Origin of the sequence: Paraburkholderia sp. Ac-20340 (genome assembly GCF_017104965.1) — a bacterium.
Taxonomy (GTDB): domain Bacteria; phylum Pseudomonadota; class Gammaproteobacteria; order Burkholderiales; family Burkholderiaceae; genus Paraburkholderia.
In genome coordinates this window covers 57,672-115,342 of the sequence record NZ_JAAGPR010000004.1, presented here as the reverse complement: position 1 = coordinate 115,342, position 57,671 = coordinate 57,672, and the positions used below count along the sequence as shown (strand labels likewise).

The following is a 57,671-nucleotide window of genomic DNA, read 5'->3' as shown; positions in this document are numbered from 1 at the left end:
GGCATCCAGATTGCGCAACTCGCCGCGCCCACGGTCAAGCGCGTGCATCAGGAACTGGGCGGCAAGTCGGCGAATCTGCTGCTCGACGATGTCGATTTCGAGGATGCCGTGACGAAGGGCGTGTACGCCTGTTTCGGCAACAGCGGGCAATCGTGCAATGCGCCCACGCGCATGCTGGTGCCCGCCGCGCGCCACGCGCAAGCGGTCGAGATCGCGCGGCGCGCGGCGCTGGCGCATCGCGTCGGTCCGGCCGATGCGCCCGGCACGACGCTGGGGCCGGTGGTCAGCGAGGTGCAGTTCGGCCGCGTGCAGGAGCTGATCGGCGCGGGCATTGCCGAAGGCGCGACGCTCGTGGCGGGCGGCGTGGGACGGCCGGCCGGGCTCGAACAGGGCTATTACGTGCAGCCGACCGTGTTCGCCGATGTCACGCCGGACATGCGGATCGCCCGCGAGGAGATCTTCGGGCCGGTCCTGACGATCATTCCGTATCGCGACGACGAAGACGCGATTGCGATCGCCAACGACAGCCCGTACGGGCTGGCCGCGTATGTGCAGTCCGCGGATGTGGAGCGCGGGCGCCGCGTGGCGTACCGCCTGCGCGCGGGCAGCGTGTATCTGAACTATCCGGCGTGGGATGCGGGCGCGCCGTTCGGCGGTTACAAGCAGTCGGGCAACGGCCGCGAGTACGGCGAATGGGGTATCGAATCGTTTCTGGAAGTGAAGGGCGTGGTGGGCTACGGCGAGTGAAACGCGCGCGCCTGGCCGGGGCGGCGTGCTCCGGTCAGGCGCGCGCGTTTCGACCTGCGTTCAGGTCTTTGCTTGCTTCAGCATGTCCGCGATCCGCTCGGCGATCATGATCGTGGGCACGTTGGTGTTTGCGCAGGGAATCGACGGCATCACGGACGCGTCGCACACGCTCAGGCCATCGACATCGTGAACCGCGCCGTTGGGCCCGGTCACCGCGAGCGGGTCGCCATGCGCGCCCATCCTGCACGTACCCGAAGGATGCCAGGTGCCGCCCACCGATTGCGTGACGAAGCCGCTCAGCGCCGCATCGTCGGCGAGCAGCGTGTCGAGCGTCACGCCCTGGGTGATCACGCGTTCGATCAGCGCCGGCCGCAACGGCCCGGCGACATCGAGCAGCCCGCTGAGCACGCCGCGCTGCACCGCGTTCCAGTTGCCAGGGCGCGCCACGGAGGCCACGCGCGGCGAATAGCTCGACGGAAAGCACGGGCCGAGCGTGGCCGCCAGAGCCGGGTCGGCAAGCGTGTGCGCGCCAAAACGCACCGCGCCTTTCAGGCGTTCGAGGTCGCGCGGATCGGAAAGCATCGAGAACTCGACGTTCGGCTCCGCCTGGGCGTGCGCGCTGGCGAGCGTCACGCGCCCGCGCGAATACGATTTGTTGACCCAGAAGAACATCGTGCCGAGCCGGTAACCCACCGAATGCCAGCCCGAGCGCGACAGGATCGCGCCGTGCATGTCGCCGCACGGCGTGCCTGCCAGCCCCGACGAATAGCGGACGATCGCCTGCTCGTGATGCTCGTCGGGAAAGGGCGTGCGCGCCTCGGGCGGCAGGAACGCTGAGACGGCAATCGACGGATGCTCCATCAGATTGCGGCCCACGCCGTCACGCGCCGCGACGACGGCAATGCCGTGCGCCGCCAGTTCGGCCGCCGGGCCGATGCCGCTGCGCATCAGCAAGGCCGGACTGTGGATCGCGCCCGCGCTGACGATCACGCGCGCTGCGCTGATCGTGTCGCGGGTGCCGTCGTGGTAGACGAGTTCCGCGCCGCTCGCGCGCCGGCCGTCGAACAGCACGCGCTCGACCTGGGCTTCGGTCACGATGCTCAGGTTTCGGCGCGCGCGCACGGTATCGTCGAGATAGCAGACCGAAGTGGGAATCCGCTCGCCATTGGCGCTCACGCCGAGCGTGCCGACGAAGGTGCCGTCTTCCCACGCGCCGTTCTGGTCGGCGCGCAGCGGGTAGCCACGGCGGCCCAGCGCGTCGATCACTCCGCGCACGAACGGCGAAAGCCGCTCGCGCGGCGCGCGCGTGACGCGCAGCGGGCCGCTTTTGCCGTGCAGCGGCCCGTCGAAATCGACATCGTGTTCGAGCTTCAGAAAATACGGCAGGCAACTCGCCCAGTTCCAGCCGCTCGCGCCGAGCGTTTCCCATTCGTCGTAATCGGCGGGCGCGCCGCGATTGGCCATCAGCGCATTGATCGCCGAGCCGCCGCCGAGCAGCCGCGCCTGTTCATAGCGGCGCGGTGCGGCAGGGGCGCTCATGCGAGCCTGCAGCGTTTGCCATAGATTGCGCGTGTCGAGATAGGCGCGGCCCGGATAGCGGCTGCGGATGTCGGGCGGCAGCGTTGCGTGGGTGAGATTGCGGCCGGCCTCGACGAGACAGACCGTGTTGCGGGCGTCCTCGGACAGCCGCGCGGCAAGCACGCAGCCGGCCGAACCGCCGCCGAGAATCAGGTAGTCGAACACAGGGAGTCGAACGCAGTTAGAGAGGCCGGTTCAGAAGGGCGGATGAGACCGCCGTGCAGCAGCGTGACGCCTGCTGGCGGGCGCGCTGTTGCACGGTGTCTTGGCGGGCGTTTATTGCTGCATGAACTTCAGCCAGCGCGCCTTGGCCTGAATGCCGGCGTCGGAGGCCCACCATTCTTCGGACATCAGCGTCTGTTTTGCCGCGTTTTCCGGTGCGCTCGGCAATTCGGCGGCGCGTGCCGCGGAGATCTTGCCGGTCTTGTACGCGGCCGGGTTGCCCGGGCCGTAATCGATATAGGTCGGCAGATTTGCCTGCAGATCCGGCGACACCGCGACATCGACGAAACGCACGGCGTTCTGCAGATTCGGCGCGTTCTTCAGGATGCACAACTGCGTGTTTTGCAGGATGCCGTCGTTATAGGTGAAGGCGATATCCGGGTTGTCCTTGCGCACGGCGCTCGCGCGGCCGTTCCAGATCATTTCCATATCGACTTCGCCGTCGTGCAGCAACTGCGCGGACTGGCCGCCCGACGTCCACCAGACCGCGATATCCGGCTTGATCTGCGCGAGCTTCTTGAAGGCCCGATCGACGTCGAGCGGATAGAGTTTGTCGCGCGGCACGCCATCGGCGAGCAGGGCGGCTTCGAGCACGGTCTGCGGATCGTTGCGCAGCGCGCGCGTGCCGGGGAAACCCTTGACGTTCCAGAAATCGGCCCAGTTTTGCGGGACTTTCTTCAGCGTCTTCTTGTTGTAGCCGATGACCGTGGAATAGAACTCGTAGGCGACCGAATACGGTGTGCGGTATTTCTCCGGGATCGATGCGGCGTTCGGCATCTTCGAAAAATCGAGCTTCTCGATCAGGCCTTCGCGGCCGCCGCGCAGACAGTTCGAAGTGGGCGTGTCGATCACGTCCCAGATCGGCTTGCCGGTCGCGCCTTGCGCTTTCACCTGCGGCCAGGCGTCCGGGATGCTGTCCTGCGCGATGGTGATGCCAAGCTGCTTCGCTGCCGGGTCGAGGATCGCTTTCGTCTGCGCTTCCTGATACGCACCGCCTTGCGACACGAAAGTTATCTTGCCGGCGGCCTGGGCGGGGGCGCTCGCCGCGGCCACGAGGGCGGCCATCGACGTCATTGTTATGGCGACCGGGCGCCAGCTCTGCAGTTTGATCACGACTCTTCCTCGACATTGTTGAACGGGAAAGCTTGCCCGGCAAGGCGCGCCGCTTCGGCAGCACGGTCTTCCGGCGGATTCGGACATGAGGCTGATTCGACTATAGTGAGCCAATTTTGACGCTACAACGCCGAAATTGTTGGAGTCGCTATGACTTGATGTAATGACGCGGAGGGCGGCGAGGCGTGATGGCGCGCGGGCAATGAAGGCGGGGTAGCGCAAACGTGTTCTGCGATCGACCGGCGCGCGTGTGCGCTACACGCTTACACCATCGAGTGATCCATCATGGCGAAAACGGTCGATATTCGTGCATTGCTTTGCCCCACAAGCAGGCATAACCCTGGCGTAAAAGAGGCATAAAGCGCATCGGTAAATCTGGCCTGGTTTCCTTCCGCCAACAATACATATTTTTCCGACAATACTCACACCGGATGCGCTATTTCCCACTATGCTGCGGCGCAGCAGTGCATAAAATGGGATGAAGCTTTCAAATCTGCATGGGTATTTTTTGGTGCATTGTCGCGACCTCTGCCAACGCTGGCAGGGCGTTCGCGCAAACGCCGGATTCGATGTGGCTTTCATGCATTTGGCTTTGCTTTAGCTGCGCAATTCCGCGTTTGTTGCATATGCAAATCGAATAAGAAAACGACGCAATACTGGCCAACGAACCAATAAAAATAAACATTCGGACAACGTAACACTATCACAAACATCAGACAAAAAAGCTGATCAAAAAAGCTTGCGCCTAAAGGGAGGCGGGGGAAATCGGAAGCGGTTTTTCAAGTTCCTCGTGCAGTGCTGGTCGAGTGCCTGTGTAGGGCATCGCTGGGCGTCCCGCCGACGCGCTCGCGAAGCAGGCCGCTCGTCGATCCTTGAAGCGGAGTGTGAGGTATGAGGGGACTACCATGATCAGAGAACGCCAGGCGCAGCCCGACCCCGCAGCGAGAATAGAGGCCTGCTGCGTCACCCTGTTCGAGCGGTGGTGCGAGAGCAGGCTCGTGATACCGCTCGCCTATCTGATGTCGGTGTGGCCGCTCGCCACGCCTTCACCCATCTATATGAAGCGGCTTTCAAGGTCGCTCGACGATCTGGTTCGCGCGCACGGCGAAATGCTGGGCGCCGACGATTGCCGCCTGATCGAAGATGCGATTGCGCACGCCGAACGACCGCCGCGTAACTGAGCATGGGCGGCATGCCGTGCTTCGCCGGCTTGCCTGCGCGGCAGGACAACGCGAGTGGTATTTCGGCCTGGCTGCGCATGGCGCGCCAGTGGCCGGCACAACAGGGGAAATCAGATGGAGCGCCTTTCCAATGGAATGGGCGTGGTGCCCAATCGGGCCAGCGGACCACGCAACGCCCGCACGGTCAGACAGATCGGCATCACATTGTTCAACGGCTTTGCGCAACAGGAGGCCATTACCGTCGCGCGCGCGTTTCAACTGGCCAATGCCTTGTCGCGGTCATCGCGCAGCGACAGCGCGATCTATCATTTGAGGCTGCTTTCGGCGGCTGGCGGGATGATCGCGAGTTCATCGACGATGCTGGTCTGGACCGAGAGTATCGATGCCTGCCATCAGGGCGAAGGCTTCGATGCGCTCTTTATCATGGGCGGCGCCGGTGCGCATCATGCGCTCTGCGATGGGCGCCTGGTCGGCTGGTTGCGCCAGGCTGTGCCGCGTTGCCGGGTGACCTTGCCGATTGCCGAGGGACGCCTGCTGCTCGATGCGTCCGGCGGATCGCCTGCCCGTCAAGCGCGCGCGCCAGCCGAAGCGCCGCATCATGGCGTGTCCCGTTCCGCCGATGCGGGCGCTTACGCGAATTTCGTCGGACCGCTGCGGATGGCGCTCGATGTCATTCAGGCGGATCTGGGCGCGGATATCGTCAACCAGATCGCCGTGGCCGTAGCGCCGCCCGCCGAGACGCAATTCACGGCCATCGTGCGCAAGAACGCCGAGCACTTCGTCAGCGAGCGCATTCAGGCTTCGGCGCGCTGGCTGCTGGCGAATGCGAATACGCAGGTGGTCATGCGCGAGGCGGCACGCGTGGCGGCCATGAGCGAGCGTAATTTCCTCAGGCGCTTCAAGATTGAAATCGGGGTGACGCCTTCCGACTATCTGATGTATGCGCGGCTCGATATGTGTTGCCGGCTGCTGGTCGAAACCAATCTCTCCGTGGACAAGATCGCGGAGCGCTGTGGCATTGGTTGCGGCGGGCGGCTGTCGAAATTGCTGCGCAAGCATCTTTCCACCACGGCCACCGCCTATCGCGCCGATGCCCGGCGGATGGCGGGCGCACCGATCGCGTTGCCTGACGCGCAGGCGATGCAAGCGCCACCAGCGGCGGCCGCCCGCGTTGCCGAGCCGCTTACGTCGCCCGGCCTCGAACCGCTGGTCTGATATCGATGCGGTCAGATGCGCCGACGGGTGTCTCACGCCCGTCGGCGAAACCTAGAAGGTGAACGATACCCCTGCAAAAATCGAATAGCGCACGAGACTGCCGAATTCGCTGCGGCTCGGCCCGAACGTGACCGAAGGCACGAAATACAGCAGCCAGTTTTGTCCCACTTCATATTCGACATCGGAAAGCAATTGGGTCGAATGATCGTTGAGATCCTGAATCAGCCGCACGGTCAGGCTGACGTTGCGCACGAGTTTCGTATCGACGTACTGGAGCAGCAGATAGTCGCGGCGCGGATACGGATTGGTCGGATCGAGCGCAAGCGGCGACACGCATTGGGCGACGTCGTTTTGCGTGCAGCCCGCGTTATGGTGGAAGTATTCGCCTGTAATCATGGCGCCGTTGAGCAGCGTGTAGGTGGCGCCTGCCAGCAGATCGTAATCGGGATGCGGGAGCGCGGCATTGGTGGAGAGCGCGGCGCTGCCTTCGCTGTAGAGCAGCAGTGCATCGGAGATATTCCAGCCGCCGAAATAGCCGATTCTCCAGGGCGTGGTATCGCGTTTGGAAACGATCAGCGAGGCGTAGGCTTTCTCGCCCGTGTAATCGAATTTACCGGCATACGCCTTGTGGAATGGCCCGCTTGCCTCGCCGCTTTCGTTGAGACGGCCCGAGCCGGTATTCGCGATGAACGAACCGGTGAATGACGAATTCGGGATGGCGACCACGCGCCCGTAATCCATGCCCGGTTGCTCGATGGCCGGATTGTTCTTGCCGTTATTCTGGTTGAACGGATTGGACGGCGAAAGCAGTTGCGACGGGCCCCATTGCAGATTTTCGCGGCCATAGCTCACGAGCAATTGATCGGTGACGTGGTAACGGGCAATCCATTCGTTGATATAGGAGGTGGCGGTCGTGATGTCCGTCCCGCCCTGGACGCCGTTTTGCACGCGGCTCCAGTCCGCTTCGAAACGCGGTTTGATGCCCAGCTCCAGCTGGCGGAAAGTCAGGTTGAAGTCCGGGCGTAAAAGTAATTGCGTTTCGTAGCGATGCACCGCGAGCGCGTTATTCGGATTCAGCGTCGAATTGACCGGGTCTTGCACAATGCCGTAACCCAGCACGTTGATGCGGGAATAGAAGCCCGAAATCAGTTCCTGCGCGAGCGGCGAGCTGAGCGCGGGTTCGTCGAGTGAGTTTGGCGGGGCGCTGGCGGCTGTATTGGCTGCGCTGGTTATCGTGGGCGCGGGTAGGTCCGTGCCGCTCGCCAGCGCGACGGGTTTTGGTAGCGCGGTGCTGGATGCATCCGCCGCGACCACGTCTTCGGGGAGCGGCGCAAGCGTGAGCGCGATCGGTTCGCCGTCGATGGGCGTGACCTCGCTGTGGGTATCCGCGAGATCGGGCGGCAAGGTCGATGTGCTCGCAACTTTATCGTCGTCGGGATTGTCGCTGTCGTAGCGCGATTCGCGTGCTTGCGCGCGCGGCGCGGGCATGTCCGGCGGCGCGGTGGCTGCCGATGCGGCGGGCGGATTGGCGGTATCGGCGGCATCGGCCAGCGCCACGCCGGGCGCGGCGAGACTCACGCCAAGCGCGAGCCCCGAAGCAATGAGGAACGGTACAGTCATTACGGTCTCCCAGGCATCTTCAAGCGATCTCCAGAATCGGCACGAACAGCGTTTCAGAACCGGTAGTCCACCTTGATGCTGCCGGCCTTGATCGACGCGTTCGAGGTGTGAAGCAGAGTGTCGAAAGCCGCCGACACCCATAGCGAGCGCGTCACCCGCATATTCAGCGAGACGCCCGCCGTGACGAGGTTGCGCGGCAACGGCACGCCGCTCGCGGTAAACAGCGTGCCGTCCTGCGCGCTGACCGATACCGCGCGATTCGTCGTGCCCACTTCGCGCGCGTAGCCCACATACGCTTCCAGATGCGAGGGCATCTCTGCGCTGCCGAAGGCATAGCGCAGCGCCAGTTGCGCGTAGGGCTGCACGCTCTGGATGTTGTCGGTGCCGACGATCAGGTTTTGCGCGCCCGAGCCCGATTCGCTGAAGGCATCGCCGTGGAAATACGCGAAGCGCAGTCCAGCGCGCGGAATCAGCACGAAGCCGCCGAGCGAGGGCAGCGGCATGCTCGCCTGCGCGGCGGCGGTCGCTTCGAGGCCGTTGTGGCTGCCGCTTGCCGTGCCCGTTGCGGTGTCGAACGGCCGTTTCTGGTCGATGAAGTCGTAGCCCAGGCCCACGGTCGCGGCCAGGTTGACCGGGCCGGTCCACATGCCGCCATACGCGGACCAGCGCAGGCTGTCCGCCGTGCCGGTGTCGGGCGTTTGCGCTTCGCTCACATCGACGTGGCTGTAGGCCAGCGTGCCGCCTACGTCGTAGCGGCCGATGCGATGATCGTAGCCCGCGATAAAGCCATACTGGCGCGCGGAATAGCCGGAAATGCCGCCGTTATTGTCGGTGCGCGCGTAATCGCCGATGGCCTTGATCCACACGTGATCGGTGCCCGCGATGCAGTCGCTGGCGTTGCTGGTGCGGCACAGGCGGCTGGCACGATCGAGAATGGCGGCATTGGTGGCCTGCGCGACCTGCGAGATCGCGGAGCCCATCGCCGTGTAGATACTCGTGTCGACAGGCGTGAGGATGAGATCGACTTCGTTCGCCTTGTAGGCGACGCTCGGCACCACATAGCTGAGATTCGCGCCGCTTTCGACGATGGCGGCCGGCGCGCCCGCAAACGTGCCGCTAATCGACGCCGCCTTGAGCAGCGTCACCGTGCCAGGCGCATAGGCGCTCGACGCGGCGCTGCTGCCCGCGTCGTAGACGATTGCGAGCGTGCCGGCGAGGGTGGCGTTGCCCATGACATCGAGTTGCGATGCCGAAGTCGGGCTGATTTCCACCTGCAACGTGGCGCCGGACGATTGCTGATAGTTGCCGGCGATCGTCGTCGTGCCGATCGAACCGCCGGGGCTCACGACGCCGTCGTTGACCACATTGCCGCCGATCGTGCCGTGCCCGCGCAAGGTGCCCGCTTCGCCGACCACGACATCGCCGCCGAGCGTCGCCGAACTATGGGTGCTGTCGCCCACTTCGAGCGTGCCCGCGAGCACCTGCGTGGTGCCGCTATAAGCCGAACTCGCGCCGTTCAGCACGACGGTGCCGCTATGGACATTCACGAGCGTGCCGCTGCCGGTGAGCGTGCCGCCGTAGGTATAGGTGCCCGCCAGATCGAACACGAGCGTGCCGTTGTTTTGCGTGTCGCCTGCGAGCGTGCCGGATGTGCCGCCCTGGCCGACCATCAGCGTGCCGCCGCGATTGACCGTTGCGCTCACAACGGTTCCCAGCACGTTTTGCGTTCCGCCGCTGTTGACCACGGAACTGCTTGTGACGCCGCCGCCCATCACGATCTGCGAGCCGCCATTGTTGATGACGGTGCCGCTCGTGAGCGCGCCGCTATTGACGGCCTGCAAGCCGCCGGTATTAACCGTTGTCGTGTTGGCGAGACCGCCTGCATTGACGCTTTGCGTGCCGCCATCGAGCGTCGTGTCGGTCGCGACGGCGCCATTCGTCAGGTATTGGACGCCGCCTGAATTGACCGTCGTGCCGATGGCGGTGCCGCCGCTGACGACGTTCTGCGCGCCGCCGCTGTTGATCAGCGTGGCGCTGGCGACGCCTGCGGATGCGACATATTGCAGCCCGCCGCTGTTGACGTTCGTGCTGGTTGCCACGCCGCCCGCGCCGACGATCTGCGTGCCGCCCGAGAGCAGCGAAGCGTTGGCGGTGCCGGACATCGCCACGTATTGCGTTGCGCCGTTGCCGACCATCGTGACATCAGCCACGCCACCGCTTGCCACATACTGCATGCCACCCGATAGCAGCGTGCTGCTGCTCGCGAGGCCGCCGAGCACATATTCCTTGCCGCCGCTGTTGACGGTCGTATAGCGGGCGGTGCCCGCGCTGGCGACGTATTGTGTGCCGCCGTCTTCGATGCTGTTGCCGGTGGCGGAACCGCCCACCACGTATTGATAGCCACCGCCGGAAACGACCGTGTCGAACGCACTGCCCGCGCTGGCGACATATTGTGTGCCGCCGTCTTCGATATGGTTGCTCGTGGCAACGCCGCCGCTCGCAATGCTCTGCGTGCCGCCATCAACGACGTTGCCGGTCGCCGTGCCGCCCACCACGTACTGATCGCCACCGCTGGAAACCACCGTGTCGACCGCGCTGCCCGCGCTCGCGACATACTGCGCGCCGCCTTCGTTGATGCTATTGCTGGTCGCGATTCCGCCGCTCGCGATCATCTGCGTGCCGCTGCTATTGACCGCGGTGTCCAGCGCATGGCCGCCGAGCACGTACTGGACGCTGGCGTAATCGACGCTGGTGCTGGTGGCCGTGCCGCCCGAGCCCACCGTCTGCACGCTGCGATCGAGCGTGGTCTCGACCGCATTGCCGCCGTAGCCGATATCCTGGGCGCTCAACTCGAGCGTGTTACTCGTGGCGGTGCTGTCGTAGCCGATAAACTGATAGCTTCCCGTGAGCGAATTGCTGGTGGCCGATCCCCCCAGTTCGAGCGCCTGCACGCTGCCCACAAGCACATTGTTCGTGGTGGAACCGCCATTGCCCACCACCTGCACACTGCCCACAAGCACGTTGCTTGTGGCCGTGCTGCCGCTGCCGTTCACGAGCTGCACGCCGCCAGGCAGCACAGTGTCGAGCGCGGTGCCGCCGCTGTTGACGAGTTGCACGCCTGCAATGATGGTGTTGCTCGCTGCCGTCCCGCCGCTATCGACGAACTGCAGCGCAGCGTCCAGCGTCGCGCTCTGCACGGTGCCGCCCGAACTCACCACGATCGTCACGCCATCGGGCGCGGAAGGCGTCGCCGATATCGTGAACGGCCCGGTCCCGGCGATGGCCGCAAGCGTGAAACCGGCGATCTGCGCCGCCACCGGCACGGCGCTCAGGCCGTTGACGACGGTATCGGTGGCAGTGCCGCCATCGGCGATGTACTGCAGGCCGGTCAGCACCGTGGTGCTGCTCGCCGTGCTGCTGTCGACCACGGTTTGCGTGCCGCCGTCGTTGACCTGCGTGCCGATGGCTGTGCCGCCCGAGATCACCTGTGTGCCCGCGCTGTTGACCACGGTGGCAATGGCCGTTCCGCCGCTGAATACCCACTGGGTTTGATCGGCGCCTGCGGGCACTATCACGCCCGAGGTGGTTTGCCCCGCGCTGACGACGTATTGCGCGCTGACGCCCGGCGACCAGCCGTTCGCCATGACGCTCGAAAGCAGCAGCGCGGTCAGCCGCGAAATACGCCGCGTGCGCCGCCCGAACAGGTGCACGCAGAATCTACGGCGATAAGTGATCGATTTCATGGTGGTCTCCCTGCGTGATCCCGCACGGATAAGTCTTTAAATAGAGTGATGTCGCCGGGTCTTTGAATCGCCCTCTGCCGCGGCCCAGCGGCGCTTTTTGAAACGCCTTCACAGCTTGTTTTTCCTGATTGCTATGCATACCGAAATAATGGGTGTATGAAGAAGACAACTGGAATGAAGCGATATACAGGGTTTCTATTCGGAGGCTGGCGACGTTTCCGCCTGCGCAGCGCATACCGGCAGACGCTGGATGGCTTGCTTCACCTGCGTAGCGGTGATGAGCCGGGTGCACTCGAACTGACGCGGCGTGCCCGCGTGCCGTGGGCACCAGAGAAAGTCGGCGTGATCGAAGCGCACGCGTGGGTCGTTCCAGCAGCTATTGCACGCGTGATAGTTGATAACCCGTGCAGGCGTGGAGAACTCGTTGCCGACGTTGGAAAAACCGCTGATCAGCACGACTGGCGTACCCGCCGCCCATGCGAGCCACGACAGGCCGCTCGACAATCCCACGAAGAATTCCGCGTGCCTGAGCCAGCGTGCGCGTTCCGTGATCGGGCGTTCGCCGGTCTCGTCTTCGGCACCGTGCGGAATGTGATTCCAGACGATGCCGTGGCCGTGCACGGCCTTCTGGTCGATACAGATCACGCGATAGCCACGCGCCTTCAGAAACGCGACGATCTCGCGCCAGCCTTCCGGGTTATTCCAGTACTTGCACTGCGTCGTGCTCTGCGTCGCGATGCAGACATAACGGTCGTCCAGCGGGCGTCGTTCATCGTCGAGCGCGAGCAGCGGGGGCGCTTCCGCCGGATCGACGCCCAGGATGAACGCCGCGGTTCGGTGCAGGCCGGTTTGCCGGAAGTCGCAGGGCTGCCAGTCGTTAGCCTGATCGTCGAAAAACAGGCCGATGCTGTAGGTCGCGTAATAGCGCTCCGGTCGAACGGCACTGGGCTCGATGAATTCGATCTCGGGATAGGCGTCCTCGAAAAGCGGAATCAGTTTCGCCGACATCGCGCAAGTCAGCCGGCAATGATGCTGGCGTTGAAATTTCACGGCATATGGAAACCAGCCGACGATATCGCCGAGTGTGCCAACGGGAAACTGGATCAGTACAGGCTGACTCGCAGCGTCGTAGTGATGACTCAGAACGGGCTGTGCGTGCGTTCGCGAGTGGTCGTGAATCTCCACGCCAAAGCGCACGTAATATTTCTTCGCGCTCGCGACCGTACCCGCGCCGATGTGAGTTTCGTAAAGCACATTGCCGGTGTCGAGATCGGTCAGCTTCACGCGCCAGTCGCCGGCCGGCAGCGTGATACGGCAACCCAGATTGAAGTCGAAGCGTATGCCGTTGGCGGTGTGCTGCGTTGGCTGCGCTGCAGGTGGTGGAAAGGGCGCTGCGGCCTTGAACGGCGGCGTGGGCTTCTTCACTTCGCGGCTCGAGCAAGCGTGCTGGTCAAGCGCTTCAAGTTGATCAGGACTGTTCATTATTATTCCCGTTTTGATTGGACTTGTTTCAAGGTCTTCCCGGCTGTGTGCATCAAATGCCGCTATTGAGCGCTTCGGTCGAAGCGCTGGCCATGGGCCGCTCGCGCGCCAGCGAGCGATATTCCAGCGGCGAAACGGAGAGATACTTCAGAAAATAGCGGCGCAGATGATCGCCGTTGAACAGACCGCAGCGCCGCGCGATCTTGTCGACCGGTAGATCGGTTTGCACCAGCAGCAACTGTGCGTTTTCCAGCCGCACGCGCGCGAGATATTCGCGTGGCGTCTGGCCGACTTCGGCCTTGAAACGCCGCAGGAAATTGCGTTCGCTCATGGAGGCGCGCCGCGCCAGTTCGGAAATCGACACCGAGCCCGCGTGATTGCTTTTGATCCATAGCAGCGAGGCTTCGATGCGCTCGCTCAGTGCGAGCGTGCCGCGCATGTTCGGCGTTCTGCTGCCGCCGCGCGGCGACGGCAGCTTCGCACGCAGCATCTCGCTGCGAATTCGCACCAGCGTGCCGAAGTCGCGTTCCGCCATCGCCAGCACGCGCTCGATCGCGGGCACCAGGCGTGGGTTTCTCACGTTGCTCCGGTTCGCTGCCGGTTCGGCGGAGGGCCGGAGTTGATTCAGCAGATGTTCGACGTCGCTCGATATGGCGATCAGTTCCACTTCTGGACCGGCCTGCAGCAGCCAGTCGATCACTTCGGGCTCGAACGTGGAGTGGCCGCCGCCCACGAAAATCGCTTTGAACAGGCGGGGATCGTGTTCGCCGATGTTCTCCGCGAGCAGCCGGATCGACGATGCGCAGGCGACGTTGTCTTTTTCGGTCGACAGCACATACACGTCGTAGCGATGCGCAGCTTCATCGGTCCACGAAAGCGCGTCGTTGACCAGTTGCCAGGTTTCCGCAACCGATGCCGCTTCGCTGAGCGGACACGCCTCCAGAATGAGGATCGCGATGCGACTCGTGGTGCAGGCGCCGGACACGGCGTTCGCATCCGTTGGGCCTTCATTCCCCGTCTTGCCGTAGTCTCTCAGGCTCATCGCGGTCTCCCGTTCAGACTGGCGAATCTAGTTATCCGCTGCGTTGCATCATACTGGCCACGTTTTTCGCAGGGCGTAATTCGTCGGAAAGGGAGGTTTTTTTGGCGGAATCGGGCAGCGTCGTTTCAGGCTCATTCGGGCGATCGACAGGCCATGAAGCATTCGCGCTAAAAATGCTGCATTCATGAAACAAAACGGTAAAACGCGCTGGCTACGGGGATGTTTGGAACGCTCGATGTGCAATGCGGAAATCGTGTCTGAAACTTTAGGGAATATGGCGGATACGAAGGAATTTATCCAATAACATCCATTAAACCGGTTCGACACAAACACGCATCGAATCGGGCGGCGGGTAGAACAGGGTGGCGAACGTAGTTGAGGATGACCGTAAATTAATAAGGATGGCTGAGCGATGAACGAGAGCCAGATTGTCATCACGAGAATGCGCGATACCTTTAACCAGATCGAATACGCGGGCAGTATCGAAGACTGTCTCAACGAACTGGCCATCAAGGCCGGTGATGTGCTCGACGCGGCCTGTGCCATCGTGATGTTGAGCGAAGCGCAGGTGCAGGAGATGGGGCTGCGGCCCGGTACGGGGTTCGGCGATGTGCTGGAAGCGAGTGTCGATGGCGAGAATCCGCGCATGTTTTCCGCGATCGAAATGCAGGGCAAGGTGATCGGCGTGATCCGCGCACATCAACGGCAGCCTGCACGCTGCTTTGGCGCCGACGATCTGCAACTGTTCGGCCTGCTGTCGCTGGTCATCACGCGTTCGATCCAGGTGATCCAGATGCAGCACATTCTGAAGTCGCGTTTCGCGCAACTGGCGCTCACGCGCAGCACCCAGAAGACCATCGGCGAAATCGTGGCGGAATCGGCGCAATCGCCCAATCAGATGGCGCGCATTCTCGCGAAGTCGTTTTACCGCGAAATGATCAGCGCGGGATTCAGTTTCAACCAGATTGTGTTTGCCGCGACTGAGGTGATCTCCGAGCTGACCGACAACATGCGCAAACACAAGAGCGCATACCGGCGACGTGTCGGCAAGATGAGTGGGCCGGAGCTTGAGGGGAGCGTTGCACCGGTGGGGCAGATCGACGCGATTTGACGGCGGGCCGCCGGCAGGCACGTAAAAAGAGGCGCGGCACCGTCACACGTAAGGGGAACGACCATGAACGAGAGACCAGACGTGGGCCAATGGCTCACGGAGCATCATGTTGTGATGGACGGCGATGCGCTGGTGTGCCGCGCGCCGCACACCGCGCTCGACTGGACGATGTTCGAAGAAATCATTCGGCATCCTGTTGAAAATGACGCAGCTATGGCCTGCGCAGCGCGTCATGCACCTGCGCTTTCGCAGGTCGTTCCCGAGCCGATCCATCGTCGTTTCGAAGTGCGAGCGCAACTCAATCCGGGCGCGCGCGCCGTGAAATTCGGCGACGACGAATTGACCTACGGCGAACTCGACAGTCAGGCCGACAGCCTCGCCGTCATTCTGCAAGAGCAGGGGCTGGCGCCGCGCGACGTCTGTGCGGTACTCATGCCCGAGTCGCTGGCGATGGTGCGCGCGATTCTGGCCGTGCTCAAGGCGGGCGGGGTGTGCCTGATGCTCGATCCCGGCCGCGAAAGTTCGCAGCTTGGTGCAACGCTGCGCGCCGCAGCGGCCAAAACGGTCATCGCTCAACGCGCCTATCTGGCGTGCCTGGCGGAAACCGGCGCGACGGTCGTGTGTTGCGACGACGATGCGCACGGTTGCCACGCGTACTGGCCAAACGATTGCATGACCGATGGCGTATCGCCGGTTTGCGCGGTTTGCCGCGGCGCCGAAGGCGATACGCCGACCGTCGTGTTCCAGCAGCACAGCGACGTGCTGGACCGGCTGGAATCGATGCAGGCGAAAGCGCCTATCGGGCAGGGCGACTCGCTGCTGCAAGGCGCCGAACACGCACCCGACGAAGCCATCTGGCAATCGTTATGGCCGCTTACGCAGGGTGCGCGGCTGGTGATCGTGCCACCACGCGAGCGGATGGATCTCGAGCGCATGCGCCAGCTCATCGAGCGCGAGCACATCACGGTGATGCACGTCAACTTTCGCGGATAGGTGACATCGATGAGAACATCCCGACAAAAATCGATCGAGGTGATGGCGCTCACGCCGTCCTGCTGGCTCACGCCGGAAATCGCCATCGCGGCCTGCCGTGCGGGCGCGACGGGCGTACTCGATCTGGGTATTGGGCAGACGCGCGCGGCCGTCGAGACAGCGATTACGCGCTTGAAGAATAGCGTCGCGCCATCGGCGTCGTGGGGCGTGCGATGGGATGCGGGCATAAACGCGGGCATAAGCGCAGGCATAAACGCGGCCACGGATGCGTCGGGCGGCTGCACGGCCTTATCTGCACTACTCGGCGATGCGCAGCCGGTGCCGCTGCTCGTGCTCGGCGGATTGGACGCGGACGCCGCCGCGCGCATCGTTCACAGCACGCGCGAACTGGCCACCGTCGTCATGCTGGAAGTGCAGGATCTGCAGGGCGCAAAAGTGGCGCAGGACGCGGGTTTCGACGGCGTGATCGTCAAAGGCCACGAGGCGGGCGGACGTGTGAGCACGCATGCTTCGTTCATGCTGCTGCAGGAATTCAGCGGCCAGCTGGAGATGCCGTGGTGGATTCAAGGCGGCATCGGCCTGCATACGGTGGCCGCCGCCGCGCTTGCGGGCGCTGCCGGCGTGTTGATGGGCGAGCCGCTCTGGCTGGCCGATGAAGGGCCGTTTCACACGCCTGCGCAGCGCATGCAATGGTCGAAGCTCGACGGCAGCGAGACGGTGCTGATCGGCAGCGGCGAAACGCTCTATCGCTTCTTCGCGCGTTCGGGGCGTGCGCAGTTACGCGAACTCGAAGTGAGCGTCGCCAAAGGCGAAAGCTGGCAGGCGTCGCTCGCTTCGCGCATGCTGGGCGACGATCAACTGATCGCGCTCGGTCAGGACATTGCTTTCGCGCCGGTTTTCGCCGAGCGTTACGGCACGGTGGGCCGCATGATTACGGCACTGCGCGAACACGCGACATCGGCGATAGAGCAGGCGGCCGCGCAGGTGCCGCTCGCGCCGGACGCGGCGCTTGCGCAACGGCACGGCACGCGTTACCCCATTGCACAGGGGCCGATGACGCGCGTGAGCGATGTTGGCGCGTTCGCGGCTGCGGTGGCGGAAGGCGGCGCGCTGCCGTTTCTAGCGCTCGCGGTACTGCGCGGCCAGCAGGTGCGAGCGGTGCTCGAACGCACGGTGGAGCACATCGGCGCGCGGCCCTGGGGTGTCGGCATTCTGGGCTTTTTGCCGCTGGAGATGCGTCAGGCGCAACTCGAAGTCGTGCGCGAGTTCAAGCCGCCGTTTGCGATCATCGCAGGCGGCCGTCCGAGCCAGGCGCGCGAGCTGGACGAAGCGGGCACGGTGACCTATCTGCACGTGCCGTCGCCGGGTTTATTGCGCGGTTTTCTCGCCGATGGCGCGCGCCGTTTCGTGTTCGAAGGCAGCGAGTGCGGCGGTCATACCGGCCCGCGAACCAGCTTTATCCTGTGGGAATCGGCGGTAGAGATTCTTTTGAACGCCGATATTAAGGATCCCGAATCCATTCAGGTACTGTTCGCGGGTGGCGTGCACGATGCGCTTTCGGCGGCGATGGTCAGCGCCGTGGCCGCGCCGCTGGTCGCGCGCGGCATGAAGATCGGCGTGTTGATGGGCACCGCGTATCTGTTCACGCACGAAATCGTCGCGCAGGGCGCCATCGTCGAAGAGTTTCAGCGTCAGGCCGTGGCGTGCGAGAAGACGGCGTTGCTGCAGTCGGGTGTCGGCGTGTATACGCGTTGCGCGCAAACGCCGTTTTGCGATGAATTCGACAAGGTGCGCCGCGATCTCATTCTCGCGTCCAGCTCCGACGAAGACACGCTGATGAAGCTCGAAATGATGAATATCGGGCGGCTGCGCATTGCGGCGAAAGGCATCGCGCATCGCAGCGAAGCGGAACTCGCGCGCGGCGAAGATGGTTATGTCGAAGTCGATGAAGCCACGCAGCGCAACGAAGGCATCTATATGCTCGGCGAAGTGGCGCGGCTGCGCACGAGCACGTACAGCGTGGCGGAGTTGCACGAGAACGTCTCGGCGGGCAGCGAGGCGCTGCTGCGCAAGCGCGCGCGGCCGGTCTCGCTACCAGGCCGCACGCGCCGCGAAGATATCGCGATTGTGGGCATGGCCTGCCTGTTTCCCGGCGCGCAGAGCATGCGCGAGTACTGGCAGAACATTCTGCGCGGCGTCGATGCGATTCGCGAAGTGAGCGACGATCGCTGGCGCGTGGCCGATCTGTTCGATCCGAAGCGCGGCACGCCGGACAAGATCTATTCGAAATGGGGCGGTTTTCTCGACGATATCGCCTTCGATCCGCAGCGCTATGGCATTGCGCCCGCGAGCGTCGCGTCGATCGAGCCGGTGCAACTGCTCGCGCTCGAAGTCTCGCGTCTTGCGCTCGAAGACGCGGGTTTCGAGCGGCGCGGTTTTCCGCGCGAGCGCACCGCGACGATCTTCGCCGTGGGCGGCATGAACGATCTCGGCACGATTTTCAATTTCCGCGCGCTGCTGCCGCATTATCTGCGCAACGTGCCCGGTCTTTCCGACGCAGCGCGCGAGCAGCTTCTCACGGAGATTTACGACGATGTGCTGCCCAAATGGACCGAGGACACCTTCCCCGGCATCCTCGGCAATGTGATTGCGGGGCGCGTGGCCAACCGGCTCGATCTGGGCGGCGCAAATTTCACCGTCGATGCCGCCTGCGCGTCGTCGCTCGCCGCGCTCGATGCGGGCATTCGCCAGTTGCGCAGTCATGACGCGGATGTCGCGCTGGTGGGCGGCGTCGACGGCACGAACGGCCCGCTGGGTTTCATGTGTTTCGCGCAGACCTATGCGCTTTCGCCGCGCGGTCGCTCGCGTCCGTTCGACGATAGCGCCGATGGTATCGCCATCAGCGAAGGCGTAGGCGCAGTGGTGCTCAAGCGTGTCGCCGATGCGGAGCGCGACGGCGACCGCATCTATGCGGTGATCAAGGGCATGGGCAGTTCGAGCGATGGGCGCAATCGCAGCCTGACCGCGCCGCATCCGCCCGCGCAGGTGCAGGCGCTCAAGCGCGCCTACGCGGAAGCGGGTGTCGATCCGGCCGCCGTGACCTTGATCGAGGCGCACGGCACGGGCACCGCGCTTGGCGACAAATCGGAGATCGCCGCGCTGAACCTGGCGTTTGGCGAAGCGGCGATGGGCACCCAGGAATGCGCGGTCGGCTCGGTCAAGTCGATGATCGGCCATACGAAAGTGGCCGCGGGGATGGCCGGGCTCATCAAGGCGGCGCTCGCGCTGCGCCATCGCGTCCTGCCGCCGACCATCGGCGTGGAAAAGCCCGCGAGCGGTATCGATTTCGCCACCTCGCCGTTCTATGTGAATACGCAGACGCGTCCCTGGCTGCGTCGCCAGCCTGCGCAAACGCGTTACTGCGGCGTGAGCGCGTTCGGCTTTGGCGGGACCAATTTTCATACGGTGCTGGCCGAATATACGGGCAGTTTCCGCGCATCGGACGCGCTCGATCTCAATCCGCGCGATGTGGAAATTTTTGCCTTCGCCGGGCCGACGCGTGCCGCGATCGAGCAAGCGGTCAGCCAGATGATGCTCGCGCTCGAGCGCAGCCAGTCGCTCGATCTGGCGCAACTGGCGTGGTCGCTTTATCGCGAGCAAGCGGCGGTCAAGCGCGTGAACGGCTCGCACGCCTGCCGGCTGGTGGTGCTGGCCGCTTCGGTGGCGGAGTTGCACCAGAAACTGCGGCGCGCGCTCGAACTGCTGCCCGATCACGCGGAGATCAGCGCGCCGCCTTCGCTCTTCTATAGCGAGCGCAAGGAAGCGCCCGGCGCCGTGTGTTTTCTGTTTCCGGGGCAAGGTTCGCAGCGCGTGAATATGCTGCGCGACCTCGTCACGGCGATGCCCGAATTGCAGCGCTGGTTCGACGAAGCGCCCGCGCTGGCGGAGGCGGACGAAACGCCATCGCGGCGCATTGCCTCGCACATCTTTCCGGTGCCCGTATTCAGCGACGCCGAGCGCGACGCGCAGCAGGAAGCGCTCAACGACACGGCAATCGCGCAGCCCGCGCTGGGCATGACGGGCATGGCGGCGTTCGATGTGCTGACGCGTTTCGGCCTGCATCCCGACTACGTCGCGGGTCACAGCTATGGCGAGTACGTTGCGCTGTGTGCTGCCGGTGCGCTGCCGTTCGAAGCGCTGATCCGCCTGTCGAAGCTGCGCGGCAAGCTGTCCGCGAATGCGCCCACGGGCGCGATGGCCGCGCTCGAAGCCGATGGCGCGCGCGTCGGGCAGATGATCGCCGAACATGCGCTCGCTGTGAGCATTGCGAATGTCAACGCGCCGGATCAGACCATTGTTTCCGGCACCGTCGACGCCATCGACGCCGCTATCGACACCTTCGCCGCCGCGGGCATGCGCGTGAAAAAGCTGCCGGTGAGCGCTGCGTTCCATTGCGACATCATGGCGGGCCCGCGCGATGCGCTCGCGGCGGCTCTCGCGGGCATCGAATTCAGCGCGCCGCGCGTGCCGGTGTACAGCAACACGACCGGCGAACCGTATCCGCCAACCGGCGAGGCGGTGCGTGCGCTGCTCGCGCGCCATATCGCCGAACCCGTGCGTTTCGCCGATGAAATCGAAGCGCTCTATCAGGCAGGCGTGCGCGTGTTTATCGAGTGCGGGCCGGGTCTCGTGCTGGGCGGGCTGGTCGATCGCATCCTGGGCGAGCGCAAGCATGCCACGCTCGGCCTCGACGCGCCTGGCCGTCCGGGCGGGCTGCAACTGGCGCAACTGCTCGCGCAGGCGCAGACGCTCGGCTTGCTGGTGCGGCTCGATGCGTGGTTTGCGCATCGCGGCCTGAAAGACCTGAGCGTCGATGAGGTGTTCGCCGATGCCGTGAAACGCGATGCGCCGGGGCCGCTGATCTGGCGCGTGAACGCGGCGCGCGCGAAGCCCTGGCATGCGCCGCAGCCGCGCGTTGCCACGCGGCGCCAGACCATATCGATCAACGTCAATGCGCCCGCGCCAGTACAAGCGCCATCGGCCGAAGCGCCTGCTGGGGCAGCGGCGAGCATGGCCGCGCCGCTTGCGCCCCCGCCACTCGCAACGCCTGCCGCTGCCGATCCGGCGCCGGCCATCGTCCCTTCAGTGCCAGCCGCGATGCCCGCGCTGCCTGTTTCGACCTCCACCCTCAGCGACAGGAGAACCACGATGAAAATGGAGAATCTACCCGGCGAAGGGACTGCCGGCATGGCGCGCGCCGCGCCACCCGTCACCGAGCGCTGCTCGGAGACCGAGTTCGCGCAGATCCAGTTCGGCGTAAGCCGGCTGCTCGAACTGCAATTCGAGCAGCAACGCAGCCTGCGGCATTTCCTCGACTTTCAGGCGCAACTCGTGGCGACGCCGCGCCAACGCGTAGCGATCGCCGATTCCTTGCCGCCGGCTTCCCCGTATGCGGTGCCGCTGGTTGCCACGCCTATGGTCGCCACACCGATGGTTGCTGCGCCTGCCGCCGCGCCGTTGACTGCATCGGTGGCGCTCGCCGTCGCGACGCCGCAACCCGCGGCAGTATCGACGACACTCGACGCCGCGCCGCCCACGCCGGTTCTGCCGCAGCAGATCACGGCGGTGGTGATGGCGGCGACCTCGCCCGCGCCAACGCCAGCATCTACACCTACACCTCAGCGCGTAGCGCCCACTGCGTCCAGCGCGCCGATCGAAGCCCCCGATGTGATCGCCGTCGTGCCCGGTCTTGCCGGCGCGGCCAATCCTGCTTCGACGGAAGCGTTCAGGGCGCACCTGTTGCAAGCCGTGTCTGAACGCACGGGCTATCCGCTCGATATGCTCGACCCCGACGCGCATATGGAAGCCGACCTCGGTATCGACTCGATCAAGCGCGTGGAGATCTTCAGCAACCTGACGACGAAGTTCAACCTGCTCGGCGATCGCGACGAGGAAGCCGTGATCGAAGCGCTTTCCGGCCTGAAATCGCTCAACGAGATCGTCGCGTGGTACGCGAGCATGACGGGCACAGCGGCGGCCACTACGCACGCGCCTGAAGAAAGCGTGAGCGCGATCGCGGGAGGGCATGCGCCAAAAAAAGCCTCGGCTCCACCGACTTCGTTCAATGAAGCGGTGGAGTCCGATGGCGAACTCGCGCACGTCGATCCGGTGCAATGCTATGCGGTGCAGGCCGTGGCGGCCGGACTCGACGGGGAGGGCGAGTCCGGCAATCCGTTCGCCCAGGCGGATGTGCTGATCGTGGGCGCCGGGCCGCTGGCCGACGCCTTCGCGACAGCGCTTGGCGGATACGGCGCGAGTGTGCACCGTCTCGCGCCAGGCGCGCATACGCGTGTAATCGATGATAAGCATTACGAAGTGGATTTGTCCTCGCTGGAAAGCGTGAAGCCATTACGCGATCTGGTGATCGACGAATGCACTGCGCCGCCGGTCGCGCTCATCAACGTCATGGGCGCGACGGCTGATCCGTCCCATGAAGATCGCCACGACGCCCGCGCGCTGTTCCTGCTGCTCAAGGCCTTCGAGCCGGACCTGAAGGCGCGCGTGAACGGCGGCGCGTGGATCGTCAACGTGACGGCGTTCGACGGCCAGTTCGGTCTGAGCCGGTCGCGTGCCTTCGAAGCCGGGCGCGCGGGCGTGCTGGGCGTGGCGAAATCGGCGGCGCGCGAATGGGCGGACGTGAAAGTCAAATGCGTGGATGTCGATCCCGCACTCGATGCCGCCACGCAGGCCTCGCAGGTGATCGACGAGATTCGCAGCGGCCGGCCCGGCGTGGAAGTGGGGTATACGCAGCAAGGCCGCTGGCTGCTCGATCTGCGCCGAAACGGCGCGGCGCGACAGGACCTTTCGCGGCTCACGCTCGAAGCCGATGCAGTCGTGCTGGTCACGGGCGGTGCATGCGGCATCACGGCGGACGTGACCCGCGCGCTGGCCGAACGCTATCGTCCGAAGCTGATTCTGGTGGGGCGCAGCCCGCTGCCCGCCGACGAAGACGCTACGACCGCGAATATCGACGATCCTCGCGCGCTCAAGCAGGCGCTGATCCGCGCGTTGCGGGCAAGTAACGACAAGGTCACGCCAGCAGAAATAGACCGTGTTTACACTCGTATTCTGCGCAACCGCGAGATACGCGCGAATCTCGCGGCAATGCGCGCGGCGGGCGCCACCATCGAATATCACAGTCTGGACGTGCGCGACGAAAAATCGTTCGAACAGCTAATCGATCAACTCTACGCGCGTTACGGGCGAATCGATGGCGTGCTGCACGGCGCGGGCGTGATCAGCGACAAGCTGATCGCCGACAAGCCGCTCGAAGCCTTCGATACGGTGTTCGATACGAAGGTCACGCCCGCACTCGTGCTCGAACGGCGGCTGCGCCCGGAACACCTGAAGTTCATCGTGTTTTTCTCTTCCGTGACGGGGCGCTTCGGCAATGTGGGCCAGTCGGATTACAGCGCGGCCAATGAAGTGCTCAACAAGCTCGCCGACCGCCTGTGCCATCTGTGGCCGCACGTGCACGCTCTCTCGATCAACTGGGGGCCGTGGGACGCGGGCATGGTGAGCGACACATTGCGCCGTCTCTACGCGTCGCGCTCGATACGGCCGATTCCCGTCGAGCAGGGACGCCGGCACTTCATGGCCGAACTGGAGCGCGGCGCGAGCGGCACGCCCGAACTCGTCATTTCTTCGAGCATCCAGCAGATCGCCTCGCTGCGGCTCGGCCAGGAACGTCACGATCATCGCCAGACTCATCAGGGGAGCACGCTCAAATGAATACTTTCGCCAAGCCCGTTCTCGCGAACTTCTGGCCCGCCCAGGTCGCCAAGCCGGTCGCGCAGCGCATTACGCTGGAAGTGAGTTCGTATGCGCTCGCCATGGGCTTTTGCCGCACGCACGATATCCAGGCGCGCGACCATATCCGCCAGACCGTGCGTGATTTCAGGGAGAAATTCTCGCGCTACGCCGTGACGCCCGACCAGATCCGTCGTCGTCAGCTCGTGTTCTTTCCGCGTCTGCGCGATATCCGTTTTGTCGATGGCGAACTCGTGCTGGCCGACCCCGCGCCCGAGCATCGTCATTTGCGCCTGCATTCGCCCGATCTGAAAGACCCGAAAGGCGCGAATATCCGCGAGCGTCATGAGAGTTATGCCAAGGTGGTGGGCGATTGCCTCGCCGAAATGTACGACGGCATTGCCGATGCGCCCGACGACATGATTCACGTGACCAGCACCGGCTATCTTTCTCCGAGCCCTGTGGAGCGCATGGTGGCGCAAAAGGAATGGTTCGACACCACCGTCACGCATAGCTATCACATGGGCTGCTATGGCGCGTTTCCGGCGATCCGCATGGCGCACGGTTTTCTTTCGTCGTCGCATTTCGGCGTGACGCCGCCCAAGCAGCGCGTCGATATCGTGCATACGGAATTGCTCTCGGCGCATCACAACCTCGAAGACGGCAGCGCGCAGAACATCGTCGCCATGACCTTGTTCGGCGACGGCTTTATCAAATACTCGGTGTGTTCGGATGAATACGTGCGCTCGCACGGTCTGCGCGGCTTGCGCGTGCTGGCTTTCGACGAACATCTGCTGCCCGATTCCGCCGATGAAATGACCGAAATACCGGCCCCGCATCAGTTCCAGATGACGCTGACGATCCGCGTGCCCATCGTGATCAAGCAGCATGTACGGCGTTTCGTGACCTCGCTGCTGCAAAGCGTCGGCATCGATTTCGAGCGCGAAAAGCACAGCATCGTGTTTGCGATTCATCCGGGCGGGCCGCGCATCGTCGAACACGTGCAGGACGAACTGGGCTTGCGCGACGACTACGTCGGCATCAGCAAGGAAGTGTTCCGCGATAACGGCAACATGACCTCGGCGACCATTCCCTACATTCTCAAGCGCATTGTCGAAGAGAAGGCGATCACGCCGGGCACGCGCGTGGTTTCGCTGGGCTTCGGACCCGGCATGACGGTGACGGGCCTCGTGATGGAGAAAGTCTGATGCATAACCACCACCACGGCATGCCGATCGTTGCGCGTCTGCACGAAGTACGCGCGGCTGCGGAATTCGCCGACGATGAAACCATCGCGAGCACGCAGAAACAGACGCAGGCACGGGCGCGCGTGCTGCCGTTTGTCGGCGATGTGGCGCGCTACGAGCCGGGCGTTGCGGTGACGGTCGAGCATCGGCTATCGCTCGATGAAGACCTGTATCTCGCCGATCATCATTTCGTGCATGCGAACGGCGTCAAACCGCTTTCGGCCTGTTTTCCCGTGGTGCCGATGACGGTGAGCCTGGAGATCATGGCCGAGGCCGCCGCGTGTCTCGCGCCTGGCTACGGCCTGATCGGTTTCGAGCAGGTGTGCGCCGCGCGCTGGATCGCGCTGGCCGATACCGATGCGCTGGCGCTGCGCGTGGAAGGGCGGATTCGCAGCGTCGATCCCGCGCGTGCGATCTGCCGCATCGACGTGGAAGTCTATGCGAGCGGCGAAACGAAGCCGTCGATCAGTTCGACAGTGCTGTTCAGTTCGCGCTATCAGCTCGATCTGGGCATGCAGTTCGATATGCCGCGCGCCAATACGAAGCTATCGGCGGGACGTATTTACGAAGAGCGCGAGTTGTTTCATGGTCCGCTATTCCAGCGTCTGACCGGTGAAATGAGCGTGGGCGAACACGGTGTTCATGCCGATCTGCTGGTGAATTCGCCGGCGAATCTGCTGCGTTCGACTACGCAGCCGCAATTGCTGACCGACCCCGCATTGCTCGATGCCGTCGGGCAGGCGATGGCGGTGTGGACTTCGCAGCAGGGCGGCGTCGTGTTTCCGATCGGCCTCGGCAAGATGGAGTTCTACCGCCCGACGCCCGCGCCCGGCACGTGTGTGCCGATGCGCATCAAGGTGACGAGCGGCACGGGCAAGATGCTGGCCGCCGACGTGGAGATCGAGGACGGCCAGGGCGGCGTCTGGTTGCGCGTCAAGGAATGGCGCTCGTGGCGTTTCCAGTGGGATCGCAAACTCGTGGCGTTCCGTCGCGAACCGGCGCGCTATCTGCTCAGCGACGACCTCGAATTGCCGCCAGGCGCGGCCGATGCGGATGCCGTCGCGCGGCACGTGACGAAAGCGTGTCTTGCGGGTTTCGATGTGGAACTGCTTGCGCGTCATTACCTGACAGCGGATGAAATGGCCATGTTCAGCCGCCTTCCGCAGCAGGCGGGCCAGCACGCGGAACCGGGGCGGCAAAAGACCTGGTTGCTCGGACGTATTGCGGCAAAGGACGCGTTGCGTGCCTGGCGCGCGCAGGTAGCGGGCAGCAGCAGCGGCGCGCTGCATCCGGCGGCGTTCGCCATTGGCAACGACGCGCGCGGAAAGCCGCTCGCCACGCACTGGCCTGAGCCGGTCGCGCCTTCGCTTTCCATCGCGCATAGCGGCGGCGAAGCCGTGGCGATCGTGCAGGGCGCACCCATTGGTGTCGATATCGAACCGGTTGCGCGCCGCGACGACGGCTTCGTGCGCGCGATGGCGACGGCTTCCGAACGTGCCTTGCTGGAGGGCTTGCCACAGCGCGATGTCTGGATCACGCGGCTTTGGTGCGCGAAAGAGGCGCTCGGCAAATGTCTGGGTACGGGCGTGGCGTCCGGGCCGCATCGCTTCGAAGCGGTGGCGCTCGAAGCGGGCGGCACGCTGCGGATGCGCGATGGCGGCAGCGGGCGCGAGGCGCAGGTCAGCAGCTGGCCAGTCAACGCGATGATCGTCGCCGTTTGCCGCCAGAGCGGCGATGACACAAGGAGCCTCACATGACCGTACTCGCCATGACTCACGCCAGCGAGCCGCTGGTGGAAATGCGTCAGGTCGTCAAGCGCTATCAGCTTGGCGAGTCGCAGATCACCGCGCTCAAGGGCGTCGATGTCTCGATTCAGCCCGGCGAATTCGTCGCCGCCTGGGGGCCATCGGGCTCGGGCAAGTCGACGCTGTGCAATCTGATCGGCCTGCTCGACACGCCTAGCTCCGGCATGGTGCTGTTCGAAGGCCAGGACGCCGCCATGCTCAGCGACGACGCCCGCAGTCAGGCGCGCAATCGCAAGATCGGCTTCGTCTTTCAGGGCTTCAATTTGCTGCCGGTGCTTTCCGCGCTGGAAAACGTGATGTTGCCGCTACAGGTGGGCCGCCGCGCTTCGCGCGCGTGCGTGGAAGCGGCCGAAAAACGGCTAGCCGATGTGGGACTGGCCGAGTTCGCCGCGCATCGGCCATCGAAACTCTCGGGCGGCCAGCAGCAGCGCGTGGCGATTGCGCGGGCGCTGATTGCGAACCCGCGCCTCGTGGTGGCCGACGAACCGACCGCGAATCTCGACTCGCATAACGCGCACCGCATCATCGATCTGATGCGCAGTATCAGCGCGCGCGAAGGCACGACATTCGTGTTCTCCACTCACGACGAGCGCCTGCTCGAACGCGTCGATCGCCGCATCATGATGCGCGACGGCGCGCTGATCGAAGACTGCAGTCATACGCCGCAGGTTCAAAGCCGCCATTACGGCACGCTCAACTATTCGATGACCGGGAGAGTGTGATGACGACCTGGCTCAAGCTCGCGCTGCGCAATCTCTGGCGCAATGGCCGCCGCTCGCTGTTTACGATACTCGCGATCGGCATGGGTTTTCTGGCGGTGAACACGCTGGGCGGTTTTACGCAATATATTTTCCAGAGCCTCAAGGACAGCTATATCTACGCCGAAGCGAACGGCCATCTCACGGTGTTCAAGCAAGGCTTTCTGTTGCATGGCAAGCTGGAGCCCACGCGTTATCTGCTTTCGGAAGCCGATGTAAGGAAGATGCGCGAGATGCTTGCGCGTCATCCCGAAGTGCTGGTCGTCACGCCCCAGTTACAGATATCCGGACTACTGAGCAATGGCAAGGTATCGACGATCTTCTTCGCGCCAGGGCGCGTGCCCGGCGATATTCAGGCCATTGCGAGTCACGCGGTAGGCATTATGGGGCGCGCGAAACTCTATGACGGTCAACCGCTGTCCGATCGACTGGATTACGGCATCGGCATTACACATGGACTGGCGCAGCAGTTGAACCTGAAGCTGGGCTCCGGCGCAGTGGCGATGTCGCCGACGGTTTCCGGCCAGATCAACGCGCTCGATGCGCAGATCGTGCAATTGATCGACGCGCCCGATGAAGCGCTGGAAAACTCCTTTGCGGCCGTGCCGCTCAAGTTCGCCCAGAGCCTCTACGACACCACCAACGTCGACCGTCTGACCATTCTGTTGCGCGACGATGCGCAGACCGTCGCCATGCAGTCGGAACTCGCGCGCGAGTTCGAGGCCGCCGGTCTTGCGGTCGACGTGAAGACGTGGAACGAGCTTTCGCCGTTCTATACGAAGGTGAAGAAAATGTTCGACGTGATTTTTCTCATCACCTTCCTGATCGTGTTCACGATTGTCGTGATGAGCATCGTCAACACCGTGACGATGGCCATCATGGAGCGCACGCGTGAAATCGGCACGCTGCGCGCGCTGGGCGTGCGGCGGCGCGGGATCGTCGGGCTGTTTGCACTGGAGAGCCTGATGCTGGGCGTGTTCGGCGCGCTGCTCGGCGCCTTGCTGAATCTGGGCGTGCTGTGGGCCGTGGCGGCATTGCAGCCCACGTGGGTGCCGCCGCAGATCAGCCGCGAAGTGCCGCTGCAGATCTATTTCGTACCGCACTACTGGATTTACAGCGTGCTGGCGCTATTGGCGCTCTCGCTGGTGGCCTCGCTGATGCCGGCGCGCAAGGCCGCGCGCATGGTGATCGTGAGCGCGCTGGGTTATGCGTGAGCCACGCGCCACGTGGAGTCGTTTTAACGAGGAGAACGATCATGAAGCGCATCTTCCGTGTCGCCGGGCTTTTGGCCGGTCTTGCGATGGCGGCCGCGGTGCACGCGTCGCTTACGCCGCACGAAATCCTCAAGGCCGCCGACGAGGCGCGCGGCAACGTTGCGGGCGTGTCGTGGCAGGTGAACGTGCAGTCGATGGAAAACAATGAAGTGCTCGACAACATGTCGTACGAAATCAAGGCGCGCGGTTTCGATGTATCGGGTTTGTCGCTCGCGCCGCCGAAGTATCGCGGCCAGAAACTGTTGATGCTGAGTTCGAGCATGTGGTTCTACAAACCCGGCTTGTCGAAACCGGTGCCGATTTCGCAACGGCAGAAACTGTTGGGCGATGCGGCGTATGGCGATATTGCGTCGACCAATTACGCGGAAGACTACGAAGCCACGCAACTGGCCGATGAAACCGTCGATGGCGAAGATTGCTATGTGTTCGACCTCAAGGCGAAAAGCGACAAGACCACGTACGACCGCATCAAGTATTGGGTGTCGAAAAAGCGCTTGCTGGGCGTCATGGCCGAGTACTACACGGTATCGGGCAAGAAGTTCAAGTCGTCGACGATGGACTACGACAACCAGGTGAGGGTAGATGGCCAGGTGCGCCCGTTTATTTCGAAGATTACCTTTCACAGCACGCTCATGAACGGCGACATCACGTATCTGAATCTGAGCAATCCGCAGATTTCGTCGCTGCCGGATTATGTTTTCGATCTGAATCTGTTCATGCGCTGATCGCCCGCTGCCAGAAGGAGCCGTTCATGGACGAGTACATGAGGCGGCATATGCGCCTGGCAGCGGAACTCGAGCAGTTATGCGGTGCGCTGTTCGAGCGCTGGTGCGAACGGCGCAGCGTCATTCCACTCACGTTTTTAATGCGCAACTGGCCGATCGTCTCGCCGTCTACGCCCAATTTTCACAGCCTGTCGTTGTCGCTCGAACAACTGGCGATCTGCGAAGACGACGCACTCGACCTCGACGATCGAAAACTCATTCTGCAGATCGTATGGATTGCCAATCATATCGTCTAGATGGCGTGGCGCAGGAGCGTGCGGCGAACGATCCGCGCGAGCCGTGGCGCGGTCACTTCGCATGCGCGCAGCGCGAACGGGTGCGGGAAGCGTTGGGGCGCGGGCGCGACGCCGTGCTCGTGATGTCAGGACTCGAGAGCCTCGCGAACGAAAACGATACGTCGCGACTTGCCGATATGGAGCGGCTTGCGCGAATTCCATCCGTGCATTTCGTGCTGCACGGCAGCTTATGGGGGCTGCGTAGCGCCGCGTTCAGACGGTTTGCGCAACGTTACGGGAGTCGCACGATTTACGCGGGATCATCGCGCAGGCTGTATGAGGACATTCGCCTCGTTGCCGCTGCGGATTTGATGCTGGACGATATCTCAAGCGCGCACAACGACGCGCGTTACCTGCGCTCAATCGCGCTGGGCGGCACATTCGACACGGATATACGGAATTTACTGCTGGATAGCGCCGATTTGCTGAGTGACATTGGCGACGGTGGCATGCACGTCGTACGCAATGAACTCGATCGTATCGCTGATGAATGCCTGAACGCAGATAAAGAAGCGCAGACAAGAAAGAAGTGGCAGGGGAAGAAGGATTCGAACCTTCGAATGCCGGAATCAAAATCCGGTGCCTTAGGCCAGCTTGGCGACTCCCCTACGTAGGGGCGAGATAATAACAGAGGATCGGAAATATGCAAATAAAAAAACGCAAGATTTCGCTATCGCCAGGCGAGCATCCGTAATGTGCCGTCGGCGGCCCTGTAACGCCGTGAAAGAGAAACGCCGTTGTATGCCCTTCAGATCTGTCCGCATCGACCGTTATAACGGTAGTCGTTACGCATCGATGCGTCCGAAGCAATAAAAAATCCACGCCGCGCTGAGAGACGCGGCGCGTGCCTGCCGTCGGCTGCGATAACACGCGCTGGCTGGCAGGTTCGGAAAAGAGACTTGATCATAATGACGCGCAAAAGCAATAAGCGCGCAAAGGGCCACGAATGAACGGTGTCTATAACCCGCTGTTGACGTGTCTGTCGGTGGTGGTCGCCTTCCTTGCTTCGTTTACGGCACTCGAAGGCGCCGCCATGCTCAGTGCAGTGACCAGCAGCCGCTGGCGCCACGTCTGGCTTGCAGGCAGCGCCAGCGCAATGGGCATCGGCATCTGGTCGATGCACTTTATCGGCATGATTGCGCTGACCTTGCCGATTGCGGTGGGTTACGACCTCGACATGACGACGGCTTCGCTGGCGCTGGCAGTACTCGCCGCGCTGGTCGCGCTCGCCACCGTGAGCCGGGGCTGTCTCTCGGCGCGCCGGCTGCTGGCGGCGGGCACCGTCATGGGGCTGGGCGTGGCGGCCATGCACTACACCGGCATGATCGCCATGCGCATGTCGCCGTCCATCGACTACGACGCCACGCGCGTAACGCTATCGGTGGCCGTGGCGATTGGCGCTTCCATTGCCGCGCTGTGGCTCGCTTTTCATCTGCGCGACTCGCACCGCGAAAACATCGTCTGGAAACGTCTGGCCGCCGCTGCGTTGATGGCGTTCGCCATCAGCGGCATGCACTACACGGGCATGAGCGCCGCCACCTTCGCCGAGGGCAGCCGCTGCCTGAGCGCGCACAAGGTCGATGCAAATGCGCTCGCATTGATTGTCGGCGTGGCTTCGACGGTCGTGCTGATCGGCACCTTATGGATTTTCGGCACGCAGGCGAATCGCCTGTCCGTCTCGCTCGATCGCGCGGCGAACACGATCCGTCATCTCGGCACCCACGACGCGCTCACCGATCTACCCAATCGCGCTTATCTGATGGCGCGCGCGAAGGAACTCGCGCAACGCAGCGCCCGCGCTGGCGAGCCGCTTGCCGTGCTGTTCATCGACCTCGACGGCTTCAAGGTGATCAACGACACGCTCGGCCACCGGATCGGCGACGATCTGCTGCGCCAGGCGGCGAAGCGCATCGAGGATTGCGCGCGTCAGGGCGATCTGGTGGCGCGGCTTGGCGGCGACGAATTCGTGGTCGTGGCGGCGGGCGCATCCGGCGCGCCCGGCGGCGATATGGGCGACACCGCCGACACCATCGCGCGGCGCATTCTCGCCAGCCTCGCCAATGAGTTCGTGCTGGCGGAGGCATTGCCGGTGCGCATCGGTGCGAGTATCGGCATTGCGCTCGCGCACGACGAGGCCGTGTCGCTCGACACCTTGCTGAGCCACGCAGATTGCGCGATGTACGCCGCCAAACGCAGCGGCCGCAACACCTTCCGCCGTTTCGAAGACAGCATGAGCCGCTCCACGCTGCGCTCGCTGCATATCCAGCGCGATCTGCACGTGGCGCTGGCCAACGCGCAGTTCGACCTCGTATTCCAGCCGAAATACACCGTCGATGGCCGCGCCATGACCGGCGCCGAAGCGCTGCTGCGCTGGACCCATCCGGTGCTGGGCAACGTGCCGCCGCTCGAATTCATTCCGATCGCCGAACGCGCGGGCCTGATGATCGCCATCGGCGACTGGGTGCTGAGCCGGATCTGCGCGCATCTGGTCGAATGGGAGCGCGAAGGGCTCGGGCCGATGTCCATCGCGATCAATCTCTCGGCGATGCAGTTCAATCTGCCGCGTATCGTCGAGCGTATCGACGGGATGGTGACGGCGGCGGGCGTGCCGCCGGAGCGGCTGATGTTCGAGATCAGCGAGGCCACCGCGATGCAGGACGTCGATCGCACACGCGAGATCGTGCAGGCGCTGCGCGACCGCGGCTATGCGGTGGCGCTCGACGATTTCGGCACGGCGCTGTCGAGCCTCGGGCATCTGCAGGATTTTCGCGTCGATCAGATCAAGATCGATCGCGCCTTCATTAGCGGCCTCGACGATACGTCGTCGCGCAGTTCAGCGCTGCTGTCGGCGGTGATGGCGCTCGCGCGCGTGCTCGGTATCGAGGTGGTGGCCGAGGGCGTCGAGACCGTCGCGCAGTCGCTCAAGCTGCTCGCGCTCGATTGCGATCAGATGCAGGGCTTTCTGTGCGGATCGCCGCTTGCGGGCGACGAATTCCGGCGCGCCATGACGGCTTCGCCAGCGCTCCGGAGCTAGTAGGGCGAGCGGTTCGTCCAGCTGGAGATTGAACGGTGGAATGCACCCGGCCGATAGAGGGCATCGTGCCTGGCAAGCGGTTCGCGCTGCAGGCGGGCTTTGTGCGTCTGCGGCGCGGCGAGCCGCAGACACTTGCATCGGCATAGCGGCGCTGTGTGGAGCGCCGCTACCAGGCCTTATTTTGCGGGGTCGTTGCCGCTCCAGCCCGTCGCCTCGCTGGTGTTGCTCGTGACGGAATAGAGCACCTTGGTGTTGCGCGTCTGCAGGAAGGCATCGAGCGATTCTCCGCGCATGGCCGCGTAGATGTGAAGGTTCGACACGCCCACGACCGCGCCCAGTTTCTCCAGCATGAAAAAGATCACGCCGTAGTGAATCAGGCCGCGCCAGTCGCGTCGGCGGATCAGATCTTTTTCCTCATCGCTCAGATTGGCCGCTTCGAACGAGCGCTCGGGATCATCGAGAAACGCGCGGCGATGCTCCGCACCGATCATCGCGTGCAGATACTTGTTGAGCCGGTACGCCTTGACGCTCGATGCCAGATCGAACGGATACGTGCCGGTGAGCCGCGCTGCGCCTTCGAGTTGCTGCGCCATATGCGCGCGGTGACGCGCCTGCGCCGCGCCCGGCAGCGGCGTGGCGGTGTTTTCGAGCACAAGCGTGCCGATGCCCGTCATCGACGGCAGATAGTAGCCGCTATGCACCTTCTTGACGTTGCCCGCGAGCGCGCCGCGCATGATCAGCCACATGATGACTTCCGCGCCTTCCAGACCGCCGAGTTCCGCCAGTTCGGCGTGTGTCATCTGCGCGAGCGCTTCGGGGTCGTTGGTGATCGCATCCATGAACTGGCGATCCCAGTCGACGTTGTTGAAGCCCGCGCGTTCGCCATGCACCTGATGTGACAGGCCGCCGGTTGCCATCACGACCACGCGCAGATCGTCAGGATAACTTTCTATTGCACGGCGCAGCGCCTGTCCAAGCCGATAGCAGCGGCGCGCACTGGGAATCGGGAATTGCAGCACGCCTACCTGAAGCGGCACGACGCGCACGGGCCAGCCTTCGGCGTCGTGATCGAGCAGGGCCGACATCGGCGAGAAAAAGCCATGATCGAGCGGCTTGTCCTGGAAGAACGCCATGTCGAATTCGTCGGCCATTAGGCTCATGCCCAGATGCTGCGCGAAACGCGGATCGCCGCCGATAGCGGGCAGATCGCGCGCGCCGCCGCCTTCATCGGCAACCGCGTACTGCTCGCCGATACCGAGCGCGAACGCCGAGTAATGGTCGAAGAAAAACGAGGTGACGTGGTCGTTGTAGACGTAGACGATGACGTCGGGTCGTTGCTCGCGCAACCAGTTCTTGACCGGCTCGAAGGTGGCGAAAATAGGCGCCCACGCGGGGTCGTCCTGTTTGTGCGCGTCGAGCGCGAATCCGATGGTGGGCGTGTGCGAAACGGCGATGCCGCCGACGAGCGTGGCCATGCGTCTCCTCCTTGTTGGGGTATCTGGGATTTCTCTGGATGGGGATTTTTGACTTAATCGACGGTTAAGTAAATTGACTTTTGAGTGGTGATTCAATAACGTGGGGTTATGAAAAAGACTCCGCTCCGCGCCGAAGAAGCGGCCGCCGATCCCGACCTAAACACGGCCGCAAGCCCGGCCGAAAGTGCAGACGAAAGCCCGCACGAAAGCAGCGCGCGCTCGCATGTGCTCGCGAGGCTACGCTTGCGCCACCTGAACTGCATCGTCGCGATCGCCCAGGCGCCGACCATGGCGCTGGCCGCGCAGCGTCTGCATCTGAGCCAGCCGGCGCTGTCGAAAACCTTGAGCGAACTGGAGCAATGGGCGGGGCGGCGGCTGGTCGAGCGCGGCCGCAACGGCGCCACGCTCACAGCCGAAGGCGAGCATTTCCTGCGTTACGCGCTGGACGTGCGGCGCGCGGTGGACGCTTCGGCGGCTGCGCTCACGCGCGAAAACGCCACGCATGCGGCGGCGGTGCGGGTGGGCGCGCTGCCGACCGTGAAGGCGGCTGTGCTACCCGCCGCGATCGTATCGATGCAGACCGTGTTGCCCGGCGTGGGCATCAAGGTGCGCGTGGAGTCGAACGCGGGTTTGCTCGGCGCGCTCAAGTCCGGCGCGCTCGATCTGATGGTGGGGCGCATGGCCGAGCCATCGAATATGCCCGGCATTTCGTTCGAATATCTTTATACCGAGTCGCTGGCGATGGTCGCGCGCACGGGGCATCCGCTCGCGGGCGCGGCGCTCGCGCTGGACGAGGCGCTGGCGTATCCGCTCGTGATCGCGGGCGAGCACACCGCGCCGCGCCATCACATCGAAGCGTTTTTCGAGTCCAGCGGGTTGCCAGTGCCTGCGGGTTGCGTGGAGACGCAATCGGCTTCGGTCGCGCGCGGCGTGGTGATGAATTCGCTGGCGGTCTGGATCGTGCCGCAGCGCGTGGTGCAAGGCGATCTGGACGCCGGACGGCTGACGGCGCTGGACGTGCCGGTGCCGCGCGACGTCGAACAGATCGGCATTCTGCGGCGCAGCGCCGGGCCGTTCTCCGGCGCAGTCGAAACCTTCGCTGAACAACTGCGGCGCGCGGTCGCCCCCATACCGGCCCGGTAGCGAATCCGCTTATGCCGCCTGCGCCGCTTACGCCGATTTCGTGCAATCGGTGTAAGGAATATGAAATAAATCCCCCGAAACAGCGGAATCTGGCTTCGCGGCGCCTTGCCGCCTGAAAGCTATACGGCAACAAATCGTAATTTCAAAAGCTGTAAATGAGAATGCTTCTCATGTATATTCAGCCCCCTTAACAAATCTGTCGCCCTTCGTGGGGTCGACGCGCGTACTGATAGGGGAAGACGTGTTTCAACGAAGAATTCTGGCAATCCTGATTCCGCTTGCGTTCGCCGAGTTGTGCGGTTCGCAGGGCGCATGGGCACAATCGTCGGTGCAGTCGGCTACGCCGGCCGCCGCTGCTTCGTCCGCGGCTTCCGGTGTCGCGGCGAGCACGGCTCCTGCGGCTAAAAGCGCGTCCAGCGCGGCGTCGCGCGTCGAGAACCAGTTGAACGTGGTGTCGGTGACGGCAAGCCGTATCGGCACGACCGATCCCACCAGATCCGCGGCGACGGTGTCCGTCATCACCTCCGACGACATGGAAGAGGACAACGCCAGGGACATCAAGGATGCGTTGAAATACGAACCCGGCGTGGCCGTGAATCGCCAGGCGTATCGCCCGAGTGGTATCGGCAGCTCGACGGGCCGCGCCGGTAACGACGGCATCAATATTCGCGGTCTCGAAGGCAATCAGGTGCTGTTGCTCGAAGACGGCATTCCGCTGCCGCAGACCTTTTCGTTCGGTTCGGGCGCGGCGGGTCGCGGCGATTATCTGAATACCGATCTGTACGAGCGCGTCGAAGTGCTGCGCGGACCGGCATCGGTGCTTTACGGCAGCGATGGCCTGACCGGCGCGGTCAATTTCGTGACCAAAGATCCTGCCGATCTGCTCGGTATCTACGGCAAAAACACCTACTTCTCGGTGCGCTCGGACTATGACTCGAGCGACCGTAGCTGGGGCGGCGTGGCCACGACGGCATTCAGCACCGCGAACGGCGCGGTGCAGGGCATGCTGATGCTGTCGGGCCGTCACGGGCACGAACTGGACAATCACGGCAGCACCGGCGGCACGGGCGCAAGCCGCGACGAAGCCGACCCGGCAACCTATAACAACCGCTCCGCGCTGGCAAAACTCGTCTTCAGATTGTCCAGCACCGACAAGCTCAAGCTGACCGCCGAAACGCTGAACAACACCAGTTCGGTCGACAGCCTGTACGAAATCGGCAATTACACGGCCAATACCACGTCGTACAACACGACCAACGACGTGACCAGCAATCGCGTGAAACTCGAATGGGATCACGACGACGAAACCAATCGCTATGTCCAGCACGTCAAGAGTTCGGTTTTCTACCGCAATGCGGCGACCGATCAATCGTTGTTGATCGGCGAAACGACGAGCGACGTGACGCGCTACAACCACTATGGCGAGAGCATTGTCGGCGGCAATACCGTGGCGGAAAGCTCGTTTAAAACCGGGCCGTTTTCGCACAAGCTGGTCTACGGTCTCGATGTGAGCGTTTCGCAGTTCAATACCGATTCCAACGGCAATACCGCCGATGCGACGTCGGGTTATCTGGAGAACTTCCCGAAGACGCAAACGCTCAATCTGGGCGCCTATATGCAGGACAGCATCAGCTGGAACAAGCTGACGTTCGTGCCGGGTCTGCGTTTCGACTATTACCATATGACGCCCGACGCGGACAGCACGTATACGTCGGCCGCGAGCGCATCGACACAGCCGCTTTCCAACTCCAGCGGCAACGCATTGTCGCCACGCCTGGCATTCCTCTATGAAATCAGCCCGGCGATGGTGCCGTATGTGCAGTACGCACGGGGCTTCCGCGCGCCTTCGGCCAATCAGGTCAATAGTTACTACGGCGGCGGCGTGGCGGCCTCGATGTATCACACGTATTACGAGCAGGTCGGCAATCCCAATTTGAAGCCGGAAACCAGCAATTCATTCGAAGCCGGTATGCGCGGCAAGCTCGCGTTCGGCACGAATCGCGTGTCGTATAGCGCGTCGGCATTCTATGGCCGCTACAAAAACTTTATCGATTCGGAAGTCGTGGGCGGCAGCCTGACTTCGGCCACCGATCCCGAGAAGTATCAGTACATCAACTTCAGCAACGCCACGATCAAGGGCGTCGAAGCGAAATTCGACTGGTTCGCGGGCGAAAGGCTGGAAATCAAGGGCGGCGTGGCCTATACCGACGGCACCGAACAGAACACCGACGGCACGACCAGCGGAATCATGTCGATTCCGCCGCTCGCTGCGGTGCTGGGCATCAAATACCGTGGCGACGATCGCTGGTTCGTGGGCGCCGACGTGACCTACAACTCGCGCCGCAATACGAGCGACGTGAATACTTCGTCGACCAAATATTTCTCGACGCCTTCGTACACGATCGTCGATCTGCATGCGGGATACAAGATCACGCAGCACGTGAGCGTGACAGCCGGCATCAACAACCTGTTCAACCGCAAATACTGGCGCTGGAGCGATGTGCGCGATCTCTCGGGTAGCTCGAGCTACGCGACGCTCAATGCCTATACCGCACCGGGACGCAATTTCAATGTCGGCATGAAAGTCGACTTCTGAAATGCGTTTCCAACACCCACAAAGGAAAACAATGAATCCAGTCGATTTTTCCGCTCCCCAGGCTGTTGCGCAATGGCGCGACGAGTATATCGCTCGCAAGAGCACGCAAAAGCTGCGGCAGCGTGAAGCCGCAGCGGCGATGCAGGTGAGCGAAGCGCAGGCCGTGGCCGCTTTTGTCGGCGTCAATGTCGTGCGTTTGAAGCCTGATTTCATGGGCCTGATCGCGCAAATGCCGCGTCTTGGCGCCGTGATGACGCTCACGCGCAACGAGGCGGCCGTGCACGAGAAGGATGGCGTATTCGAGCAGGTGAGCGCAGAAGGGCACGTGGGTCTCGTGCTTGGCGCGGACATCGATCTGCGCGTGTTTCATCGCAGCTGGGCGTTCGCATTCGCTGTGCGCGATGTGTCTGCCAACGGCGAAATGAAGAGCTTCCAGTTCTACGACGCGCAAGGCGAGGCGGTTTTCAAGGTCTTTCTGCGCGACCATAGCCACCACGCGGCGTTTGACGAACTGCAGGAGGAGTGGCGCGATCCCGGGCAATCGGCGGTGTTGGCACTGAAGCCGTCAGCGCCTGCGCAGCCGGTGCGCGACGATGCGGAAATCGACGTCACGGGCTTTCATGCCGCCTGGCACGAGATGAAGGATACGCATGACTTCTTCCCGCTGCTGCGCAAGTTCGGGCTCACGCGGACGCAATCGCTGCGTCTGGCCGAACCGCGTTATGTGACGCGCCTGGCCGACAACGTGATCGAGACGCTGCTGGTCGAAGCCGCGCGTGCTCGGGTGCCCATCATGGTGTTTGTCGGCAATGCCGGCATGATCCAGATTCACACGGGCGAAGTGACGAACATTCGCACCATGGGACCGTGGGTCAACGTGCTGGACGAGCGTTTCAACCTGCATCTGCGTGCCGATCTGGTTGCGAGCGCGTGGCTCGTGCGCAAGCCTACCGTCGACGGCATTGTCACATCGGTCGAACTGTTCGATGCGCAAGGTGAAAACATCGCGATGCTGTTTGGCGCGCGCAAACCCGGCAAGCCCGAGTTGGCCGAATGGCGCGAACTGGCGCTGGCGCTTCAGGTGCACGACGAACTCGCCACCGCCTGATATCGCGGCATGCTGAGAATGGTGTGATGCAAGCGCTTTCTGGACCATCAGTCTGAGTTTGAGAAACCGGGGAAGTTGTGACTTGCGCGATGTCTGTTCATCGTGTCGAAGAGGCGATTTTCCCGGTCATTGCCATATGAAAAAAGTTGAACCGCACAGCCCTAAGGACGCCGCCTGGCGTGACTTTGTTGTCAGGCACATGAATGAGATTGGCATTCGCGCGACGCCTACTCGCATTGCCGTACTTGTTTCGTTATTCGAAATGAAGCAAGGCGTCAAGGCCGATGAAATCTATACCTTCGCGAATCGAAAAGGGATTGGCCTGAGCCAGGCTTCGATCTACCGGAATCTGGTGGATTTCGAACGAGTACGGATTGTGTCCCGTCAATGGACGCCGGGCGATGTGGGCGCAAGAGCGACGTTCTTCCTGCAATGCCCGCGTCAGCCTGAAAAAATGCACGTGGTCTCGTGCCGGAAATGCGGACGTCGAACAAAATTCGAAAGCCCGCAATTTGTCGACCTGATGAAATCCGCCACGCAGGTTTCCATGTTCGGATCGTCGGAACAACCGATCAATATCAGTATCGTCTGCGCCGATTGTGAGTGACGCGGGTAAGGCGGCAGGCTTAACTGATTGCGCGGGTTTTCGCCGTTATCCAGTCCATTCCCGCCAGCAAAACGGCGGACAGAACGAAGGTCATATGCACGGCGATTCCCCATAGGATGGTTGAAAGTCCCACCTTTTCGATCGACAGATAGCCACGCAGAACTTCGATTGCCGAGATCGCCACAATCGACGCCATGAGTTTCAGTTTGATATCCGAGAAACCCACGTGGCTGATCCATTCCGGCGTGTCTTCGTGGCCACCCAGTTCGAGCCTGGAGACGAAGTTCTGATAGCCGCCAAAAATGATCATCAGCAGAAGATTGGCCATCAGCGAAAGGTCGATGAGCGACAGCACGCCCAGAATCACGTCTTCCACGCTGCTGCCCAGCAAACCCGTGGCCATGTGCCAGAACTCCTGGCAGAACTTGACCAGCAACATGATTAGTCCCAGCGCCAGGCCGACGTAGATGGGCGCGAGTACCCAGCGGCTCGCGAAGATGCCGTGCTCGACCAGTCTTTCGGCAAGATTCGAAGCGTGCCCTTCCGTTTTCTCCGTTGGACGCATGGCTTTCCCTCGTTCCATATACACGACGTTGATCTAGACGGCGGCACACAAGCATGCGCGAGCGGGCGCGACCGGGCGCAAGCGCATCAGCGCGGTACGCGGCGGGTGTCGGCGGTGAGTTGGGTAGCAAGCGCCGTGCGCGCTTCGCCATGCACGAGCGAAAGCAGTTCGCGGCGCGAGCCCACGCCCAGTTTGGCGAACGCGCGCTTTGCGTAAGTTTCGACCGTCGACGGCTTGACGCCGAGCGCGCGCGCAGCCGCTTCCGCCGTCATGCCTTGCACGAACGCCGAACACACGGCCGCCTCGCGTGCGGACAACTCGACGCGCCGCTGCGTGATGCAGGCCGCGAGCGGATCGACAGCGCGCCGTGCATCGCTTGCAACGGCTCCTTCGCCATCGCCGCCATGGCCTGTATCGTGCGCCACACCGGCCAGCCGGGCATGCGCTGCCGCGATCGGCAAGACGATCTGCCCGAGATGTTTGACGAGGCTGAGTTCCTTGAGCGAAAACGGCGGCAGACGCCGTGAGCGGCAGATCGAGAGCGAGTAGGTGGCGCCGTGCGCGGGACGCAGCACCATGCATTCGTCGTGAATATCGCCTGCGTCGTACACCAGCCGACGTAGTTCGGCATCCTCAATGCCTTGTGCCGAAACCTGAATCACTTCCACGTCGTCGCTGCCGCTCGAACGCGCGTAGGTGGGATCGCAATGCGCGAACTGGCCGAAATAGAGTTGCATCGTGCGCTCGAGCCGTTCGATATCGAGTCCATGACTGCCGATCCATTCGACGCGGCGCTGTTCGCCCGTACCATGCGTGCACTGCAGATGCAGCGCATCGCAGTCGGCGAATCGCACGACGCACTGGTACAGCTCGCGCAGAAAGTGCGGCGTGCCGATGGCGTCGGCAACCGGGCCGATCGCTTCGGCGATCAGCGCGAGTTGCCCAAGCGGTATCGAAGGGGCCGGATCGGCAGTGGAGGCGTGATGGGCGGACATGGTGCACAGGCGGCGCGTCGTGCGCGCGGCGTTGAAATGGACTCGTGGCCGCAATCATTGCGCAGCCTTCGAGACAAATGAAATAGCACAAAAAAAAACGGCTGCCTACACCGGAAAGCCCTTGCCGGCGCGCCTTTCGCGTCGTCCTTGTCCCCCCCAGGCAGGACAGACGCCAGAAATAGCGCTGCCTAGACTATCCCCGTACTTCACACAATCGATTCGGGGGAGTGACGATGGAAGGGGTGACAGGCAGTACGCGGCACACAGCAAGCCGCTATTTCAGTCGCGCTGCGGGACTGGGCGCACTGGCAGCAGCGGTGGCGCTGGCATGCGCATCGAACCTGGCGCAGGCCGATCAGCCGAGCGTCAATGTCTACAACTGGGGCAATTCGATCGGCAAGGCCACGGTTGCGAACTTCGAGAAAGCGACCGGCGTGAAGGTCGTCTATCAGGAATTCGACAGCAACGAAACGCTGCAGGCGAAGCTGCTTTCGGGCAGCGTGGGCTATGACGTCGTCGTGCCGTCCGACGCGTTCTGGGCCAAGCAGTTGCAGGCGGGCATCTACCAGCCGCTCGACAAGTCGAAGCTGCCGAACTACAGCCTGCTCGATCCGAAGCTGATGGCGCTACTGCAGGCCGACGATCCGGGCAACCGCTACGGCATACCGTGGACGTGGGGCACCGATGGTCTCGGCATCAATGTGGAACGCGTGCAGGCCGCGCTCGGCAAGGACGCGAAACTGGACAGCCTCGATCTGCTGTTCGATCCGAAGAACGCCGAAAAGCTCAAAAGCTGCGGTATTTCGATGATCGACTCGCCGCGCGATGTATTCGGCACGGTGCTGCTCTATATGAAGCGCGATCCGAATACTACAAATCCTAAGGACTACCAGGATGCGCTCGCGCTGCTTAAAACCATCCGGCCTTATGTCGCGCAGTTCAGCACGGGCAGCTATATCGGCGACCTTGCGGGTGGCGATATCTGCATCGCGCTGGGCTGGTCGGGCGATGTGAACACGGCGCGGCGCGCGGCGCTCGACGGTCATCGTTCGTTCCACATCCGTTACATCCTGCCGAAGGAAGGCAGCCCGATCTGGTTCGATGTGATGGCGGTGCCGAAAGACGCGCCGCATCCAGAAGCCGCGCTTAAGTGGATCAACTTTGCGATTTCCACCGAGGAAAGCGCGAACCTGACCAACGACACGTCGTATCCATCGGCGGTGCCGGGCGCGTCGAAGCTGCTGGCCGCCGATGTGCTGGCCGACCCGGCGGTGTTTCCGCAGCCCGACCAGTTCAAAAAGCTTTTTACGGTCAAGCCGGTGCCTGCCGAGGTGACGCGTCTCGTCACGCGTTTGTGGCAGCAATATAAAGCCAACTGACGCTGCTCCGTTTCTGGTCATTCCAGTGAATTCCTGGTAATGCGTGGCCACGCCGCGAGGCGCTGTGGCGTGGCTTGATTCGTCCATACGACGACCTTCACATGAAAATAAAGACCTCCGTTTTGCTGTGCGCATTGGCGTTTGCCGCAAGCGCGCATGCCAGCGACGATGGCAAGACCCGTAGTAAAACCGGTAAGCGCGATATCGACGTACAACTCGATTCGCTGCGTACGCAGATTGCCGAACTGGAGCAACAGGTCAAGACGCTCAAGGCCGAGCAGCACGCGAATGCCGCGACCAGCGCGCGGATCGTGCGGGCCGCAAGCACGAATGCGAGCACGAATGCAAGCGCTGGGACAAACACAATCGCCAGCACAAGCACGCTCTCCGAAGAAGACGCGCGTGCAATGCGTGAGCAGCTCAACAGCCTCACCTTAAAGACCGATGCGCTTGAAGACGCGGCGACCACCGGGCCGCTGGCTGGCCTGAGCGTGACGGGCTATATCGATCCGCTCTATCTGTACAACCGCGCGCAAGGCACGGGCGGCTTCCAGTTCCTCAATCATGATCCGGGCGTCTACGACTATTACGAAAGTCAGATTGGCGATGTCTATCTCGACATCAAAAAGACCTTCGGCGTAGGTCCGCTCGCACCGGCCGCGGAGATCGTGATCCAGCCCAATCGCGGCGTGGGCTCGACGCTGAGCAGCGGGCGCGGCTATGTCGGCAACAATATCCTTTCGCAAGCCGACGTGACGGTGCCGCTCAACTCACTCACGACGTTCACGGCGGGTCTGTTGCAAAGCCCGATTGGCTACGAGCCCTTGCCGTCGAACCAGATGCTCACGCTCACGCACAATCTGCTGTACGACTTCAGCGAACCCGCGGGCATGGTTGGCATGGGTTTGAAAGGCAATAACGCGACCTTCACACACTTCTGGCAGGTTTATATCGCCAACGAGCAGTTGCGCACGGCATCCGCCGTGGTCGATGGCCCGAACAATACGTCGCGCAGCAACTGGGTGCCGTCGATTTCGGCGCGCTTCGACAATGCGCTTTCTACCGCGCTCGATATCGGCATTGCGGCCATGTACGGACGCAGCACGCTGTACTCGCCCTGCTCGAATCCGGGCGGTTATGGCTATCAGTGCAATGCGTCGTCGCCATTCGGCATGATGCGCTACATCGAAAGCGATCTCACGTATATCCGCGACAAGACGCAGTTCAACGCACAAGTCGACTACGGCGAGCAGCAGAAGGGCGCGTGGGACGGCGGCACGGCGCGCTGGTATGGCTTCTCGCTGCAGGGGCACCAGAAGTGGACAAGCGCGTGGTTCGGTCATATGGGCGCGACGCTGCGCTTCGATTATCTGAACAACACGGCCAATGGCGGCGGCGCGCCAAACATTCTCTACGGCCTGAGCGGCAGCAATCCTTCGGTGAATGCCACGAGCGGCTTTGGCATCGATCCAGCCTGCTTTGCGGCGTCGTCGCGCAACGGCACGGAATGCCGCGGCGCGCAGCACTACGACCTCACCGCCGACCTGCTGTTCTTCCCCACGCAACAGATCACCGTGAAGTTCGAATACCGTCACGACGCCGCGAATCATCCGGTATTCCTCATGCACGACGGTACTTATTCGCGCTCGAACGATATCGTCGCCGGGCAATTCATTTACACCTTCTGATAGCGGTTCAATCATGGCACACACGAATTTCAGCGACGCCACCTTCTACAACGGCGGCGTCTACACGGGCGGCGCCACGCCGCATTACGCCGATTGTCTCGTGCTGCGCGGCGCTCGCGTGGCGTGGGTCGGCGCGCACGCGGACCTGCCGCGCGAACTGCGTGGCGGCGATCACCATGATCTGCGCGGACGCATGATCGTGCCGGCTTTTACGGACTCGCATGCGCATCCGGTCGAAGGCTTCCAGTTGACATGCGATGCCGATCTCGGCGACGCGCACAGTGTCGAATCGATCGTCGAAAGCGTGCGCGCTTGCGCAGCGGCGCATCCGCAGCGTTCCTGGGTGATGGCGGGCAACGTCTCGCTCGAATCGATGGGCGCGCAACTGAACCGCCACACGCTCGATACGATGGTCGCCGACCGACCGCTTCTGCTGATCGGTCACGATGTGCATTCAGGATGCCTGAACAGTTGCGCGCTGAAAGTGCTCGGCGTAGGTGCCGGGACGCCGGACCCGGAAGGCGGCATCTACGAGCGCGATGTGCACGGCGAACCGACCGGCGTCGTGCACGAAGCCGCGCTATACGGGCTTTTTCGACATCTGCCGCAGATGGGCGCGGAAGAGTCCGCGCGCGCACTCGACAAGGCGCTCGCGCAGGCGCATCGCTTCGGCATCGCGGGCTGGTTCGAGGCGATGGTGGGGCAGCGGCTTGTCGATGCCTACGCGCGTGCGCGCGATTCCGGTGTGTTGAAAGCGAACGTGAGCCTCGGGCTGCTGGTTTCGCCGAACATGCCGATCGCCCCGCAAATCGAAAAACTCAGCGCGTGGCGCGCCGCGCACGACGGCGGCCGCTTGCGCCTGCATACGGCGAAGATCTTTATCGATGGCGTGATCGAGAGCCGAACCGCCGCGCTGCTCGACCCTTATCGCGACGCTGCCCATAACGGCGAAGCGCACTGGAATCCGCAGCAATTGCGCGAAGCGGTATTTGCCGCAGATGCAGCAGGCTTCGATCTGCACTTTCATACGATTGGCGATCGCGCTGTGCGAATGGCGCTCGATGTACTGGAGGCGCTGAACCGCGAACGCGGCCGACGTGATCGCCGCGCGCAACTCGCGCATGTGCAGATGATCGATCCCGCCGATGCGCCGCGATTTGCGCAGACCGGCGCGATTGCGTCGATCCAGGCTTTGTGGGCCGATGTCGCGCCGGATCTCGCTTCGCTCTACGAGCGTTTGCTCGGGACGGAACGCATGGCGCGCCAGTACGCGTTCGGCGATCTGGTGCGCGCGGGCGCGATGGTGTCGGGCGGCTCGGACTGGCCGGTTTCGACGCAGAACCCGCTCGTGGCAATCGAGCACGCCATGCGCCGCGCCCGCACTGGCGATGCGCAGGCGACGCCTTTTCTGCCGGAGCAATGCGTCGATCTCGCGACGATGTTGCAAGCCTATACGCACAATTCGGCGTACAGCCTGCGCATGGACGAATGCGCAGGGATGATCGCGCCGGGGCGCGCGGCATCGTTCGCAGTGCTTGAGCGCGATCTGCGCGCGTGCGAAGCGCATGAAACCGGTGCGGTGGAAAACCGGCTGACGGTATTTGAGGGGGAGGCGGTGTATGGGGCGCTTGATTGAGGGCAACGCGCGGGCGAATGGGTGCAGTCCCATCTGCAAGCCTATGCGAGGTCTACGGCAAGTTCACGCGTACGTCGCCGGAAGCAACGGTCACCATCACGAAACGTTCGGCGCTGCGGCAGCGCTTTGGCACGCAGGCCGCACGTATTTGCTAGCCTGCAATGATCGATTGGATGCAATGCTTGAAGTCTCGCAGCGGCGTTATGGTATATCTTCATTCCCGCCTAATCTGAGAGATCAAAATAACGTGAAAACGACGTCGTTGATTCTGCTTGCATGCGCGTTTATCGCAGCGCCGGCCTCGGCTTATGCCAAAACCGGGCGGTGTCTCCTTGAGGTGAACAACAAGACTTATCTCGACGGACCTTGCGAAGTGAAGATCGAGAAAGGCGGTACGTTCACGATCGGCGTATCAGATAAGCATCCGTCGAAGTATTTCGCCTATGTATTGATGGACGATGACGGCGCGCATGGCTACTGGAATGAAGAACCCGGCGCGACCCATGCACACTCGGAACTCGGTCTCCTGAAACGCGATGGCGCTTGCTGGGTGAACGACACGGCGCGGGTGTGCGCCTGGTAGGAACGGCGTCGCAATCGTGCCTGAACGTTGCTGGGTGCGTGCGTTCCCGCACGTAGGTTCGCCCGTTCGCTGGCCCCGCAACCGGCGGCCAGCGAACGGCGTCTGCTTTCCGGTCAGGTCTGGATCGTATCCATCACGTTGGCCGGCGTGATGAGGTCAAACAGCACCGTAGCGGGAATGGCCGATGCGCCCTGATGCGCCGCCAGATACGTCGCCGTATCGCGCGCCTGCCGCGCAGCGATCGCCTCGCCCACCTTCACGACGTCCTGGTAGTGACTGAATACCGCCTCGCGCAACTGCGGCTCGACGAAACCATAGCTGTCCTGAAGAACGTCGATCGAAGGCTCCAGAACGCCACGTCCCAGCACGGTTTCGGGGTAGGGCCCTTGACCCGTCACGGAGGCGTTGATCTGCACATCCATGAACGTCATATTGCCGATGGCAGGATACGTGAGCGTCTGCGAAGGCAGGCAGGCGAGCACGTCGGCCGGCGTCCACTGCGATGACGGCTTGTGCGAAGGCAGTGGATACATCAGCGTCGAAGCATTCGGCACGAACGCGGCGTGGTTATACGCACCGTCGTTGACGACCGTGTGCTGCACCGAGAACTGCCAGATGAACAGCGTGAGCACGTCCTGCAATACGGCAGCGGTTTTGACCTCCGCCGGAAAGCGATGCGCAACCGGCTTGCCGTCGACGTGATTGAACGCCGGAATCAGTTTGTCGAAGAAGCGCTGCAACTGGATATCCGCTGCAATGGCCTGATCGCCGCCCGGATACTGGATCGACACGAAGCGCTCGACAAAGCGCGCAATCGCTTCGTACCAGCATCCCGCATCATGGACATAGGCATAGGAGAACGGCGTGTCGTCGACGCCACGGCGCTTGATATCGACAGGCAGCGCCAGATCGAGAAAGCGGAAGCGGTCGTCGTCGTAATACATCTTGTCCTGCAACTGATAATTGCCGATCCGCCCGCACGAGAAAATCAGATCGTAGATATAGCCGATGTTGTAGACGCCCGGCGCGCCATTCGCCGTGCGCGTGGCGGGGAATCCTTCGGCATACGGGTTGTAGCCGCGGTTGTAGATGCTCTGCTGGAACTCCACCGTCTTGACGACGTGCGGGCGCAACAGCTTGAATACCGGATGCTGCTGGAATGGCTCGGCGGACTGGGGCGCGGTGTCAGGATTGAAGACTTCATCCGAGAACAGCGCAATCGACACCATCGCGCAGATCTGGTGTGTCAGCAATTGATGAAAGCCCACGTCATGCAGCGACTGCCCCGCACAGTTGGTCTGCATCTTCGCCAGCAGCCACGCGTTGTCTGCGTTGCTCATATCGGGCGTGAACAGTTCGCCGTGTACATCGAGTTGAATACCGACGGGCATCAGTTCCTTGCGATCGTTCACAGTGAAGAAAACGATCGGTTTCGCAAGGTAGAAACCGACCGGGATCACCGTGCAGGCCTCCAGATAACGCCGGTAATTGGCCACGTATTGCACCGCGCCGTGGCGTTGCAGTGCGGCGGCGTCCACGATGCCTGAATCCGAAATCAGCCGGTCGAGATCGGCAGCCGAAACCTTTTCGAGCAGATTGGGCATGAAACCCGCCAATTGCTGGCGTGCAAATTCATCGTCGTCTTTCAGCCAGAATTTCGGCGCGGGAATGGTCTGGAAATTGTTGCCGTAATAGATGTCTTCCAGCATTTGCACGGCGTTTTCCGTATTCACGGACTTCGGCGGCTGCTTCGCGCGCCAGGCGACATTGTCGTCCCACGCGGCATTGAGCATTGCCAGCACCTGCTTGTCCACCGCCGTTGCTTTCATCGATTGGGGCACCGTGTCGTAGTTCGCCACGAATGCAGGCACCTGACCGTTGAAAACGTATTGCTGGTCGCCATAGATGCTCGGCGTGCCTTGCGCCGGTTTCGATGCGGCATTGCGATCGACTTCGTTGTACGCGTAAGCGTAGGTCATGACGGTGGCGCTGGCCGGGTCACCCTCGACATCGGGCGCCTCGAACGAACCCCAGGTCCGCTGCATCTGTTCGATCTTGTCGACCGCACCGGCATGCTGAAGAATATTCAGCACGGCGTTATAAGCCGAATCCAGCGCGCCGACGATCCAGCCGTGGTGAACCGAGCAACATTCGCCGGCGAAATTCAGTCGGCCGTCGAATTCCGGCATCAGCAGCGAAGGATAGAGTTCATTGAACTGGCCGGGTTTGAACAGGGCAAACGCGCCACCGCCCGCGTGTTCGTCCCAGAACCAGGTTTTGGTCGTGACGCCGTCGTTATAGCCTGAAAAACAGGCGTAAACGTCGACATCCGGATAGAGATACTGGATGCCTTTCAGACATTCTTCGATACGCTCCTTGTCGTCGAGCGCGCCGAGCTTGCGTGCGTCCAGCGCCCAGCAATAGACCTGCAGCACGCCTTGATCCGCTGCATAACCGTAAGACGGGTAGATGATCTGCCGGTTGGCGCGGTCGGTCGCGGCCGCGCCGTAGCCTTGCGTGCGTTGCTGGCGTTCGCCGAATTCGGTCCAGAACTGGCGTTTGAAGGTCAGAAAGGCCTTGAACGACGCCATGTAATTGCATTCGCGGATCGCCTGCGCCTTGTCGAAGGAAATCCCTTCCAGCAGGTTCAGTTCCGGTTGCCCGTTGAGGTACGCGCCATTGGGCAGGGTCGTCACGACATACGGATACGAGCGTTCGGTTTGCGTGCCGTCGTCGGCGTTGCGCACCGTGACCTTCATGCCGCCCTGGCCGTCGTTCAGATCCGGGTCGTGCCGCAGCGCGGTCACTTCATGGCGCAAATGCACGCGCACCCTGGCGGGATTGCGCACGCCAGTGTCGTGGCCCGCCGTTTCAGCGTAATGCGCCGATGCATGCGGCGGTTGCGCATCGTCCGTGAGATTGGGCGGATTGTAGCTATACGGGCCGCCAGGCTGCGCGGGCAGCATACCCACCTGGATCTGCGCGGCGATGCCTTCTTCCATCGTCACGGCGTCCTGCAGGTCGAGCACGGCGCGGCATGCGTCGGGGAAGCGCTGCATGCCCTGATCGACGGTCAGCATGTAGATGTTGGGGTCCTGCGGGCGGTATGGGTCCTTGCTGCCGCCCCAGTCATACACGGCGATCACCATTTCGACGAAGGAAACCGAATACATGCCGCTGCCCACATTGGTGGTCTCGAGATAATTGGCTACGGACCAGGGCAGCAGATCGGACTTCGCGCCCATGGCCGGATCGTAGTATTCACCCAGATCGCCGAGACGGAATTGCGTCGTCAGGTAATCCCACATCGAATACTGATCGAACTGCATCAGCAGATCGAAACCTTCGGCGAAGGAGCGGTTGATCGCTTTGAGAAAGGGATCGTTGACCTTGTCGAGCACGATGTTGATCGGCAGATAAGGATCGGCACCGTGGTCATGTTTTGGCGTGACCCAGACCGCGGGCACGTCGCCGCCGTGATCGACGCCGAAATTGAAACTATCGAGGCCGGATTGGGCCAGCGTCGTCGGCGTGGCCATATTGTTGTAGCGCAGCCGCTGCTCGGGCGAACTGTAATAGAACTTGCGCCAGAAAACCTGCTGTTCGTGCAGGCCGTTGCGTGCCAGCACGGCGTTGACCGCCAGCGCCAGTTGCTGGACCGGCAGCATGTCCTCCGAGAATTGCGGCAGACGCATGCCACCCACTTCGCCATAGAGGCCGGCGCGTTGCACGTCGTCCGCATGGTAGTCGCGCGAATACCACGTATGAATGCGGCCGCCGACGCGATCGCTGGCTTCGAACACTTCGAATTCGATACCCAGCGACTGCAGGATCAAGCCCGCGAACATGCCGGCGAAGCCCGCACCGACGATCCCGACCTGCGGCGTCTGCGTCGTTGCGCCCAGCAGGTGAGCAGCGGGTCCGCGCGTGGCGCGCAGGGTGGCGGCGCGGCTGCGCTGCGCCTCGACCACGGCGCGGTAATGCGCGCCATGATTGGCCAGAATCCAGCGCGAAAATGCCGCGCCCAGCGAACCGCGATGCTGGACCTGGCGCGGCGGCGTGACGGTCGCGGCATTGAATTGCAGAAAGCTCATGATGGCTGCTCCTTCTCCGGGATGTTCAGGGGATCGTTGTGTTCGCCTGGCCGAAATTCATGGCTGACGGGGTTCGATGCAAATGCCTATCCGGCCGATGTCGATACTCGTGCCGGTCTGTAGCGCGGGATGCGGACGGACATAGAGTTCGAATTGCGTCGCGCCGCGCGCGATGGCCTGCCGCAGCGCGCTCTCGTGTGCGCCGATATCGAGAATGCAGACCATGCCCCGATCGGGGGCTGTCGACGTTGCGCGACGCAATCCGTAGAGCGCGACGCTGCCCATGAATAGCGCGCCGTGCTGGCCGGATGTCGCGGGATCGGGATCGCGCAGGTAGACCTGCAGGACCGTGGCGTCGAGCGTGCCGCGCACCTGTTCCAGCAGCAGATAGAAATGCGTGCTCGCCGCCGCGTCGGCGTCGGCCAGCAGCGCGGCGGCATCGTCGTCGATGCGCACTGGCACTTCCACGCCTGCGGAGTGCACGACGATGGCCGTCTTGCTCGCTGCAAGGGCGCGCAGAGCGCGCGACCAGCCTGCCGTGTCGCCTGGATCGCTCATGACAAGGCTCCTTCCTGCATGGGCCGATCGGCGCGTGGCGCGGTCTCGCCGACGACTCGATGCCTGCGCGCGTGCGCGATTTCACGCTGGAGCAACTGACCCGCCACTCGCAGCCCTCTGACTCGCCACGCGGGCGGCCTCGGTGCATCGAGACGCTCGCAGAACGCCAGCAGGGCAACGAGCGGCATGAGCAGCAGATGCCAGGCCGGCAGCATGGCGGTCAGCAGCATCCACGCCCAGCAGGTGCCGATGCACCACGAGCCGTGCGCAAGCCCGAGGCGCAGTGCATCCACGTCTGCACGCAGCCCGAATGCGGCCAGCGGCCGGTGCGTATGGCAGCGGTTGAGAAAGCCTTGCCGTAACGGCGAGCATTGCCAGATGCCCGCGATCAGCAAGGCAAGCGCTGCTGGACCGTACCCGCCCGCGGTCATGGCGGAAAACGCCCGCGCCAGCGCACTGATCGCCAGGCCAGGGATCAGCCAGATCGCCGCGAAGCCCACCAGAAAGATCAGGGTCGCGCGCCCGCGCCGTTGCGCGAACACGCTCACCTGAATATGGGCGATGGCGGGCAAGGTCATCGGCGCCATCATGGCCACGATCATCAACAGCCAGCCGAGGCTGGCCGATACGAACCAGCCAGGCGTCAGCCACGGCAAGGGCGTCACGCTGCACAGAAAGTCCGGCAGGCCCTGTGCGGACCGCCATGACAGGGCTGCGAGCGTGATCCATGCCGCGAGGCTGGCGCCCAGGACGCTGAATCGCACGGGAGCGAAGGCGTGTCTGTTGTGGATCATGGGCCGCCCGGTCAATTGGGCTGGCGATAGACGCTCACGCGGCCCACTTCGATCGTGGACTTCTCCGGCAGCTTGCGGTCGGGCAGCAGGCTCACTTCGAGGTTCGAATTCGACAGCGTGCCGGCCAGATACTGCTGATCCAGCGAGGGCGTGATGTCGAGCACGAAGGTCAGGCCGCTGCCGCCGTGTGCGCCGTTTCGCGCACTCGCGCGCCGCAGACCGAACAGCGCGACATCGCCGACATGGTGCGCGCGCAACTGATCCGGGGTATCGGCTCCTGCTGGCAGATTCACGTAGACGCAGAGCACGGTCGAATCCAGCGTGCCGCGCACGTTTTCGAGCTTCAGATAGACGCGATCGGGCGGCGCAGAAAGCGAGGCCGCCGCGAGGCTCTGGGTCACGCGCTTTTCGACGGCGGCGTCCAGATGCACCGTGACAGACACCGCCGTACCCGTACCCTGCACGTCGATTGCGCTCGTGCTGGCGCCCAGCAATTCGGCGCTCGCGTGCGTCGGCGCGCGGCTCGTCGCGGCCAGGACGGCGTGAGCTTCGGGCGCAACGGTTACACCGAGGCGATTCAGGCGCATCAGGAGCGGCGCCGTGACAGGCTTGGCCGGAACGGACAGGTCTTGATACGAGTAGTCCAGCGCGGCAAGACTGGTCATGTCCGCAGGGGTATAGACCCAGCTTTCGCTATTGGGCATCGGCATCACGAACTGGCGCACCGGGCCTTTGAGCCATTCCGGCGAGCTGGGATTCGTGTTGCCCGCCTCATTCCAGGAAGCCCACATGCGATCGATGTTGCAGTGGTGCAGATAGAAGATGGGATCGAGTGCGGCGGTGCCTGGATCGGCCATCAGCCCGTAGTTGGTATCGGTGATCGTGCCGCCCGTATACACGTGCACCAGATCGTGAGGATTGCTTTCCATATTCCCATGCGGGCCGCCATCATGGGAAAACCCGCTTTCCGGGCCGCCGTATCCCGGCAGCGGCGTGGCCTGATTCGATCCGGTGTAAACGGTGTTGTTCATGCAGGCGGCCGTAACTTCGCCGCGCGTCCAGTTGTCGTCGGGGCCGTGATTTTCGGCCCAGCGATCGGTCGGAACGTAGATATCGCCGTCACCGTCGGGACCATAGCGCATCGTCACGAAAAGCGGATTGGCCGATCCGTCGGGCAGTTTCTGCTGCGCGAAAGCCGGCGGCATTTCGGCGTCGGCGCCTTGCTCGCCGCCGAAGTAATTCCAGTAGGGCAGCGCCCAGCTCGACGGGCCGCCGAGGCTCACGATGTCGGCGCGCAACTGGGCTTCCAGTGCCATCAGATAGCCGCGATGCCAGGGCAGAAAGTACCAGCTGCCGTGCTGGCATTGATTCCAGAATTTGTCCTGGGTGGCCGCGAGCGGCAGCGGTTGCGTGGGCACCTGAGGCGGGCTGGAGATATAGCCCCAGCCAGGAAACGAAGGCGGGGACGGATACCACGGATTGGACGTGTTGACGTATTCGCCGTGCATGGCGGCGAAAAACCACCAGCTGGCGGGATCGTCGAGGCTGCGCGACATCATCTTCCCGACTCCCTTCGCATACCAGAGAAGATCAGGATTGCTTAGCGTACCGCCTTCATTCCAGGCATCGTTGCGAACATAGCTGACCATGTTGAAGCATCTCCTTGAGAGCGTTTTGAGGCGCTGTAGCAGTGCAACTGCGAGGTGGAAATCAACGGCTGACGCGCACCCGTGCGATCGACTGAGCGCTTGACGAGGGTGCACGCCGCCTTGCAAATCGATGACGCCACGAGTCGGGCGCAGCGCGATTTGCAATGCGTTGGGCATCAGGAAAGCTGGGGTTCGGAGAGTAACTGCGCGATCTGGACTTCCCCGATAGTCCTGCGTGATGAATCTCTGGAATCTGCCGACGGAACGATGACTTTGGGTCTCTGAGTCTTCTCTTGCGTTTCTTATGACGAAAATATAGCCGATGCCGGGCGTCCCGCAGATGGCTGCGTCGAGTTCCTATCCAGGTTGATAGGTGAGGGAGAATGTCACCGGGCGGACGTATTTCAATGCGGCGGCGGGCGTTTTTTGCTTACGTTGCCCTGCCGCATCGTTGCGACGTCATGCTTGCTGGGTCGCCGCGATGGTTTCGCGGCGACCGTAGGCGGAAGAGGATTGAAGCGCTCAGTTGGCGAGCGACAGTGTAGGCGGTGCCAAGGTGGCGCGTGGCCAGTTTAGTCTCGAGCAGTGTCGATAAGGTTGACTGATTTTGGCTCAGATTTATTGGAGCCAGCAATTCAGGCGGATGACGCGTTTATGCTTGACCTTCGAGTTGCTTGTTACGCGTTTCCGGCAAGAAAATAGCGACGATAAACACGACGACATAAGACGCCGCCGCCCATACGCCAATAGACTTTGCCAGTCCGACGGACGCACTGGTGATGCCGACGGCCGCCGGCACGAGCGACCCCATGCCGCGACCGAAGTTGTACGAGAAGCCGCCCGCAGACGCGCGAATCTGCACCGGAAACAATTCGGTGAAGCAGGCGCCCATGCCGGAGACAATGCCGGACTGGAACAGGCCGACCGGAAAGCCCAGTACCAGCAATACGGGCAGCGGCAGATGAAGCTGTGTGTACGCGAGAACCGTGAGCGTCGCGCCGGCGGCTGATATCGAGAAGGTCCAGCGACGACCGATGGCATCGCTCAAATACGCCATGCCTACATAACCGCAGAACGAACCGAAGATATTCACGGCGAGATACATCGTCGTGAGATTGACGGTCAGGCTCTGTGTCTCCCGCAGATACGTTACGAGCCAGGTGAGGATCGTGTAGTTCCCACCGAGCGCGCCGGCCGCCATCGCTGAAGCGAGCACGGTGCGTGGCAGGACGTTGGGGGCGAAAACCTGCGCGAACGTATCGAAGAGACCAGTTTGTGCGCGAAATTCCGCGGCCGATTCGAATGCCGAAGATTCATCGACATTGCGACGCATCCACAGGACCAGCAGGCCCGGCAGGATGCCCACGAGAAACAGAATGCGCCATGCGTATTGCTCGGGGAGCGCGCTGAAGAGTCCCCAGTACATCAGCGCGGCAAGCGCATAACCGACTGGCCAGCCGCTTTGCACGCATCCGACTGCGCGGCCACGAATGCGCTTGTCGACGACTTCGCCGATCAGGATTGCGCCTGCGGCCCATTCGCCGCCGAATCCGAGCCCCTGCAGGCTTCGGGTGAAAAGCAATTGATGAAAGCCATTCGTGAACGCCGACAGGCCGGTGAATAGCGAAAACCACAGAATGGCCAGTTTGAGCACCCGGACGCGACCGATGCGATCCGCCAGGACACCGGCAATCACGCCGCCGATGGCCGAGGCGACGAGTGCGGACGTGCCGATCACGCCCGCCTGGGCCTTGCTCATGTGCCACGCCGTCAGCAAGGTTGGAATCACGAACGCGAAAAACTGCACATCCATGGCGTCGAGAACCCATCCGAGAAAACAAGCCCAGAACGTGCGTTTCTGGGAGGGGGCCATGGTGCTATACCACGTCTGCATAGGTTGATCTCCAGCGCAGGCTTGTTGCCTGCTTTGTTCTATATCGATGGTCGGAGAAAACTCCGATCGTGAACGGCTTGTGACTGGAATTATGCGGCGATGCCTCGTAGCGACCCTTGCGTTTGGCGCATAGCAGATATGCGCAATGAGACTATGGCTGCTGTAGCAAGGTTTAATCGCTTAGGTTTTATAGCGGCGCGGGGACGGTCAATATCTGGCGGATGCTGGACGCTTTGGGGCAGGCAAAGCGTATCCCGAGTGTCGCGATTGCCTGGCATGACATCATAGGCTGATGAATCCTCGGGTATCGCAGTACGTGTTTCACTCGAGGTGAGATAGTTCGTAATCCTATTGGAATGTGGCGAGGCGATTTTTTGATCGTATTCGACAGAATGCGCGCTGCCTCGCGGTGCGATCAGCAGCCATTTGAGTTCAGCGGCTGCGATCGCGGCAAAAGCGGCTTGCTTTGGGCGGCGGAAAGGCAAATATCAATGTTCACGTTGCCTTCCTGTCGTATCTGAAAGCGCTGGCGGTACGGTTTCCCGCTTGAGACATCTGTTTCAACCGCACCGAACCGAGCTGGTTGGCGCTTTGCGACAGGCAATCATCTGTTTTTGTTGGGAATGACAAAATGTCCCGTCTGATCGCGCTCATATGCGACATTGTGCTCAATCCATGAGGTCGGCTGACCTGGCTTATGCGGTGACTCGCCTCGCCTTGGCCCAGATTACCTTATTGTCGGGTATTCGCTGAGTGCCACCGACTAATCACGGGCGGGGATTGCAAAATTGCGATGCGAAGGCGTCGAGCAGGGCGTCCGGGTCACTGTTTGCCGCGCCGATGAAGAATTGCGCGGCTCTCGCGAACAGATCGTCTTTGAGCAACGCGAGGGTTTTGGGTGTCTGCAGTATGGCGCGTACAGCAGCGAGCGTTTCCGGCAGCGCGATGTCCCGCGCCTCGCGCGCGAGCATGCCGGCGCACGCGATTTCGATATTGTGATCGTTGGATTCCAGCAGATCGTGGGCCACGTCAAAGACGCGCCTGGTGTTGCCCGCGTGAGAGTATCGCAGTAGCACGAACAGCAGATCGGACGCATCGGTGTTTTTGGTCGTGCGGCGATCCTGCCAGGCCATAAGCTTCAGCAGGACATACGCAGGGACGGTGACAACCGGCACCACGACGCCCTCGCCGATATTCACCGGCTGCGCGGTGTCGACCGCTTCCTGGAACCCGAGAACGTTCATGATGAAGTCGCCGTCGGGCGGCCATGCGATCGCACCGGGCGGGGCTTCAATCGGTCCAAATGGCACGAGGTCCAGCTGGGCGCCGAAGGCGTCGCCGGCGCGCCTGAAGATCAGCTTCTGCTGTGCCTTCGCATCGCGCGTGAACTGGCCGCTCGCAAGCAGATGCTCGATCAGCCGCTCATGGAAGTCCCAACTGACCGCGCACACTGCCACGTCAACGTCGCGTGTGGCCGTGAACGCGCGCACGCCGTGGAGGTGTTCAAACTGGATGTCCCGCGCGGTGGCGCCCGCCAGCACGAATCGCGTCGCCAGTTGAGCGCAGGCCGCCTTGACTGCCGCCAGCAGCGCGATCGTGAGCGGTGGCATCGGCCGCTCGGCCGGAATGCTAACGATGGAGGAATCGCTCATAGATCTTCTCGGCAACGTAGTGGTTTCGGCTGTCGGTCGAGGCGCTCAGGTCCGCAAAAATCAGCAGGGGATGAACGACGCCTGGCGGCGTGCCCCAGAGGTGTTCCGTATATTCAGGCCAGAAGGCATCGAGGATCTCGATGTCGCCGGACGGGTCTGGGCGCAACATGGCGTGGCGCTTCAGGCCGTTGCTGGCGCCGCCGTGCGCGTAGATCGTCACC

37 protein-coding genes and 1 tRNA gene (2 of these 38 cut by a window edge) are annotated in these 57,671 nt (G+C 62.8%); 21 read left to right on the top strand and 17 right to left on the bottom strand.

Going from position 1 to position 57,671, the window contains the following annotated elements; all coding sequences use genetic code 11:
* Positions 1-747: the 3' portion of an aldehyde dehydrogenase family protein gene (locus G3N59_RS07765; RefSeq protein WP_205981983.1), read on the top strand. 684 nt of this gene lie to the left of the window's left edge; only the last 747 of its 1,431 coding nucleotides appear in the window; the start codon falls outside the window, past its left edge; it ends in the stop codon at positions 745-747.
* A gap of 60 nt (positions 748-807) precedes the next feature.
* Here G3N59_RS07765 and G3N59_RS07760 read toward each other — a convergent pair whose 3' ends face one another.
* Positions 808-2,490, bottom strand: a complete 1,683-nt coding sequence (locus G3N59_RS07760; RefSeq protein WP_205981982.1) for a GMC family oxidoreductase N-terminal domain-containing protein — start codon at positions 2,488-2,490, stop codon at positions 808-810.
* Between the two features lie 111 nt (positions 2,491-2,601).
* A complete protein-coding gene (locus G3N59_RS07755) occupies positions 2,602-3,621 on the bottom strand; it encodes an ABC transporter substrate-binding protein (RefSeq protein ID WP_205982252.1) in 1,020 nt (339 codons plus the stop codon).
* Positions 3,622-4,565: 944 nt separating this feature from the next.
* On the opposite strand from G3N59_RS07755, the gene G3N59_RS07750 reads away from it, so the two are divergent.
* Entirely contained in the window at positions 4,566-4,841 is a 276-nt protein-coding gene (locus tag G3N59_RS07750) for a hypothetical protein (protein WP_205981981.1), read from the top strand.
* A 114-nt stretch (positions 4,842-4,955) separates the two neighbouring features.
* On the top strand, positions 4,956-6,056 hold the full coding sequence (locus G3N59_RS07745; RefSeq protein WP_241023259.1) for a helix-turn-helix domain-containing protein: 1,101 nt from the start codon (positions 4,956-4,958) through the stop codon (positions 6,054-6,056).
* Between the two features lie 51 nt (positions 6,057-6,107).
* On the opposite strand, the gene G3N59_RS07740 is transcribed toward G3N59_RS07745, so the two are convergent.
* The 4 genes from G3N59_RS07740 to G3N59_RS07725 all read right to left on the bottom strand — a co-directional run bounded on the left by G3N59_RS07740 (position 6,108) and on the right by G3N59_RS07725 (position 13,943).
* Positions 6,108-7,676 carry a hypothetical protein gene (locus G3N59_RS07740; RefSeq protein ID WP_205981980.1) on the bottom strand — a complete coding sequence of 523 codons (1,569 nt, stop codon included), beginning with the start codon at positions 7,674-7,676 and terminating at the stop codon, positions 6,108-6,110.
* Positions 7,677-7,729: 53 nt separating this feature from the next.
* A complete protein-coding gene (locus G3N59_RS07735; RefSeq protein WP_205981979.1) occupies positions 7,730-11,419 on the bottom strand; it encodes an autotransporter domain-containing protein in 3,690 nt (1,229 codons plus the stop codon).
* A 195-nt stretch (positions 11,420-11,614) separates the two neighbouring features.
* The gene (locus G3N59_RS07730) at positions 11,615-12,901 is read right to left on the bottom strand and encodes an autotransporter strand-loop-strand O-heptosyltransferase (RefSeq protein WP_205981978.1); all 1,287 of its coding nucleotides are present in this window, start codon (positions 12,899-12,901) and stop codon (positions 11,615-11,617) included.
* A 52-nt stretch (positions 12,902-12,953) separates the two neighbouring features.
* Positions 12,954-13,943: a helix-turn-helix domain-containing protein gene (locus G3N59_RS07725; RefSeq protein ID WP_205981977.1), complete on the bottom strand. Its 990-nt coding sequence runs from the start codon at positions 13,941-13,943 to the stop codon at positions 12,954-12,956.
* Between the two features lie 412 nt (positions 13,944-14,355).
* On the opposite strand from G3N59_RS07725, the gene G3N59_RS07720 reads away from it, so the two are divergent.
* The 9 genes from G3N59_RS07720 (at position 14,356) to G3N59_RS07680 (ending at position 29,961) form a co-directional block, all read left to right on the top strand.
* Entirely contained in the window at positions 14,356-15,054 is a 699-nt protein-coding gene (locus G3N59_RS07720) for a hypothetical protein (protein ID WP_205981976.1), read from the top strand.
* A gap of 63 nt (positions 15,055-15,117) precedes the next feature.
* Positions 15,118-16,047: an AMP-binding protein gene (locus G3N59_RS07715; RefSeq protein WP_205981975.1), complete on the top strand. Its 930-nt coding sequence runs from the start codon at positions 15,118-15,120 to the stop codon at positions 16,045-16,047.
* Between the two features lie 9 nt (positions 16,048-16,056).
* Positions 16,057-23,838: a type I polyketide synthase gene (locus tag G3N59_RS07710; RefSeq protein ID WP_241023258.1), complete on the top strand. Its 7,782-nt coding sequence runs from the start codon at positions 16,057-16,059 to the stop codon at positions 23,836-23,838.
* Positions 23,835-25,064: a 3-oxoacyl-[acyl-carrier-protein] synthase III C-terminal domain-containing protein gene (locus tag G3N59_RS07705; protein ID WP_205981974.1), complete on the top strand. Its 1,230-nt coding sequence runs from the start codon at positions 23,835-23,837 to the stop codon at positions 25,062-25,064. The genes G3N59_RS07710 and G3N59_RS07705 overlap by 4 nt, the downstream gene beginning before the upstream one ends.
* Positions 25,064-26,860, top strand: coding sequence for a 4'-phosphopantetheinyl transferase superfamily protein (locus G3N59_RS07700; RefSeq protein ID WP_205981973.1), 1,797 nt, complete (start codon positions 25,064-25,066; stop codon positions 26,858-26,860). Before G3N59_RS07705 ends, G3N59_RS07700 begins: the two co-directional genes overlap by 1 nt.
* Positions 26,857-27,630, top strand: coding sequence for an ABC transporter ATP-binding protein (locus tag G3N59_RS07695; RefSeq protein ID WP_241023257.1), 774 nt, complete (start codon positions 26,857-26,859; stop codon positions 27,628-27,630). Before G3N59_RS07700 ends, G3N59_RS07695 begins: the two co-directional genes overlap by 4 nt.
* A complete protein-coding gene (locus G3N59_RS07690) occupies positions 27,630-28,880 on the top strand; it encodes an FtsX-like permease family protein (RefSeq protein ID WP_205981972.1) in 1,251 nt (416 codons plus the stop codon). The genes G3N59_RS07695 and G3N59_RS07690 overlap by 1 nt, the downstream gene beginning before the upstream one ends.
* A gap of 41 nt (positions 28,881-28,921) precedes the next feature.
* Positions 28,922-29,665 carry an outer membrane lipoprotein-sorting protein gene (locus G3N59_RS07685; protein ID WP_205981971.1) on the top strand — a complete coding sequence of 248 codons (744 nt, stop codon included), beginning with the start codon at positions 28,922-28,924 and terminating at the stop codon, positions 29,663-29,665.
* Between the two features lie 26 nt (positions 29,666-29,691).
* On the top strand, positions 29,692-29,961 hold the full coding sequence (locus tag G3N59_RS07680; RefSeq protein ID WP_205981970.1) for a hypothetical protein: 270 nt from the start codon (positions 29,692-29,694) through the stop codon (positions 29,959-29,961).
* 569 nt (positions 29,962-30,530) lie between these two features.
* Here the strand turns inward: G3N59_RS07680 and G3N59_RS07675 are convergent.
* Positions 30,531-30,608, bottom strand: a tRNA-Gln gene (locus G3N59_RS07675).
* A 338-nt stretch (positions 30,609-30,946) separates the two neighbouring features.
* Between G3N59_RS07675 and G3N59_RS07670 the strand changes: the two genes are divergently transcribed.
* A complete protein-coding gene (locus G3N59_RS07670) occupies positions 30,947-33,034 on the top strand; it encodes an EAL domain-containing protein (RefSeq protein ID WP_205981969.1) in 2,088 nt (695 codons plus the stop codon).
* A gap of 176 nt (positions 33,035-33,210) precedes the next feature.
* Here G3N59_RS07670 and G3N59_RS07665 read toward each other — a convergent pair whose 3' ends face one another.
* Positions 33,211-34,509 carry a gallate dioxygenase gene (locus G3N59_RS07665; protein WP_205981968.1) on the bottom strand — a complete coding sequence of 433 codons (1,299 nt, stop codon included), beginning with the start codon at positions 34,507-34,509 and terminating at the stop codon, positions 33,211-33,213.
* A 108-nt stretch (positions 34,510-34,617) separates the two neighbouring features.
* Between G3N59_RS07665 and G3N59_RS07660 the strand changes: the two genes are divergently transcribed.
* From G3N59_RS07660 to G3N59_RS07645, 4 genes are all read left to right on the top strand, one after another.
* Positions 34,618-35,652 (top strand): LysR substrate-binding domain-containing protein, encoded by a 1,035-nt coding sequence (locus G3N59_RS07660; RefSeq protein WP_205981967.1) that lies wholly within the window; start codon positions 34,618-34,620, stop codon positions 35,650-35,652.
* Positions 35,653-35,893: 241 nt separating this feature from the next.
* On the top strand, positions 35,894-38,248 hold the full coding sequence (locus tag G3N59_RS07655; protein ID WP_346777858.1) for a TonB-dependent hemoglobin/transferrin/lactoferrin family receptor: 2,355 nt from the start codon (positions 35,894-35,896) through the stop codon (positions 38,246-38,248).
* 31 nt (positions 38,249-38,279) lie between these two features.
* Entirely contained in the window at positions 38,280-39,356 is a 1,077-nt protein-coding gene (locus tag G3N59_RS07650) for a ChuX/HutX family heme-like substrate-binding protein (protein ID WP_205981966.1), read from the top strand.
* A gap of 136 nt (positions 39,357-39,492) precedes the next feature.
* On the top strand, positions 39,493-39,963 hold the full coding sequence (locus G3N59_RS07645; RefSeq protein WP_205981965.1) for a transcriptional repressor: 471 nt from the start codon (positions 39,493-39,495) through the stop codon (positions 39,961-39,963).
* A 19-nt stretch (positions 39,964-39,982) separates the two neighbouring features.
* On the opposite strand, the gene G3N59_RS07640 is transcribed toward G3N59_RS07645, so the two are convergent.
* Positions 39,983-40,528 (bottom strand): TIGR00645 family protein, encoded by a 546-nt coding sequence (locus tag G3N59_RS07640; RefSeq protein WP_205981964.1) that lies wholly within the window; start codon positions 40,526-40,528, stop codon positions 39,983-39,985.
* Between the two features lie 86 nt (positions 40,529-40,614).
* A complete protein-coding gene (locus G3N59_RS07635; protein WP_205981963.1) occupies positions 40,615-41,523 on the bottom strand; it encodes a helix-turn-helix transcriptional regulator in 909 nt (302 codons plus the stop codon).
* 233 nt (positions 41,524-41,756) lie between these two features.
* Here G3N59_RS07635 and G3N59_RS07630 point away from each other — a divergent pair, with 233 nt between their 5' ends.
* The 4 genes from G3N59_RS07630 to G3N59_RS07615 all read left to right on the top strand — a co-directional run bounded on the left by G3N59_RS07630 (position 41,757) and on the right by G3N59_RS07615 (position 46,809).
* Positions 41,757-42,902 (top strand): polyamine ABC transporter substrate-binding protein, encoded by a 1,146-nt coding sequence (locus tag G3N59_RS07630; RefSeq protein ID WP_205981962.1) that lies wholly within the window; start codon positions 41,757-41,759, stop codon positions 42,900-42,902.
* A gap of 101 nt (positions 42,903-43,003) precedes the next feature.
* The gene (locus G3N59_RS07625; RefSeq protein ID WP_205981961.1) at positions 43,004-44,590 is read left to right on the top strand and encodes a DUF3138 family protein; all 1,587 of its coding nucleotides are present in this window, start codon (positions 43,004-43,006) and stop codon (positions 44,588-44,590) included.
* A 13-nt stretch (positions 44,591-44,603) separates the two neighbouring features.
* On the top strand, positions 44,604-46,226 hold the full coding sequence (locus G3N59_RS07620; protein WP_205981960.1) for an amidohydrolase: 1,623 nt from the start codon (positions 44,604-44,606) through the stop codon (positions 46,224-46,226).
* A 178-nt stretch (positions 46,227-46,404) separates the two neighbouring features.
* The gene (locus G3N59_RS07615; RefSeq protein ID WP_205981959.1) at positions 46,405-46,809 is read left to right on the top strand and encodes a hypothetical protein; all 405 of its coding nucleotides are present in this window, start codon (positions 46,405-46,407) and stop codon (positions 46,807-46,809) included.
* Between the two features lie 113 nt (positions 46,810-46,922).
* Here G3N59_RS07615 and G3N59_RS07610 read toward each other — a convergent pair whose 3' ends face one another.
* From G3N59_RS07610 to G3N59_RS07580, 7 genes are all read right to left on the bottom strand, one after another.
* Positions 46,923-50,903 carry an FAD-dependent oxidoreductase gene (locus tag G3N59_RS07610; protein WP_205981958.1) on the bottom strand — a complete coding sequence of 1,327 codons (3,981 nt, stop codon included), beginning with the start codon at positions 50,901-50,903 and terminating at the stop codon, positions 46,923-46,925.
* Between the two features lie 57 nt (positions 50,904-50,960).
* A complete protein-coding gene (locus G3N59_RS07605) occupies positions 50,961-51,461 on the bottom strand; it encodes a hypothetical protein (RefSeq protein WP_205981957.1) in 501 nt (166 codons plus the stop codon).
* Entirely contained in the window at positions 51,458-52,255 is a 798-nt protein-coding gene (locus G3N59_RS07600; protein ID WP_205981956.1) for a DUF2182 domain-containing protein, read from the bottom strand. The genes G3N59_RS07605 and G3N59_RS07600 overlap by 4 nt, the downstream gene beginning before the upstream one ends.
* An 11-nt stretch (positions 52,256-52,266) precedes the next feature.
* Complete coding sequence (locus tag G3N59_RS07595; RefSeq protein WP_205981955.1) at positions 52,267-53,904, bottom strand: tyrosinase family protein; 1,638 nt, start codon at positions 53,902-53,904, stop codon at positions 52,267-52,269.
* 652 nt (positions 53,905-54,556) lie between these two features.
* Positions 54,557-55,777 (bottom strand): MFS transporter, encoded by a 1,221-nt coding sequence (locus G3N59_RS07590; protein ID WP_241023256.1) that lies wholly within the window; start codon positions 55,775-55,777, stop codon positions 54,557-54,559.
* Between the two features lie 788 nt (positions 55,778-56,565).
* The gene (locus G3N59_RS07585; protein ID WP_241023255.1) at positions 56,566-57,450 is read right to left on the bottom strand and encodes a nucleotidyl transferase AbiEii/AbiGii toxin family protein; all 885 of its coding nucleotides are present in this window, start codon (positions 57,448-57,450) and stop codon (positions 56,566-56,568) included.
* On the bottom strand, positions 57,428-57,671 hold the end of the coding sequence (locus tag G3N59_RS07580) for a type IV toxin-antitoxin system AbiEi family antitoxin (RefSeq protein ID WP_205981953.1). It continues 800 nt past the right edge of the window; 244 of the gene's 1,044 nt are visible here — the last part of the coding sequence; its start codon lies beyond the right edge, outside the window; the stop codon is at positions 57,428-57,430. Before G3N59_RS07580 ends, G3N59_RS07585 begins: the two co-directional genes overlap by 23 nt.

What these genes read in the sequence shown, in the direction of transcription:
- G3N59_RS07755 (WP_205982252.1), bottom strand. Translation starts at nt 3,621, where the DNA reads ATGACGTCGATGGCCGCCCTCGTGGCCGCGGCGAGCGCCCCCGCCCAG.
- G3N59_RS07750 (WP_205981981.1), top strand. Translation starts at nt 4,566, where the DNA reads ATGATCAGAGAACGCCAGGCGCAGCCCGACCCCGCAGCGAGAATAGAG.
- G3N59_RS07745 (WP_241023259.1), top strand. Translation starts at nt 4,956, where the DNA reads ATGGAGCGCCTTTCCAATGGAATGGGCGTGGTGCCCAATCGGGCCAGC.
- G3N59_RS07740 (WP_205981980.1), bottom strand. Translation starts at nt 7,676, where the DNA reads ATGACTGTACCGTTCCTCATTGCTTCGGGGCTCGCGCTTGGCGTGAGT.
- G3N59_RS07735 (WP_205981979.1), bottom strand. Translation starts at nt 11,419, where the DNA reads ATGAAATCGATCACTTATCGCCGTAGATTCTGCGTGCACCTGTTCGGG.
- G3N59_RS07730 (WP_205981978.1), bottom strand. Translation starts at nt 12,901, where the DNA reads ATGAACAGTCCTGATCAACTTGAAGCGCTTGACCAGCACGCTTGCTCG.
- G3N59_RS07725 (WP_205981977.1), bottom strand. Translation starts at nt 13,943, where the DNA reads ATGAGCCTGAGAGACTACGGCAAGACGGGGAATGAAGGCCCAACGGAT.
- G3N59_RS07720 (WP_205981976.1), top strand. Translation starts at nt 14,356, where the DNA reads ATGAACGAGAGCCAGATTGTCATCACGAGAATGCGCGATACCTTTAAC.
- G3N59_RS07715 (WP_205981975.1), top strand. Translation starts at nt 15,118, where the DNA reads ATGAACGAGAGACCAGACGTGGGCCAATGGCTCACGGAGCATCATGTT.
- G3N59_RS07710 (WP_241023258.1), top strand. Translation starts at nt 16,057, where the DNA reads ATGAGAACATCCCGACAAAAATCGATCGAGGTGATGGCGCTCACGCCG.
- G3N59_RS07705 (WP_205981974.1), top strand. Translation starts at nt 23,835, where the DNA reads ATGAATACTTTCGCCAAGCCCGTTCTCGCGAACTTCTGGCCCGCCCAG.
- G3N59_RS07700 (WP_205981973.1), top strand. Translation starts at nt 25,064, where the DNA reads ATGCATAACCACCACCACGGCATGCCGATCGTTGCGCGTCTGCACGAA.
- G3N59_RS07695 (WP_241023257.1), top strand. Translation starts at nt 26,857, where the DNA reads ATGACCGTACTCGCCATGACTCACGCCAGCGAGCCGCTGGTGGAAATG.
- G3N59_RS07690 (WP_205981972.1), top strand. Translation starts at nt 27,630, where the DNA reads ATGACGACCTGGCTCAAGCTCGCGCTGCGCAATCTCTGGCGCAATGGC.
- G3N59_RS07685 (WP_205981971.1), top strand. Translation starts at nt 28,922, where the DNA reads ATGAAGCGCATCTTCCGTGTCGCCGGGCTTTTGGCCGGTCTTGCGATG.
- G3N59_RS07680 (WP_205981970.1), top strand. Translation starts at nt 29,692, where the DNA reads ATGGACGAGTACATGAGGCGGCATATGCGCCTGGCAGCGGAACTCGAG.
- G3N59_RS07670 (WP_205981969.1), top strand. Translation starts at nt 30,947, where the DNA reads ATGAACGGTGTCTATAACCCGCTGTTGACGTGTCTGTCGGTGGTGGTC.
- G3N59_RS07665 (WP_205981968.1), bottom strand. Translation starts at nt 34,509, where the DNA reads ATGGCCACGCTCGTCGGCGGCATCGCCGTTTCGCACACGCCCACCATC.
- G3N59_RS07660 (WP_205981967.1), top strand. Translation starts at nt 34,618, where the DNA reads ATGAAAAAGACTCCGCTCCGCGCCGAAGAAGCGGCCGCCGATCCCGAC.
- G3N59_RS07650 (WP_205981966.1), top strand. Translation starts at nt 38,280, where the DNA reads ATGAATCCAGTCGATTTTTCCGCTCCCCAGGCTGTTGCGCAATGGCGC.
- G3N59_RS07645 (WP_205981965.1), top strand. Translation starts at nt 39,493, where the DNA reads ATGAAAAAAGTTGAACCGCACAGCCCTAAGGACGCCGCCTGGCGTGAC.
- G3N59_RS07640 (WP_205981964.1), bottom strand. Translation starts at nt 40,528, where the DNA reads ATGCGTCCAACGGAGAAAACGGAAGGGCACGCTTCGAATCTTGCCGAA.
- G3N59_RS07635 (WP_205981963.1), bottom strand. Translation starts at nt 41,523, where the DNA reads ATGTCCGCCCATCACGCCTCCACTGCCGATCCGGCCCCTTCGATACCG.
- G3N59_RS07630 (WP_205981962.1), top strand. Translation starts at nt 41,757, where the DNA reads ATGGAAGGGGTGACAGGCAGTACGCGGCACACAGCAAGCCGCTATTTC.
- G3N59_RS07625 (WP_205981961.1), top strand. Translation starts at nt 43,004, where the DNA reads ATGAAAATAAAGACCTCCGTTTTGCTGTGCGCATTGGCGTTTGCCGCA.
- G3N59_RS07620 (WP_205981960.1), top strand. Translation starts at nt 44,604, where the DNA reads ATGGCACACACGAATTTCAGCGACGCCACCTTCTACAACGGCGGCGTC.
- G3N59_RS07615 (WP_205981959.1), top strand. Translation starts at nt 46,405, where the DNA reads ATGCTTGAAGTCTCGCAGCGGCGTTATGGTATATCTTCATTCCCGCCT.
- G3N59_RS07610 (WP_205981958.1), bottom strand. Translation starts at nt 50,903, where the DNA reads ATGAGCTTTCTGCAATTCAATGCCGCGACCGTCACGCCGCCGCGCCAG.
- G3N59_RS07605 (WP_205981957.1), bottom strand. Translation starts at nt 51,461, where the DNA reads ATGAGCGATCCAGGCGACACGGCAGGCTGGTCGCGCGCTCTGCGCGCC.
- G3N59_RS07600 (WP_205981956.1), bottom strand. Translation starts at nt 52,255, where the DNA reads ATGATCCACAACAGACACGCCTTCGCTCCCGTGCGATTCAGCGTCCTG.
- G3N59_RS07595 (WP_205981955.1), bottom strand. Translation starts at nt 53,904, where the DNA reads ATGGTCAGCTATGTTCGCAACGATGCCTGGAATGAAGGCGGTACGCTA.
- G3N59_RS07590 (WP_241023256.1), bottom strand. Translation starts at nt 55,777, where the DNA reads ATGGCCCCCTCCCAGAAACGCACGTTCTGGGCTTGTTTTCTCGGATGG.
- G3N59_RS07585 (WP_241023255.1), bottom strand. Translation starts at nt 57,450, where the DNA reads ATGAGCGATTCCTCCATCGTTAGCATTCCGGCCGAGCGGCCGATGCCA.